Annotated in this window: 39 protein-coding genes (1 of these 39 running past the window's edge); 17 read left to right on the top strand and 22 right to left on the bottom strand. The window is 69.3% G+C overall.

The features are described from left to right. The 5 genes from V6S85_RS07870 to V6S85_RS07850 form a co-directional block, all read left to right on the top strand. Nucleotides 1–802, top strand: the 3' end of a protein-coding gene (locus V6S85_RS07870; protein WP_334348596.1) for a TonB-dependent receptor. 2,546 nt of this gene lie to the left of the window's left edge; only the last 802 of its 3,348 coding nucleotides appear in the window; its start codon lies beyond the left edge, outside the window; its stop codon occupies nt 800–802. A gap of 95 nt (nt 803–897) precedes the next feature. After that, complete coding sequence (locus tag V6S85_RS07865; RefSeq protein ID WP_334348595.1) at nt 898–2,430, top strand: tryptophan halogenase family protein; 1,533 nt, start codon at nt 898–900, stop codon at nt 2,428–2,430. After that, nucleotides 2,427–3,935, top strand: a complete 1,509-nt coding sequence (locus V6S85_RS07860) for a tryptophan 7-halogenase (RefSeq protein ID WP_334348594.1) — start codon at nt 2,427–2,429, stop codon at nt 3,933–3,935. Before V6S85_RS07865 ends, V6S85_RS07860 begins: the two co-directional genes overlap by 4 nt. Further along, the gene (locus tag V6S85_RS07855) at nt 3,932–5,458 is read left to right on the top strand and encodes a tryptophan halogenase family protein (RefSeq protein ID WP_334348593.1); all 1,527 of its coding nucleotides are present in this window, start codon (nt 3,932–3,934) and stop codon (nt 5,456–5,458) included. The genes V6S85_RS07860 and V6S85_RS07855 overlap by 4 nt, the downstream gene beginning before the upstream one ends. Before the next feature lie 112 nt (nt 5,459–5,570). Next, the gene (locus V6S85_RS07850; RefSeq protein ID WP_334348592.1) at nt 5,571–7,220 is read left to right on the top strand and encodes a GH35 family beta-galactosidase; all 1,650 of its coding nucleotides are present in this window, start codon (nt 5,571–5,573) and stop codon (nt 7,218–7,220) included. A gap of 41 nt (nt 7,221–7,261) precedes the next feature. On the opposite strand, the gene V6S85_RS07845 is transcribed toward V6S85_RS07850, so the two are convergent. From V6S85_RS07845 to V6S85_RS07820, 6 genes are all read right to left on the bottom strand, one after another. Next, on the bottom strand, nt 7,262–9,706 hold the full coding sequence (locus tag V6S85_RS07845; RefSeq protein ID WP_334348591.1) for a TonB-dependent receptor plug domain-containing protein: 2,445 nt from the start codon (nt 9,704–9,706) through the stop codon (nt 7,262–7,264). A 137-nt stretch (nt 9,707–9,843) separates the two neighbouring features. Further along, nucleotides 9,844–10,320 (bottom strand): Rid family hydrolase, encoded by a 477-nt coding sequence (locus tag V6S85_RS07840; RefSeq protein WP_334348590.1) that lies wholly within the window; start codon nt 10,318–10,320, stop codon nt 9,844–9,846. Further along, the gene (locus V6S85_RS07835) at nt 10,317–11,903 is read right to left on the bottom strand and encodes a flavin monoamine oxidase family protein (RefSeq protein ID WP_334348589.1); all 1,587 of its coding nucleotides are present in this window, start codon (nt 11,901–11,903) and stop codon (nt 10,317–10,319) included. The genes V6S85_RS07840 and V6S85_RS07835 overlap by 4 nt, the downstream gene beginning before the upstream one ends. A 345-nt stretch (nt 11,904–12,248) precedes the next feature. Further along, the gene (locus V6S85_RS07830; RefSeq protein ID WP_334348587.1) at nt 12,249–15,260 is read right to left on the bottom strand and encodes a TonB-dependent receptor; all 3,012 of its coding nucleotides are present in this window, start codon (nt 15,258–15,260) and stop codon (nt 12,249–12,251) included. Between the two features lie 41 nt (nt 15,261–15,301). After that, nucleotides 15,302–16,267, bottom strand: a complete 966-nt coding sequence (locus V6S85_RS07825) for a FecR family protein (protein WP_334348586.1) — start codon at nt 16,265–16,267, stop codon at nt 15,302–15,304. Further along, complete coding sequence (locus V6S85_RS07820) at nt 16,245–16,835, bottom strand: RNA polymerase sigma factor (protein WP_334348585.1); 591 nt, start codon at nt 16,833–16,835, stop codon at nt 16,245–16,247. Before V6S85_RS07820 ends, V6S85_RS07825 begins: the two co-directional genes overlap by 23 nt. Before the next feature lie 299 nt (nt 16,836–17,134). Between V6S85_RS07820 and V6S85_RS07815 the strand changes: the two genes are divergently transcribed. From V6S85_RS07815 to V6S85_RS07790, 6 genes are all read left to right on the top strand, one after another. Then, complete coding sequence (locus V6S85_RS07815) at nt 17,135–17,479, top strand: HU family DNA-binding protein (RefSeq protein ID WP_334348584.1); 345 nt, start codon at nt 17,135–17,137, stop codon at nt 17,477–17,479. Then, complete coding sequence (locus tag V6S85_RS07810; protein WP_334348583.1) at nt 17,479–20,130, top strand: glycoside hydrolase family 3 C-terminal domain-containing protein; 2,652 nt, start codon at nt 17,479–17,481, stop codon at nt 20,128–20,130. The genes V6S85_RS07815 and V6S85_RS07810 overlap by 1 nt, the downstream gene beginning before the upstream one ends. Continuing rightward, entirely contained in the window at nt 20,127–23,264 is a 3,138-nt protein-coding gene (locus V6S85_RS07805) for a sugar-binding domain-containing protein (RefSeq protein WP_334348582.1), read from the top strand. The genes V6S85_RS07810 and V6S85_RS07805 overlap by 4 nt, the downstream gene beginning before the upstream one ends. 177 nt (nt 23,265–23,441) lie before the next feature. Next, a complete protein-coding gene (locus V6S85_RS07800; protein WP_334348581.1) occupies nt 23,442–26,918 on the top strand; it encodes a TonB-dependent receptor domain-containing protein in 3,477 nt (1,158 codons plus the stop codon). Between the two features lie 141 nt (nt 26,919–27,059). After that, nucleotides 27,060–28,316, top strand: coding sequence for a pectate lyase family protein (locus tag V6S85_RS07795; protein WP_334348580.1), 1,257 nt, complete (start codon nt 27,060–27,062; stop codon nt 28,314–28,316). 477 nt (nt 28,317–28,793) lie between these two features. Then, nucleotides 28,794–32,420 carry a TonB-dependent receptor gene (locus V6S85_RS07790; RefSeq protein ID WP_165828739.1) on the top strand — a complete coding sequence of 1,209 codons (3,627 nt, stop codon included), beginning with the start codon at nt 28,794–28,796 and terminating at the stop codon, nt 32,418–32,420. Between the two features lie 766 nt (nt 32,421–33,186). Here the strand turns inward: V6S85_RS07790 and V6S85_RS07785 are convergent. Further along, complete coding sequence (locus V6S85_RS07785; protein WP_334348579.1) at nt 33,187–34,104, bottom strand: polysaccharide deacetylase family protein; 918 nt, start codon at nt 34,102–34,104, stop codon at nt 33,187–33,189. Then, on the bottom strand, nt 34,101–35,984 hold the full coding sequence (locus V6S85_RS07780) for a glycoside hydrolase family 2 protein (protein ID WP_334348578.1): 1,884 nt from the start codon (nt 35,982–35,984) through the stop codon (nt 34,101–34,103). The genes V6S85_RS07785 and V6S85_RS07780 overlap by 4 nt, the downstream gene beginning before the upstream one ends. 157 nt (nt 35,985–36,141) lie before the next feature. Between V6S85_RS07780 and V6S85_RS07775 the strand changes: the two genes are divergently transcribed. Beyond that, nucleotides 36,142–38,379 carry a TonB-dependent receptor gene (locus tag V6S85_RS07775; RefSeq protein ID WP_334348577.1) on the top strand — a complete coding sequence of 746 codons (2,238 nt, stop codon included), beginning with the start codon at nt 36,142–36,144 and terminating at the stop codon, nt 38,377–38,379. 30 nt (nt 38,380–38,409) lie between these two features. Here V6S85_RS07775 and V6S85_RS07770 read toward each other — a convergent pair whose 3' ends face one another. Both V6S85_RS07770 and V6S85_RS07765 read right to left on the bottom strand, forming a co-directional pair. Further along, on the bottom strand, nt 38,410–40,392 hold the full coding sequence (locus tag V6S85_RS07770) for a TonB-dependent receptor plug domain-containing protein (RefSeq protein ID WP_334348576.1): 1,983 nt from the start codon (nt 40,390–40,392) through the stop codon (nt 38,410–38,412). A gap of 54 nt (nt 40,393–40,446) precedes the next feature. After that, nucleotides 40,447–41,190, bottom strand: coding sequence for a FadR/GntR family transcriptional regulator (locus V6S85_RS07765; RefSeq protein ID WP_116565713.1), 744 nt, complete (start codon nt 41,188–41,190; stop codon nt 40,447–40,449). Between the two features lie 141 nt (nt 41,191–41,331). Between V6S85_RS07765 and manD the strand changes: the two genes are divergently transcribed. Continuing rightward, nucleotides 41,332–42,540: a D-mannonate dehydratase ManD gene (gene manD / locus V6S85_RS07760; protein WP_058346316.1), complete on the top strand. Its 1,209-nt coding sequence runs from the start codon at nt 41,332–41,334 to the stop codon at nt 42,538–42,540. Between the two features lie 126 nt (nt 42,541–42,666). Here manD and V6S85_RS07755 read toward each other — a convergent pair whose 3' ends face one another. Continuing rightward, nucleotides 42,667–42,945 carry an HU family DNA-binding protein gene (locus V6S85_RS07755; protein ID WP_101715906.1) on the bottom strand — a complete coding sequence of 93 codons (279 nt, stop codon included), beginning with the start codon at nt 42,943–42,945 and terminating at the stop codon, nt 42,667–42,669. Nucleotides 42,946–43,299: 354 nt separating this feature from the next. Here V6S85_RS07755 and V6S85_RS07750 point away from each other — a divergent pair, with 354 nt between their 5' ends. Beyond that, nucleotides 43,300–45,303, top strand: coding sequence for a glycoside hydrolase family 43 protein (locus tag V6S85_RS07750; RefSeq protein ID WP_334348575.1), 2,004 nt, complete (start codon nt 43,300–43,302; stop codon nt 45,301–45,303). Nucleotides 45,304–45,435: 132 nt separating this feature from the next. Here V6S85_RS07750 and V6S85_RS07745 read toward each other — a convergent pair whose 3' ends face one another. From V6S85_RS07745 to V6S85_RS07705, 9 genes are all read right to left on the bottom strand, one after another. Then, nucleotides 45,436–45,585, bottom strand: coding sequence for a hypothetical protein (locus V6S85_RS07745; protein ID WP_165828734.1), 150 nt, complete (start codon nt 45,583–45,585; stop codon nt 45,436–45,438). Between the two features lie 2 nt (nt 45,586–45,587). After that, a complete protein-coding gene (locus tag V6S85_RS07740) occupies nt 45,588–46,931 on the bottom strand; it encodes an LLM class flavin-dependent oxidoreductase (protein ID WP_116565711.1) in 1,344 nt (447 codons plus the stop codon). Between the two features lie 152 nt (nt 46,932–47,083). Further along, on the bottom strand, nt 47,084–47,917 hold the full coding sequence (locus V6S85_RS07735; RefSeq protein WP_334348574.1) for an oxidoreductase: 834 nt from the start codon (nt 47,915–47,917) through the stop codon (nt 47,084–47,086). Between the two features lie 23 nt (nt 47,918–47,940). Then, on the bottom strand, nt 47,941–48,726 hold the full coding sequence (locus V6S85_RS07730) for an alpha/beta fold hydrolase (protein WP_334348573.1): 786 nt from the start codon (nt 48,724–48,726) through the stop codon (nt 47,941–47,943). Between the two features lie 78 nt (nt 48,727–48,804). After that, nucleotides 48,805–49,911 (bottom strand): redoxin domain-containing protein, encoded by a 1,107-nt coding sequence (locus V6S85_RS07725; protein ID WP_334348572.1) that lies wholly within the window; start codon nt 49,909–49,911, stop codon nt 48,805–48,807. 26 nt (nt 49,912–49,937) lie between these two features. Continuing rightward, nucleotides 49,938–50,951, bottom strand: coding sequence for an alpha/beta fold hydrolase (locus V6S85_RS07720; RefSeq protein ID WP_334348571.1), 1,014 nt, complete (start codon nt 50,949–50,951; stop codon nt 49,938–49,940). Nucleotides 50,952–50,960: 9 nt separating this feature from the next. After that, nucleotides 50,961–51,425 (bottom strand): DUF6130 family protein, encoded by a 465-nt coding sequence (locus V6S85_RS07715; protein WP_334348570.1) that lies wholly within the window; start codon nt 51,423–51,425, stop codon nt 50,961–50,963. After that, a complete protein-coding gene (locus tag V6S85_RS07710) occupies nt 51,418–51,951 on the bottom strand; it encodes a DUF1097 domain-containing protein (protein ID WP_334348569.1) in 534 nt (177 codons plus the stop codon). The genes V6S85_RS07715 and V6S85_RS07710 overlap by 8 nt, the downstream gene beginning before the upstream one ends. Before the next feature lie 85 nt (nt 51,952–52,036). After that, the gene (locus V6S85_RS07705; RefSeq protein WP_334348568.1) at nt 52,037–52,468 is read right to left on the bottom strand and encodes an organic hydroperoxide resistance protein; all 432 of its coding nucleotides are present in this window, start codon (nt 52,466–52,468) and stop codon (nt 52,037–52,039) included. A gap of 168 nt (nt 52,469–52,636) precedes the next feature. Here V6S85_RS07705 and V6S85_RS07700 point away from each other — a divergent pair, with 168 nt between their 5' ends. Together V6S85_RS07700 and V6S85_RS07695 are read left to right on the top strand one after the other, a co-directional pair. Continuing rightward, entirely contained in the window at nt 52,637–53,095 is a 459-nt protein-coding gene (locus tag V6S85_RS07700; protein ID WP_116565695.1) for a MarR family winged helix-turn-helix transcriptional regulator, read from the top strand. Nucleotides 53,096–53,311: 216 nt separating this feature from the next. Continuing rightward, on the top strand, nt 53,312–54,076 hold the full coding sequence (locus tag V6S85_RS07695; protein ID WP_334348567.1) for an alpha/beta fold hydrolase: 765 nt from the start codon (nt 53,312–53,314) through the stop codon (nt 54,074–54,076). On the opposite strand, the gene V6S85_RS07690 is transcribed toward V6S85_RS07695, so the two are convergent. Both V6S85_RS07690 and V6S85_RS07685 read right to left on the bottom strand, forming a co-directional pair. After that, nucleotides 54,073–55,413, bottom strand: coding sequence for a sigma-54-dependent transcriptional regulator (locus V6S85_RS07690; RefSeq protein WP_334348566.1), 1,341 nt, complete (start codon nt 55,411–55,413; stop codon nt 54,073–54,075). The two genes, V6S85_RS07695 and V6S85_RS07690, sit on opposite strands and share 4 nt — an antisense overlap. Further along, complete coding sequence (locus tag V6S85_RS07685; protein ID WP_334348565.1) at nt 55,410–57,254, bottom strand: ATP-binding protein; 1,845 nt, start codon at nt 57,252–57,254, stop codon at nt 55,410–55,412. Before V6S85_RS07685 ends, V6S85_RS07690 begins: the two co-directional genes overlap by 4 nt. Before the next feature lie 208 nt (nt 57,255–57,462). Here V6S85_RS07685 and V6S85_RS07680 point away from each other — a divergent pair. After that, a partial coding sequence (locus tag V6S85_RS07680) for a cation:dicarboxylate symporter family transporter (RefSeq protein WP_334348564.1) occupies nt 57,463–57,671 on the top strand: 209 nt, incomplete at its 3' end.

The raw sequence follows: 57,671 nt of genomic DNA, 5'->3' as shown, positions 1-57,671 counted from the left end.
GGGCAACATCACCGGGGCCAACCTTCGCTACACGGCGGATTCCTACAACCCGTACCTGAAGCCGATGACGGCCGACCAGATCGACATCAGCCTCGAGCACTACTTCGCCGAGGTGGGGTCGTTCTCGCTGGCGGTCTTCTACAAGAAGTTCAACGACTACATCCAGTACGGCGGCTTCAACCAGGACGTCACGGTCAACGGCGTCACCCGCACGGTGCTGACGCGTGGTCCGGTCAATGGCGACGGGGCCAAGATCCGCGGCGCCGAAGCAGCCTACCAGCGCTACTTCGACTTCCTGCCCGCGCCGTTCGACGGCCTCGGGATCCAGGCCAACTTCACCTATGTCGAGAACAAGGGGATCACCAACAGCAACCTGAGCAACGCCTCGGGCGGCGGCGGCTCCAACACAAGCGGCGGCGGCCTCAGCCAGGCCGACGGGGCGGTACAGGTGGACTCGCTCGAAGGCCTCTCGAAGTACGCCTACAACCTCGTGGGCATGTACGAGAAAGGCCGCTGGGCGGTGCGGGCGGCCTACAACTGGCGCTCGAAGTACCTGCTGACCGCCATGGACTGCTGCCTGGCCTTCCCGATCTGGCAGGACGACGCCGGCTATCTCGACGCCTCGATCCGGTATCGCGCAAGCGACAACCTCGAGATCAGCCTGCAAGGCAGCAACCTGCTGAACACCGAGTCCGTGCTCAAGCAGCAGGTCAACGACGCGTCGGCCGGCGGTCTTCTGAAGGACAACGCCTGGAACCGCACCGACAAGCGTTACCTGTTGACGTTCCGCTTCAAGTACTGATCGATCTGGAGGAGGGGCGGGCCGTCGGTCCGCCCCTTCGTCACAAGAAGACGGGCCCGCTCGACCGGCGCCCGAAAATGGGTGGGAACGGCGGCATGGAAACAAGCGCGCCCCTGGATATCGTCATCGTCGGCGGGGGAACGGCCGGCTGGATGGTGGGCACGGCCTTGGTCAGCGGCCTGCGTCCGCATCAGGCGCGGGTGCGGCTGGTGGAGTCCGACGAGATCGCCACCGTCGGCGTCGGCGAGGCCACGATCCCAGCCATGCGCGACTACAACCGCTTCGTCGGCATCGACGAGGTCGAGATGATGCGCGAGACGAACGGCACGTTCAAACTCGGCATCGAGTTCCTCGACTGGGGCTTCAAGGGCTCGTCCTACCACCATCCGTTCGGGGTGCATGGCGCGGCCATCGGCGGCGCGGGCTTTCACCATCACTGGAACCGGGCGCGCCTGGCGGGCCACGACTTCGACATCGAGCAGTTCTCCTACGCCATCGCCGCGGCGCGGGACGACCGCTTCGAGTTCCCCAATCCGGATCCCGACAAGATCGATTCCACCTACAGCTACGCCTACCACTTCGACGCCAGCCTCTATGCGAAGTACCTGCGCAAGGTGGCCGAGGGACGGGGCCTCAAGCGCACCGAGGGCAAGGTCGTCGACGTCACGCGCGATCCGCTATCGGGCGACGTGGCCTCGATCACCCTGGCCTCCGGCGAGGTGATCAGGGGCGACTTCTTCGTCGACTGCACGGGCTTCCGCGGCCTGCTGATCGGCCAGACCCTGAACAGCCCCTTCGAGGAATGGACCGACTGGCTGCCCTGCGACCGGGCCTGGGCCGTGCCCTGCGCCCGCGCCGACCGTTTCACGCCCTTCACCCGCTCGACCGCCCGCGAGGCCGGCTGGCAGTGGCGCATCCCGCTGCAGCACCGCACCGGCAACGGCTACGTCTATTCCAGCCGCTACATCAGCGACGACGAGGCGGCCGCCACCCTGATGGCCAATCTCGACGGCGAAGCCCTGGCCGAGCCGCGCCAGATCCGCTTCAAGGCCGGTCGGCGAACCGCTTCGTGGACGCGCAACGTCATGGCCGCCGGTCTGGCCAGCGGCTTCCTGGAGCCGCTGGAGTCGACCAGCATCTACCTGGTCCAGATCGCGGTCATGAACCTGCTCAAGCTGTTTCCGGGCAAGCGGGTCGAGCCGGCCCTGGTCGAAGAGTTCAACCGCCGGGTCGACATGGAATACGACCGGGTGCGCGACTTCCTGATCCTGCACTACCACGCCAACACCCGCACCGACGGCGAGCTCTGGAAGCATTGCCGCGAGATGGAAATCCCCGAGAGCCTGAAGCACAAGCTGGAGCTGTTCCAGCATCGCGGCGTGGCGCCGAACTATCATGACGGCCTCTTCGCCCTGCCGAGCTGGATCTCGGTGCTGCTGGGGCAGGGCGTCCTGCCGGGCGGCTATGACCGGATGGTCGACAACGTGCCGCTGCCCCAGGCCCTGGCCGAGATGGAGCGCCAGCGGTCGGCGATCGCGCGGCGGGTTCCGGCCATGCCGACGCACGCCGACTTCGTCGCCAGCCATTGCGCCATCCCCGAGCGTCCGGTCGCGGAGGCCATGGCATGAGCCGGCCCGTGCGAACCGTCGTGGTGGTCGGCGCCGGCGCCCCGCTGTGGCTGACGGCCCTGGCCTTGCGGAAAGCCTTCGGGGCCGGCGGCCTGGTGGTGCGCGCCGTCGAGACCGCGCCGCCAACGCCGGGCCTGTCCCATGCGGGGCTGCCGGCCGTCGGCAACCTGAACCAGCTGCTGGGCCTGTCGGACGTCGAACTGGCTCGCCGTTGCGGCGCCGTTCCATCCCTCGGCCAGCGGTTCGCCGGCTTCGCGGGCGATGGCTCGGCCTTCCTGCACCCCTACGACACCCACGGGCATGCCGTGGATTATGTCGACTTCGTCCACCATTGGGTATTGGCGCGCCGGCGCGGGCTGAAGACCGCGCTGGAGGATTTCTCCCTGGGCGCGGCCGCCGCCAAGCAGGGACGGATCGTCGAAGGCGATGATCCTGGCCGACTGTCCTCGCCGGGCGTCGGCCTGCATGTCGACGCCGTGGCCTATGCCGCGCTGCTTCGCCAGCGGGCGCTGGCCGACGGCGTGAGCGTCGAGCAGGGCGCGGTGACCGATGTCGAGCGCGCCGGCGAACGGATCGAGGCCGTGGTCGTCCAGGGCGGCGCGGTGGTGGCCGGCGACCTGTTCGTCGATGTCGGCGACGGCGCCCTGATCGGCCAGATGCCCGGCGCGGGCTTCGAGTCCTGGAGCGCCTGGCTGCCGTTCGATCGCGTGCTGCCGCTGGCGGGGCAGCGCCTGAACACCTTGCCGGCCTACGCCCACATCGAGGCCGTCGAGGGCGGCTGGGTTGGGCTCTATCCGTTGCAGGACCATACGGCGGGCCTTGCGGTCTACGACTCCAGGGTCGCGGACGCCCAGGCCATGGTTCGTCGGGCGGAGGCTGTTTCTCCCCTGGGCTGGCGGCAGGGCGAGGCGCTGGTCCTGAAGCCGGGCATGCAGACGCGGCCCTGGATCGGCAACTGCGTGGCGCTGGGCGCCGCCGCCATTGCGCTTGACCCCTCAGACGCCGCGCCGATGCACGCCCTGCAGGCCGGGCTGTCCCATCTGGTGACGCTGTTCCCGGCCGACATCGACAGCGGCCCGGAGGCGCGGGCATACGGCGCGGCGATGGCGGCGCATGGCCGGAGCCTGCGGGAGTTCCAGGCCATGCACTATCACCTGAACCGCCGAGGCGGCGCGCCGTGGGAGGCCGCCAGAAGCGTCGAGCCGCCGGCCGACCTGGCCTACAAGCTGCAACTGTTCGGGGCCCGCGGCGTCGTGCCGACCCGCGAGGACGAGGCCTTCCAGCCCGCCAACTGGGCGGCTTGCCTGATCGGTCACGGCGTCATTCCGCAGGCGCATGATCCGTTGGCCGAGGGCGTCAGCGAGGCCGAGCAGATCCAGATCTTCCAGAAGATCCTGGGCCGTATCGCCGCCGATGTCGGCCGGATGCGTCCGCTGGAGTCCAGGCTGGCGGCCATGGCGCAGCGGCCTGCCGCGCCAGGTCCCGCACCCCTGCGGTTCACGTGAGCGAGGCGATCCGCGACATCGTCGTGGTCGGAGGCGGCACGGCCGGCTGGATGACCGCCGCGGCGCTGGCCCAGACCGTCGGGACGCGCCGCTATTCGATCACGCTCGTCGAGTCCGAGCAGATCGGCACGGTCGGGGTAGGCGAGGCCACCATCCCGATGATCCTGCTGTTCAACAAGGTGCTGGGCCTGGATGAGGACGTCTTCATCCGCGAGACCAACGCCACCTTCAAGCTGGGCATCGAGTTCGTCGACTGGCGGCGGCTGGGGCACAGCTACTTCCATCCCTTCGGCCTCTATGGCGCGGACATGGACGGTGTCGGCTTTCAGCACTTCTGGCTGCGCTGGGCTCGCGAGAGCGGGGACTGGAGGCACGACGCCTTCAACGCCGAGACCCTGGCGGCGGCGGACGGGCGGTTCATGCGAACGCCGCCGGCGCCGAACCTGCCCAAGATCAACTACGCCTTCCAGTTCGACGCTGCGCTCTACGCGGCGTTTCTGCGTCGTTACGCCGAGGCCCGGGGCGTGGTCCGGGTCGAGGGCAAGATCGCCGGCGTCGAACGGGACGGCGAAAGCGGCCATGTCTCGCGGCTGGTGCTGGACGACGGCCGGACGATCGGCGGCGATTTCTTCGCCGACTGCTCGGGTTTCCGCGGCCTGCTCATCGAGGAGACGATGGGGGCGGGCTATGACGACTGGAGCCGCTGGCTGCCCTGCAACCGCGCGGCCGCCGTGCCCTGCGCGCGGGCCGGCGAACTGACCCCCTACACGCGGGCCACGGCGCGCGAGGCCGGCTGGCAATGGCGCATCCCGCTGCAGCATCGCACGGGCAACGGCTATGTGTTCTGCGACGCCTTCATCGGCGAGGACGAGGCCGTGCGCCTGCTGGGCCAGCGGCTGGACGGCGCTGCCCTGGCCGATGCGAAGATCCTGAAGTTCACCGCCGGTCGCCGCCGCAAGAGCTGGATCGGCAACGTGCTGGCCATAGGCCTGTCGAGCGGTTTCCTGGAGCCGCTGGAGTCGACCAGCATCCACCTGATCCAGGCCGCCATCGCCAAGCTGCTGACGCTGTTCCCGAAAACCGGCTTCGATCCCTTCGTGGTCGACAAGTTCAATCGCGAGATGGCGCTGGAATACGAGCAGGTCCGCGACTTCATCATCGCCCACTACAAGGTCGGCGAGCGCGACGACACGCCGTTCTGGCGCTGGTGCCGCGACATGGTTCCGCCCGACAGCCTGGCCCAGCGGTTTGAGGTGTTCCGCGCGCGCGGCGAGGTGCTGATCGACCAGAAGGAGCTCTTCAAGGAGACCAACTGGTTCGCCATCCTGGCGGGGCAGGGGCTGCTGCCCGACGACTACCACGCCGTCGCCGACAAGATCTCGTCGGAGGAACTGGGGCTGCGCCTGGGGCGCATCCGGGCGGCGATCAACGAGCGGGTGGCCGGCATGCCGCCGCACGACCTCTATCTCGAGAAGGCGGGCCTTCTGGGCGCCGCCCGTGCGGGAGCAAGCATACCGGCCTGATTGGTCCGACCATTTGTCAAATTGGTATGACTTCCAGTTTGACAAATCGCCCGCGATCCCGCGAATGCTAGCGGTAACAAGCGCGCAGGCGCGGGGCTCGGGAGGTTTTTCGATGAGAGGTTTCGGCGCCTGGCTCGGTGCGAGCGTCGCGATGGCCGCCTTGCTGACGGCCAGCGTGGCGGCGGCGGAGATCCCGCGTCTCGAGAAGCACGGAACCTCGGCCCGGCTGGTCGTCGACGGCAAGCCGATGCTGATCCTGGGGGGAGAGCTGGGCAATTCCAGCGCCTCCAGCCGCGCCTACATGGCCAGGCACTGGCCGCGCCTGAAGGCGATGAACCTCAACACCGTACTGGCGCCTGTCTCGTGGGAGCTGATCGAACCGAAGGAGGGCGTCTACGACTTCTCCAGCGTCGACGACCTGCTGGCCGACGCCCGCGCCCAGGACATGAAGCTCGTCCTGTTGTGGTTTGGGGCCTGGAAGAACAGCATGTCGACCTACGTCCCGGCCTGGGTGAAGCGCGACCAGACGCGGTTTCCGCGCGTGAGGGCGCGGGACGGTTCGACGGTCGAGATCCTGTCGGCCTTCTCTGACAACACCCGCGCCGCCGACGCCAAGGCCTATGCCGCGCTGCTGGCCCATCTGAAGAAGGTCGACGGCGAGCGGAACACCGTCCTGATGGTCCAGGTCGAGAACGAGATCGGCATGCTGCCCTCGGCCCGGGAGCATGGCGCCGCCCCCGATGCGGCCTATGCCGGCCAGGTTCCGCCGGCGCTGATCCAGAAGTTGAAAGCTGGCGGCGAGGCGATCGAGCCGGAGCTGCGCGACCTCTGGAAGCGCAACGGAAGCAAGGACAAGGGAACCTGGGCCGCGGTGTTCGGCGCCGACGAGGCCGGGCAGGAGGTGTTCACCGCTTGGTCCTATGCCCGCTATACCGAAGCCGTGACCGCGGCCGGCAAGGCGGCCTATCCGCTGCCGATGTACGTCAACGCCGCGCTGAACCGCACGGGCAAGAAGCCTGGCGAGTACCCGAGCGGCGGGCCTCTGCCGCACCTGCTCGATGTCTGGAAGGCTGGCGCGCCCAGCCTGGACCTGCTGTCGCCCGACATCTACTTCCCGAACTTCAATGACCTGGCCGCGCGGTTCGTGCGGCCCGACAACGCGCTGTTCGTGCCCGAGGCCAACAACGCCAGCGCCCCGGAAACCCCGGCCAACGCCTTCTACGCCTTCGGCAAGCTCGATGCGCTGGGCTTCTCGCCCTTCGCCATCGAGAGCGTCAACGCCGAGGAGCACAAGGCGATCGCCGACGCCTACGACGTCCTGCGCCAACTGACGCCGGCCCTGCTGAACGCCCAGGGCAAGGGCGCCATGGCCGGCTTCAAGCCCCGCGTGCTGGAGGACGGAACCGTGCAGGACGCGCCGGTCAGCCAGGTGATGGGCGACTATCGCTTCGAGGTCGGCTTCATCGATCCCTGGACGCCCAAGGCCTCGCAGAAGCCGGCGACCCATGGGGGGCTGATCATCCAGACCGGTCCCGAGGAGTATCTGATCGCCGGTCGCGGCATCGTCGTCACCTTCGCCGGGGCTGGCGAGGGGCCATCGCTGGCCGGGATAGACAAGGCCGAGGAGGGCGTGTTTGACGCCCAGGGACGCTGGGTCCCCGGCCGCTTGCTCAACGGCGACCAGACTCACCAGGGTCGGCACATCCGCCTGTCGCCCGACCAGTTCCAGATCCAGCGGGTGAAGTTCTATCGCTATCGCTGACCAGGACGGGACCTCCGGGCGACCCCGGAGGTCCCGCGCCGTCAGAAGCTGTAGGTCACGCGGGCGTAGTAGTAGCCACCGTTGATCCCGAACGGCGAGAAGCTGGGATAGAGCGCCACGCCCGGATTGCCGGCCGCGATCGAGGCGGCCGTGCCCGCCGGGTTCAGGTTCTCCGGATAGATGTCGAACAGGTTGTTGGCGCCGATCGACGCCTTCACCGCATCGGTGACCCCGTAGGTCAGTTCCAGGTCGGTAATCAGGTGCGTCTTGATGCGGTCCTTGAAGTAGGTCCCGTTGACGTTGGTGTAGGCCCAGGCCTGGCCGTACACCGTGTTGGTCAGGCTCACCGTCCAGCGGTCCTTGGCGTAGACAGCCGTCAGATTGGCCTTGTAGCGCGGCGAGGCGTGTTCGAGGAAAGCGATGGCCGCCCGGTCGTAGAGCACGGCGCTGCCCAGGCCCGAGGGCGGGGCGGCGATGCGGGTGACCTTGGTCTGGTTGACGTTGACGCCCAGGGTCCAGTCGATCTTCCCGAAGTCTCCCAGATCGGTCCAGGTGGTAGCCAGGATCTCGACGCCGCGCGTGCGGGTGTCCAGGCCGTTGGAGAACAGGTTGATGCCGGTGGTGCCCACGGTGGGGTCGAGCACGTTGCCGTTGGCGGTGATGGCGTTGGTGATCGCCGCATTGACCACCGTGCCGCCGATCTTGCCGTAGAGCGCGCCGCTGCCGACGATGCGGTCCTCGATCTTGATCTGATAGGCGTCGATGGTCAGCGAGACGCGCGGCAGGGGCGCGGCCACGATGCCGAGGCTGAGATTGGTCGACTTCTCCGGATCCAGCCCGTCCAGGCCCAATAGTTTGGCGCCGGCCGAGCCCGGCGGCAGTTGCACGAAGGCGGTGGTCGGCGAGACGTTGGTGGCCGAATAGTAGAGCTCGGCCAGGGTCGGCGCGCGGAAGCCGCTGCTGACCGTGCCGCGCACCGCGAAGGCCGGCGTGAAGTCGTAGCGGCCGGTCAGCTTGGCGATGTCGGCCGAGCCGAAGTCGCTGAAGTCCTCGTGGCGGACGGCGAAATCGAGCTTCAGGTCCTCGATCGGCGAGGCGGCGAGGTCGGCATAGACCGCCCAGCTGTCGCGCTTGTGCTTGCCGGCGTCGGTGAGCGCGAAGCCCGGATAGGACTGCGAGCCGGACTTGTAGCGCGCGGCCGCGTCGCCGGCCTTGATCTCGTAGCTCTCGTTGCGCTGCTCGGCGCCCAGCGCGAGGGTCAGGGGCGAGGCCCAGCCGACCTCGAACTCGCGGCTGACGTCGAGATTGTTGGTCCACTGGGTGGAGATGAAATCGCCGGCGTGGAACTCGGTCGGGGTGGCGCCGGTGTCGGCATAGAGTTGCAGGTTGGCCGACTTGCGCACCCGCACCTCGTGGTCGTCGCGGCCGTAGGTGCTGGAGAGGTCGTAGCGCCAGCCGCCGAGGGCCTGGCCCTTGATCCCGCCGGTCAGGGCGTAGTCGGTCTCCAGCGTCTCCAGCATCGGGCTGAAGCCCTTGGGGTAGATCGCCGGCAGCCGGTTGGGCAGGCGGTAGTTCTCGTAGGCCGTGGCCTTCTTCACGCCGTAGGTGCCGAAGCTGTAGACCTCGAGCTGGTCGCTGGCTTTCCAGCCGGCCGATAGCGTGCCGGCGGTGATCTGGTAGCGGGCGTCGCCGGCGATGCGGTTCAAGTAGGGATAGCCGGGCAGGGCGGTCGGCCAACTCGGATTGGCCGCGACGGCGGCGGGGGCGATGATCCGCGCGTCCGGCGCGCCGCGGAAGCTGAAGTCGTGGAAGCGGTTCTCCAGCGTGACGTTGACGTAGGCGCCAGGCGCCGGCGCGAAGCCGGCGTTGGCCGACAGGCTGTAGGTCTCGCCGTCGCTTTCGTAGTAGGCGCCGCCGGTGGCCGAGGCGCTGCCGCCGTGGTCGTCGTCTTTCAGGATAATGTTGATGACGCCGGCGATGGCGTCGGTGCCGTACTGGGCGGCCGCGCCGTCGGTCAGCACCTCGATGCGAGCGATCGCGGCGGTGGGAATGAAGTTGAGATCGGCCGCCGCCGAGCCCTGGTAGGCCCCGGCCAGCACGGCGAGGTTGGCCGTGCCGTGGCGGCGTTTGCCGTTGATCAGCACCAGGGTCTGGTTGGCGCTGACCCCGCGCAGGCGTGCCGACAGGGTCAGGTTGGCCGCGTCGCCGCCGAAGGCCTGGGCCGTGAACGACGGCACAAGGTTGCTGATGGCGAGGCGCAGGTCGGACTGGCCTGTGCGCGCCAGGGCCTCGTCGCCGATCACCTGCACGGGCGCGGCGCTGTCGACGGCCCGGACCCCGCTCTGGCGGGTGCCGGTGACGATCACGGCCTCGACCGAGGCGACGTCCGGCGCAGCCGGTTCCGGCGTCGGATCGGCGAGCGCGGCCCCGCCCCACAGGGCCGTCGTCAAGGCGAGCGTCGACGCGCCCAGAATTTGGGTTTTCATCCTATCCCCCGATGAAAGTTCAGATTGTTGGGATGGGCGATCGGCCTGGGAAGCGGCCCCGTCGCGCGGCGGTTCTCGGGCGTGACGGCCGAACTGGGTTGGCCGCCACGCTCAGATTGGGTGTCGCTGGATGCCCGTCAGCGGGTCTTGGCGGCGACGAATTCGATCTCGACCAGGGCGCCGGGCAGGACGAGGCCCGCCACCTTCACCGTGCTGCGGGCGGGCTTGTTGGGCTGGGCGGTCGTGCCGAAGGCTTCGGCCCAGGCCTTGTTCAGGCCCGCGAAGTCGATCTCGCCGCCCTTGGCCGGATCGCCGACCAGGAAGACTGTGGCCTTGACCACGTCGCCATGGCCAAGGCCCTCGGCCTTCAGGGCCGCTTCCAGCTTGGACAGCACCGAGCGGGTCTGTTCCTCGGTCGTGCCGGGTTTGGCCTTGTCGGCGATGGTGGGCAGGGCGCCGCTGAGGAAGACGAGTTCGGTCCCAGCCGGGACGGCCACGGACGGGGTGATGGCGATCGCGCCGGACGATGGCGCGCGGCGGATTTCGGCCGCGCTTGCCGAGCCCGCCGTGAAGGCGGCGGTCAGAACAAGAGCGAAGGCGAGCTTGCGGATCATGGACGGGTCTCCGTTCGGGAAAGGGTGAGGCGGTCGGATCGGACGCGCTGGGCGATCAGGCCGACGGTGCGGCGAGCAGCGGCGACGCCGCCCTCCTGCCAGCTGGGCAGTTGCGAGAGGTGGGCGCCGGACAGGAAGATCCGGCCCTGCGGCTGGTTCAGCAGGCGGTAGGCGGCCGGGTCGTTGCCGTCGCCTTCCCAATGGATCCAGGGGCCGAGGTTGAAGGCCTGGCGGTTCCAGTCGATCACCAGCGGCGCCGAAAGCTCGCGGCCCTTGCCGGGATGCAGCTTGTCGATCGCGGCGCGGGTGAGCGCGACCTGCTCGTCGAAGCTTCGCGCCTGGAAAGTCCGGGCCGCCGCGCCCACGGTGTAGGCGCCGACCAGCAGGCCGCGCGGCTGGTGGAAGCCGCCGCTGGGGTACCAGACCAGCGTCGTCTCGCCGCCCACGAACGACAGGCCGCCATAGATCTGCTCGGCCTCCCAGAAGCGTGGCGCGTCGAAGGCTACCTTGGTGGCGTTGTCGTAGCGCGCGCCGGCGATGGCGGCCTGGACCTCGCCCGGCAGGTCGTTGGCGACCTTGGCCAGGATCGGCAGGGGAACGGTGACGACCAGGTAGTCGGCGGTCAGCTTGCGCGAGGCGCCGCTCCTGCGATCGCGGATGGCGACCTCGGCCACCTGCGGCGACTGGCGGAAGGCCGTAACCTCGGCGCCGAGCAGCAGCGGTCCCTTGAGCGCCTTGGCCAGGGCCTTGGGGATGGCGTCCATGCCGCCGGCGGGCTCCAGCATGGTCGCCTGCATGAGGATGTTCTCCTCGAACAGGGCATAGGGCAGGGTCTCGTCGGACAGCAGTTCGCGCAGGGCCAGCGGCGACCGCGCCACGCCGCGCTGGTCGGCCGCGCCGGGCGCGGTGACATAGCCGGACCGCTCCGACCCCCTGTAGGCGCCGCCGGCGTCGAGGTCGCCGTAGGTCTTCAGGAAGGCCAGCAGCCGCTCCTTGTCGGAGCCGGTGAGCTCCTGGTCCAGACCCCCGCCGCGCGTGGCCTTGGCCAGCAACTCGGAAAGGCCGCCGCGCAGGTCGTTGATCGCCTGGCGCTGCTGGATCGGCCTGCCGCCGAACGCCGCGTCCGACTGCAGGAGGCTGCTGCGGCTGGAATTGACCTCCACCTCCAGCGGCACGTTCAGGGCCTTGGCGTAGGACAGGGCGCCCTGGTGGTGGCTGGGCAGGCGGGCGGGGCCGGCGTTGAAATAGAGGCCGGGCGAGAAGGCGGCGGTCTGGGTGGGACGCTCCAGCGTGTCTACGCGGTCGCCGCCGCGGATGGTCCAGTTGCGGCCGCCGACCCGATCACGGGCCTCGACCACGGTGACGGAAAAGCCGGCGCGTTCGAGTTCGTAGGCGGCGACCAGGCCGGCGATCCCGGCGCCGAGGACGACCACCGAGCGGCCCTTGCCGAAATCCTTCGGCAGGTCAGGCGCGTCCTGGGCGAAGGCCGTCGATGTCAGGCCCAGGCCCTGGAGGGCCGCGTAGCCGGCTGCGAAGCCTCCAAGAGCGAAGGCGCGGGTGATGAACGAGCGACGGCTGACCAAGATTGAGAACGCCCCGAACTAGAACCTCCCCAAGAAGCGGCCGCCGCCGAAGCGGCGGCCCAGGTGAACGCGGGGAAGTCGCCAAAGAAGGAGAGCGGCGCGCTGCGTCGCCTCCGAGTGGTATTCGGCTGCCGTCTCGGTTGTTCTGGTATTCAGAAAAACTACGTTCGCTTGAGGATCGGCTTTCAGCGTTGCGTCTGAAATTGTTTGTGCATTGAATTTGATGACTAATCAGATTGCCTGCGCATGCCGTATCGCACTTGCGCGGCCTTATGAGTAATTCTGCATCTCTTGATGAGGCGTGGGTGGTTGAGCGGCCGTCATCGGCGCCGATGAGCGCGGCGGCTACATCGCCCAGCGCAGGCCCAGCCGGAACTCTCGGCCGGTGTGGTGGCGATAGGTCGGAATGAGCGTCCGGTCGCTGAACTGGCGCTGATAGGCGTCAGTCAGGTTGGCGGCCTCGGCCGTCAGGGTCAGGCGTGGCGACAGCGTGAGCCGGGCGGCGACGTCCAGCGTGGTCAGCGGATCCACCCCGTCGACGTCGCCGCCGTTGGGAGCGGGGATGGTGGCGAGATAGCGGCTGCGATGGCTGAGCGCGGCGCGCGCTTCCAGTCCACGGCGCTGGTAGGCGAGGCCGATATTGGCCGCCACGCGCGGCGCGCCCAGGGCGTCCTGCATGTCAACCCAGGCGCCGCTATGGTCGAGCAACCTCACCACGGTGCGCGTGTAGGCCGCCGCGCCCTGGAAGCTCCAGCTTTCGCCAAGCGGGGCGCGGAACGAGACCTCCGCGCCCGTCAACCGACCTGGACCGGAATTGATCGGACGCGAGAACTGCCAGATCGGCAGGCCGGGCGAGCAGTCCGGCGCTGCCCCGCAGGCCTCGAGCGCGACGCTGTCGGGCAGTCCGAACGGATTGGTCGAGAACGGGGCGGGGCGGGTGCTCGTGCCCTGCACGGTGGTGGCGATGGTCTTGCGATAGACGGCGGCCGAGACCTGCACGCCCTGGCGTGGTCGCCAGTCGATGGAGAGATCAAAGGCGTCGGCGCGCGTGGGGCGCAGGTCCGGATTGCCCGACGAGACCGACTTGGCGCCGGTGGTCGAGACACTGACGCCAGGCCGCAGGCTGATCAGGTCGGGCCGCACCATCACTCTCGCCGCGCCGAGGCGCACGACGATGTCGGGCGACAGGCTCCAGGCCAGGTTCAGCGACGGCAGGGTGGACCAGTAATCGTTGGCGGCGCTGGTCCAGCGCGCAACGGCGTCGGCGCCGACGTCGAGACCGGCCGCGTCGACCTTGGTGCGGATCATCCGCACGCCCGCTTCCCCCCAGAAGCGGCGCGAAAAAGAGCGGGGCAGGGCCAGTTGCAGGAAGGCCGCGTCGGAGCGTTCGGTGACATCGTAGTTCAGGCCCGCGACGGGCCCCGGGCCGAGTTCGAAGCCTGGACATCTACCTGTCGCACAGGCCGCCGCGAGCGCCGCCCGGGTGTCGATCGCCAGCCATTGCGCGGGGGCGCCGACGACGCCGAAGTCGACGCCCTGGCCCACGAGGCGGACATAGTCGACCAGGGACAGCGCGCGCAGGCCGGCCGGAAGCTCGGCGTTGATGTTGCCGATCCCGCCGTCTGACCGCATCCGGGCCGAGCCGACGTTGCGGTAGGTCTTGGCCAGCAGGCCGACGCGCCAATCCACCGGGCCGGAGCGGTTTTCGAGGTCCAGCGCCAGCGACCGATAGCTGTTGTCGACCCAGTTGGGGTCGGATCGGAACTCGCTGATCGTCCAGGCGCCGGGCGTGGCCAGGGCGGCGTTGCCGAAGTCCAGCGCCGGACGCCTCTTGTCCGAGAAGTCGTAGGCGAAGCCGTCGACGTCGAACTGCTCCAGATAGAGCGTCTGCTGCACCGGATTGCTGAAGTCCGATCGGCTGAAGCCGGCCAACAGCCGGCCTTCCAGACCCTCGCGAAACCGGTGCGTCGCCGCCAGGGTGGTCTGGCGGAAGATGGTGTTCAGCTCGTCGCGACGGGCCTCGGAGCGCACGTCGACATTGTCGAAGCGGCCGGCGATCAGCACCGGCTTGCGGCCGCCGAACAGGGCGATATCCGCTGCGGTGACAGCCACGGCGTTGATGCCGCAACGCGGATCGGGCGGCGCGGCGCAGGCGCCGGGCGTGCGGAAGGTGAAGCTCTCCAGCAGATTCTCGCGACGGCTGGAGCGCAGCTCGGCATAGATCGTGTCCAGCGCGATGCGGGTGGCGTCGTCCGGCCGCCACTCCAGGGAGCCGGTCAGGCCCACGCGCTCCTGGTCGATCTCCATCAGTTCGAGCCGGGGAATGCGGGCGTGCAGGGCGGCGTTGACGGCGGCGAGGTCGAGCGGCGCGGCGGCGGACCCGAAACCGGGCGCGACGGCGAAGCCGGTCTCCCACTGGCCGGCGCTGGCGCCGGCCTCGACCACCGAGCGCCCGGAATAGGCGGCCGAGACCAAGACCCCCAATCGGCCCGCGGCGTCGCTCCGCGACAGAACCGCCGAGACCCTGGGTCGGGCTTCGCGCGACAGGGTCTGGTAGCCGGCCTCGACGATGAACACCGCGTGGCGGCGCGGCAGCTCCAGCGGCGAGCGGGTGCGCATGTCGATCGTTGCGCCGAGAGACCCTTCGTCGATGTCGGCCGAGGCGGTCTTCTGCAGCCTCACCTGCTTGAACAGGTCGGCGGCGAAGATGTTGTAGTCGAAGGCCCGGCCGCGATTGGTGCCGCCGACGGCGTTGCTGGCGCCGAAGGTGGCCAGGGTCTCCATGCCGTTGACCCGCACGCGCGTGAAGCGGCCGCCCACGCCCCGGACGGCGATCTGGCGCGCCTCGCCGGCCTCGGGGCCGGCGGCCACCCCCGGCATCTGCCGCAGGGCGTCGCCGAGGCCCAGCGCGCCGGCGCCGCGAAGCTGCTCCTCCAGCAGGACGTCGACCTGGGCCGGGGCGTCTCGCGCCTGTTCGGTGGCGGGCTCGGCCAAGGGGCGGGCCAGCACGCTGATCGGCGTGACCAGGGTCGGTTCTTCGGATTGGAGAGCGCTGGGGCGAACTGGCGAGGACGGTGCGGTCGTGATCGCTTGGGTGCGGCGCTTCAAGGTCACGACGCCGGAGGACGAGATCGAGAAATCCAGGTCCGAACTCGCCAGAAGCGCTCTCAAGGCCTGGTTCAACGACATCGATCCCGACAGGCCCGGCGCGCGGCGGCCGGCGGTCAGGGCCGAGGGGGCGGCGATCACCGCGCCGGTGCGCGCCGACACCGACAGCAGGGCCGTGGCCAGGGGCTGGGCCGGCTGGTCGAAGGCGAAGGATCGTTCGGGCGTCGCCGCCAGGACGGGGGCGGCCATGAACCAACCCGCCGCCATCGCCCCGATCGCGGGAGCAGCCTTCATCTCGGCGGCGAGGAGGTGGTTCCGGGACGGACGTCGATTGTCCGCTGGCCGCCGGAGGAGCGAACGCTGACCGGCAGGATCTCGGGCAGGCTGGCGATGAACCGGTCGGCCTGGTCGAGCTGGAAACTGGCGGTGATCCGGAGGGCGGCGGCGCGGGGCGTGACCTGTAGTCCGGCATGACCCCGCGCGACCAGGTCGGCCACCACGTCGCCCAGGGGCGCGTCGGCATAGGCCAGGCGTCCGGCGCGCCAGGCGGCGGCTTCGGTCGGGGCGGGCAGACGGCCGCCCTGGGCGCGGCCGTTCTCGACCAGCACATAGTCGCCGGCCGCCAGCCTGGCGACTTCCTTGCGCGCCTCGCCCTGATAGACGGCCACCCGGCCTTCCTCGACCGCCACGCGGACCTGGCCGCTGGCGCTGGTGCGCGCGTCGAAGCGCGTGCCCAGCACCTCGATCTCCGTCTCGCCAACCTCGACCTGGAAGCGGCGACCCTCGGCCTTGCGGACGGAGAAGAAGGCCTCGCCCCGTTCCAGGACATAGCGGCGGTCGTTCCAGCGCGAAGCTGGAACCAGGCGGCTGCCCGGCGCAAGGACGGCCGTGCTGCCGTCCCTGAGGTCGACCTGACGCGGTTGCGCGCCGGTCTCAAGCGCGGCGGGAGGTTGGGCGATGAACACGGCGGCGAGCACGCAGGCGGCCAGCGCTGTCACTCCGCCGATCCAGGCGGCCGGACGGGCGAGGGGCTTGCGACGCGGCTGGAGCGCGGGGTGCGCCAGGGATTGCAGTTCGCTCAACGCCAGCAGCACGGCCTCGGCTTCTTCATAGGCGCGCGCATGCGCCGGATCGGCGTCGAGCCAGCGGCGCAGATCGGCCGAGCGCTCCGGCGGGAACGGCTCGCCCGACACCGCCAGGGCCCAGGCCCGGGCTTCCCGCCCGATCGGCGAGTCAGGATCGACGGTTGCGTTCACGCGACAGGCCCCTGTAGTCGATAACGCCGCGCGCCAGGGCGCGCTGGCAGACGGCGGTGGTTTCGTCGATGGTCTTGCGGACCAGGGCTTCCGAGACGCCCTCTCTGCGGCCGATCTCGGCGAAGCTGAGGCCTTCGATGCGGCTGGCCGCCAGATAGCGGCGATGCCGGTCCGGCAGCCCCGCCACCACCTTTTCCAGCAGCTTCAGGTCGTCGCGCGCGATCAAGGCCCTTTCCACATCCGGGGCGTCGTCCGGCTCCAGCGCCGGCGCGGAGGCGTCCAGCAGGCGGGCGGTGCGCTGGCGACGCCGACGACCGTCGAGCGTCAGGTTGATGGCGACGCGGAAGACGAAGGCACGCGGGCTTTCCAGCGAACGGTCCGACGGCCGTTCCCCGAGCTTGAGGAAAGCCTGTTGGGCGACGTCCTCGGGATCGGGCGGGCCCGCCCCGAACCGCGCGCGCAGGAAGGCGCACAGGTCGCCCCAGTCCTGGGCATAGGCGCGCCGATAAGCCGATCGGTCTTTCCACAGCTCGTCATTGCGAGCTTCTGGCCGCTCCGCCGTCGACACGAGGTCTCCCCAAACATCCGGTCTCGCCGGTTGGCGCGACGATGCTGGTGAAAGTCCGCCCGATCAATGGACGGCGAAAAATTATGGATCAGCGGTCGTTTTCTTGTGCGGATCGCAGCTCGCTGGACGTCGTTCAGTGTCGGAAAGAAAAGCGGAGAAAATCTCCGCATTTATTTAAGTTACCGGTACCTTTTTCTCTTTTCGCGCCGATTGCGACATGCTTATTTCAATTATGACACCGGTGGCTATCCGGGTGAGACGGTCGACAAGGCCGCAGCATGGGAAGGGGAGGCGGTTCAATGAACAGTTCCGCGCGCGACTCGGGCGCTGCATCGCATGGCCGGTCCTCAGGCGACGAACGGCCCGCCGAAGAGCCCGTCTTCGATATCGCCCGCGCCTTCCAGGCGGATGTCGGCGACATGCTGACCCGCTCTCTCTGCCGCCAGATCCGTGAAGCCCTGCTTGAAGGAAAGGTCGTCGACCTGCCGGGCGTCGGGCGTTTCGAAATCCGTGACAAGCGCCGCTACGGCCTCGTCAATCCGATGAACGGCGTCCGCGCCGACCTCGGCGGCGAACGCGCCGTCGTCTACCGGCCTGACCGCAAGCTGCTGCGCGACCTGAATTCTTCCCAAGGCGATGTCTGATGAGCGTATCCGTCCGCAGCCGTCGCTTCGGCGTGGTTTCCCTCCTGGCGCTGTCGATGGCGACCGCCCCCGCCGTCGCGATGGCGCGTGCCGACGCCTTTCATGACGTCGGCCTTTCGCCCGAGGCGCGCGCCGCCGATCTGGTCTCGCGCATGACGCTGGAGGAGAAGGCCGGCCAGTTGAAGCACGCCGCGCCAGGTGTTCCGCGTCTTGGCGTGCCCGCCTTCAACTGGTGGAGCGAGGGCTTGCACGGCGTGGCCCGGGCCGGCGAGGCCACGGTCTTTCCGCAGGCCATCGGCATGGCGGCGACCTGGGATGTCCCGCTGATCCAGGACGTCGCCGACACCATCGCCACCGAGTTCCGCGCCAAGTACGTCGAGAAGCGCGGGGCCGACGGAAGTTCCGGCCAGTATCGCGGCCTGACCGTGTGGTCGCCCAACATCAACATCTTCCGTGATCCGCGCTGGGGCCGGGGGCAGGAGACCTGGGGCGAGGACCCGCACCTGACCGCCGAGTTCGGCGTAGCCTTCGTCCATGGCCTGCAAGGCGACGATCCCAAGCACTACAAGACCGCCGCCACCGCCAAGCACTTCGCGGTGCACAGCGGTCCGGAGGCCGATCGCCACCACGACGACATCCATCCGTCGAAGCACGATCTGACCGACACCTACTTGCCGGCCTTCGAGGCGCTGGTGAAGCGCGGCAAGGTCGAGGCCGTGATGTGCGCCTACAACGCCGTCGACGGCGTGCCGGCCTGCGCCAGCGACTTCCTGCTGAAGGAGACCCTGCGCGGCAAGTGGGGCTTCAAGGGCCACGTGGTCTCGGACTGCGCGGCGATCGCCGACGTCTTCCTGCCGACCTCGCACAACTACGCCAAGACTCCGGCCGAGGGCGTGGCCGTCAGCCTGAAGGCCGGCACCGACCTGATCTGCGCCGAGTTCGGCGCCAACAAGAGCTCGGAGATCGGTCCGATCGTCGACGCGGTGAAGAGCGGCCTGATGACCGAGGTCGAGCTCGACCAGGCCGTCCGTCGCCTTTTCGTGGCGCGCATCAAGCTGGGCCTCTTCGACCCGCCGGCCAATGTCGCCTATTCGAAGATCACGCCAGCCGACAACGATACGCCCGCTAACCGCGCCCTGTCGCTGAAGACGGCGCAGGCCTCGATGGTGCTGCTGAAGAACGACGGCCTGCTGCCGCTGAAGGCCGCGCCCAAGCGTATCGCGGTGATCGGCCCGAACGCCGACAGCCTCGACGCCCTGGTCGGCAACTACAACGGCACGCCGTCCAGGCCGGTGACGGTGCTGGCCGGGGTCCGCGCGCGCTACCCGGACGCCCAGGTGAGCTATGTCGAGGGTACGGGCCTGGTCGGCGCGCCGATGAACACCCTGCCGGGTGACGTCCTCTGCGCCGACGCGGTCTGCGCCGCGAAGGGTGTGAAGTTCGAGACCTTCCAGGGCCTGGAGTTGGCCGGCGAGGCCAAGGCCGAGACCGCCGCCAATGTCCAGGTCAGCTGGGGGCGACCCAATCGCGAGAAGCGCCAAGCCTCGACGCGCTGGACGGGCTTCCTGAAGCCGACCGAGACCGGCGTCCACCGCTTCTCGCTGCGTGGCGAGGGCGGCTATCGGGTGATCGTTGACGGCAAGGTCGTGGTCGACGCCTGGAATCGCCCGGCCGACGCGACGCCGGAGGGCGCTGTGGCCCTCACTGCCGGCCAGGCGCACGCCATCACGGTCGAGGCCTGGCAGGACGGCGACCGGGGCGATCAGCGCCTGACCTGGAGCAAGCCCAGCCAGGGCGCCGAGGCCGCGGTCGCCGCCGCCAAGGATGCCGACCTCGTGCTGTTCGTCGGCGGCCTGACCGCCAAGCTGGAGGGCGAGGAGATGTCGGTCCGCGCCCCGGGCTTCGCCGGCGGCGACCGCACCCGCATCGATCTGCCCGCGCCGCAGCAGACCCTGCTGGAAGGCCTGCACGCCACCGGCAAGCCCGTGGTGTTGGTGCTGATGAACGGCTCGGCCATGGCGGTGAACTGGGCGGACGAGAAGCTGCCGGCCATCGTCGAGGCCTGGTATCCGGGCGGCGAGGGCGGCCATGCCGTGGCCGGCCTGATCGCCGGCGACTACAGCCCCTCGGGCCGCCTGCCGCTGACCTTCTACCGCTCGGCCGACCAACTGCCGCCGTTCAAGGACTACGGCATGGCGGGGCGCACCTACCGCTACTTCGGCGGCGAGGCGCTTTATCCGTTCGGCCATGGCTTGAGCTTCACCACCTTCAAGTACGGCCAACTGAAGGTCGCCCGTTCGGTAAAGGCCGGCGAGGCGCTGAAGGTCAGCGTCGATATCGCCAACACCGGCGCCCGCGACGGCGACGAGGTCGTCCAGCTCTACGTCTCGCGTGGCGCGGCTGGTGCGCCGATCCGTTCGCTGAAGGGCTTTCAGCGCGTGGCCTTGAAAGCGGGCGAGACCAAGACCCTGACCTTCGAGCTTGATCCGGCGGCGCTCAGCGTCGTCGACGCCGCCGGCGTGCGCGCGGTCGAGGCAGGGCCGGTCGATCTCTGGATCGGCGGCGGCCAGCCAGTGTCGCGTCCAGGCCTGGCCAAGCCCGCCGGGGTTTCCGTCCGCTTCGCCGTCTTGGGCCGGAAGGTGCTGCCGTGAAGCTGGACCGCCGTTCCTTCCTGGCCGCCGGCGGCGCCGGGCTCGCCGCGACCGGCATGAGCGCGCCTGCGTCGGCCGCCGACCTGATGGCCGTGCCCGACGAGGGCTGGAGCCTCTGGATCGACCAGGCCGCGCCCTGGAAGGACGATACGCTGCACCTGCCCAGCGCCGTCGACCTGAAGGCGCTGCCCATCAATCCGCCGACCGGCGGCTGGAGTGCGCTAGGGTCTCCCGAGGCCATCGCCGTCAGCCTGCCGACCACGGTCGAGGAGCACTTCTGGGGCAAGTTCGCTTCGCGACCCTATGGCCCTGACGAGTATCGCTACGCCGAGGATGACGACGTGCCACGCTACGGCGCCTACAAGGGCGTCTCCTGGTGGTCGCGGACGATTGACATTCCGGCCAGCGCCAAGGGCAAGCGCGTCCTGCTGAACCTGCGCGGCGCGCGGCTGCGGGCCGAGGTGTTCCTGAACGAGCACCTGGTCGGCTACTCGATCATGTCGGAGCTGCCGTTCGCCTGCGACCTCACGGCGGCGATGAAGCCGGGGCAGGCCAACCGCCTTTCCATCCGCATCACCAACCCCGGGGGCCGCTTCGACTGGCGCGACAGCACCACCATGGTCTGGGGCAAGGTGAAGCTGTTCGCCTCGCACGGCTTCGGGGGCCTGGATCGTGGCCTGACGCTGAGCGTCCACCCGCTGGCCGCCCGCATCGACGACGCCTGGGTGCTGAACACGCCGCAGCCACGCACCGTCACGGCCTTCATGGACGTGGTGCTGGAAAAGCCGGTCGCCGATCCGCGGAGCCTGCGCGCCAAGGCGTCCGCCACGTTGGTCGACGACCAGGGCGCGCCAGTCGCCGCCGACATCAAGCTTGAAGGCTTTGAAGCGTTGGAAGGCGGCCGTCGTCTGCGGGCGCGATTCTCGGTGAGTGCGCCCAAGGCCGACCTCTGGGACCTCGATGCGCCGCGTCTGCATCGCCTGCGCCTGTCGTGGGCGGAGGCCAGGCGCGAGATCGATACGCGCGAGGTGCGCTTCGGCTTCCGCTGGTTCGGCGTAGAGGGTGTCGGGACCAACGCCCTGCTGAGGCTGAACGGCCGTCGCATCCGGCTCTATTCGGCGATCTCCTGGGGCTATTGGGGCTTCAACGGCCTGTGGCCGACCAAGGAGCTGGCCCGTCGCGAGGTCAGCGCAGCCCATGCGCTGGGCCTCAACGCGCTGCATTTCCACCGCAACGTCGGCAAGCCCGAGGTCTTCCAGGCCATGGACGAGATGGGCCTGCTGCGGGTGATGGAGCCCGGCGGCGGGCGCCATGCCATCGGCCGCGATCTCAAGCCCGGCGAGAGCCTCAATCCCGCTGACGCCTTCAGCCGCCGGTTCATGGTCGAGAAGTGCCAGGCCATGGTGCGGGCCTTCCGTTCGCACCCGTCGCTGGCCCACTACACGTTGCAGAACGAGATCGGCGCGAACTTGGCCAATCCCGACGTGCAGGTCGTGCTGAAGGCCATGCACGACCTGGATCCCAGCCGGGCGGTCATCCTCAACGACGGCTTCGTCAAGCGCGGCGCGGCCCAGGCGATGTACCTGCCGTACAACGACCACTACTTCCGTTCGGACGTCGAGGAATGGGGCGGCTGGTGGGTCGAGCACCAGGGCGCCGGCGACCAGTGGTACGACAGGTTCTACGCGTCCAAGGACGACTACATCCACATGCAGAAGGGCAAGCCCTTCATCGTCGAGTTCGGCGAGATGCAGGGCTGCGCCGTGGCCGACAACCACGTGGCCATGGTCGCCGAAATCCTGGCCAAGGGCGGCAAGAGCTACGACCTGGAAGACCACAAGGTCATCGTCGAGGCCACCAACGCCTATCTGGATCGCTGGGGCTTCCGCAAAGCGTTCCCGACCACCGAGGCGCTGTTCCTGTCGGTGGGGCGCAAGGCCTACGAGGCCTGGCGCAACTACCTGGAGAACATCCGCCTGGGCGAGACGGTCGACGTCGCCGCCATCTCCGGCTGGGAGAGCACGGCGATCGAGAACCATTCCGGGATCGTCGACGCGCTGCGCGGCTTCAAGGCCGATCCGACCCTGATGAGCCAGAGCCTGCGGCCCGCTCTGGCCGTGGCCAAGCCCCGCAGGCTGGCCTACGCGCCGGGCGAGGCGGCTGAGTTGGATCTCTGGCTGTTCAACGACACCGGCAAGCCGATCGCCGGCGAACTGGCGCTCAGCATCGTCGGGCCGGACGGCGTGGCGCGGGCGGCGGGCCGCTGGCCGGCGCCGCCGCACGAGGCCGACCGCATGTCCTGGCTGGTCGCCGAGAGCGTCCGTGCGCCGGTCTTCGAGCGGGAAGGGCGGCATGTCATCCGTGTCGCCTTGTCGGGCTCCAGCCAGGTCATCTCCGACCGCGAGGTCTGGGTCGCCGCGCCGCAGGGCAATGCGCGCCGTAAGCTGAAGCTGGCTGTCTCGGGCGTTGCGAAAAGCCTGCGCACCCGGCTTGAGAAGCAGCCGGGGATCACGGTCGAGGACTTCAAACCGGGCGTCCGTTACGACGGCATTGTCGCCTCGGGCCTCAAGGCCGACGAGATCGTCCGCCGCGAGGTTGGCGAGCAGACGGGTCTCGAGGCCCAGCCCAAGAAGGGCGAGAAGGTCGAGCTGGTGCTCGGCGAACTATCGCCCGACGTGCTTGCGGCTGTCGTCGCTGGCGCGCCGCTGCTGGCCATGGTGCAGGAAGACGGCCTGGCCGAAGGCGTGGCCAAGCAGCTCGCGGGTCTTGGTCTCTTCTCCTATGCCGGCCAGGTCGGCGGCCTGCGGGCGCCTTGGATGGGCAACTGGAACTATGTCCGGTCCCACCCGACCTTCGCCGGTATCCCGTCCGACATGGCCATGAGCGTGCTGCACCAGGTCGAGGGGCAACCGTCGAACGGCCTGCTGGTGGACGGGCAGGGCGTCGAGGTGATCGCCGCCTACAGCCGCGACCACGACCGCCACAACGGCGCGGCCAGCTTCATCGCGCGCAAGGGCGCGGCGCGGGTGCTGGTCCATCGCCTTCCCGACATGGTCGCCCCGCTCCAGGCGCGCTGGCTGAGCAACGCGCTGGACTGGCTGGCGGCCGATCCGATCACGAGCCCAGGAGGGTGAGCGACGATGTCTAGCGCCTAGAGCCGAGACCTGATGGCGGCCTGCCGCCGTCCGTGAAGACCAAGAGATCAGTGCGGGCTTTCTCGCCGCCGCGTCCCTGGCGCGGCGAACGGGAACGCTTGCGCCAAAGCCGACGCGTCCGAAGCGACGCGATCAACAATTGGGAGGGAAATAGGGATGACCAATCACAAGACGGGCAAGGCGCCGCCGCGCACGCGGCTGATGGCCGGGATTTCGAGCCTGACGGCGGCCGCGCTGCTGACGCCGGCCGTGGCCCTGGCCCAGGCCACCGCGCCGCCGCCGGCGGACAAGCCGATCACCGACAATGCGGTCAGCGAGGTGGTCGTCACCGGCTATCGCGCCGCCCTGCGCAGCGCCATCGACACCAAGAAGAACTCGGACGTGATGCTCGACGCGATCAACGCCGAGGACATCGCCGACTTCCCGGACTCCAACCTGGCGGAATCGCTGCAACGCCTGCCCGGCATCTCGATCGACCGCGACAACGGCGAGGGCCGAACGATCAGCGTGCGCGGCCTGTCGGGCGACTTCAGCCGGGTGCGGATCAACAACATGGAGGCCCTGTCGACCGGCGCCTCCAACGACTCCGGCTCCAGCCCCAACCGCTCGCGCGCCTTCGACTTCAACGCCTTCGCCTCGGAGCTGTTCAGCTCGGTGCGGGTGCGCAAGTCCTCGTCGGCCGAGGCCGACGAAGGTTCGCTGGGCGCCACCGTCGACCTGATCACCGGTCGCCCCTTCGACTACAAGAAGAGCGCCTTCGCCCTGTCGGCCGAGGACAGCTATTACCAGAACGGCAAGAAGCACAGTCCCCGCATCACCGGCCTGGTCTCCAACCGCTGGTTCGACGGCCGGCTGGGTCTTCTGATGTCGGCCGCCTACGCCAAGCGCACCTCCGAGGACGACACCTACGCCCGCGGCGGCGGCTCGTCCGACTACGTCTATCGCGGTTCGACCTGGACCGGCGACGAACTGCCCGGCCGCGCCGGCTTCGCGGCTCCGACGGGTACGGTGTTCACCGCCCTGATCCCCACCACCCTGACGGGCGCGGCCCTGGACGCCTACAAGGCCAATCCGGCCAACTACTACAATCCGATCGCCAATCCGCTGGCCTATGCCGAGATGACGGGTTCGGATCCGGCCGCCTACGCCAAGCTCTATCCGAACTGCGCGGCGACCAGCGGCCAGCCGGTGGCGGGCCTGACCCCGACCTCGCCGGGCTGCAACGACAGCCAGATCCGCTTTCCGGCCCTGCCGTCGATCGCCCAGCGCGACGTCGAGACTGAGCGCCTGGGCCTGACCGGCGCGGTCCAGTTCGAGATCACCCCGCGCACCAAGCTGACGGTCGATGGCCTCTATTCGCGCTTCGAGAGCGTCAGCACCAACTATCAGCTCTCGCCCGTCGGCCTGAACCGCAACAACACCAACGCCAGCTATCAGTACGGCGCCAACGTGCCCACCGCCACGGCCCGCAACGGCAGCGCCATGACCGACGCCCAGCGTCGCGCGCTCTATCCGGGCGGCTGCACCTTCACCGCCGAGACCGACCTGAACCCGGGCCAGGACTGCGGCCAGCAGCTGTACGGACAGACCCCGGTCAGCGGCTACACCTACAGCTTCAACCCCTACAACCTGGATCCGTACGAGTACTACACCAACCCGTCCTCGCCCGGTTACGCGGGGCCGGCTTCCAGCCTGCCGTTCCGTGGCGACCTGATCGGGCGTCCGTCGGTCAAGCTGCTCGACGCCGAGGTGGTGGGCCAGAACGCCGAATATCTGAAGCTGGGCAATGTGGACTGGCGCTCGGGCGCCGACCGCGGCGCCTACACCACCGACTTCCGCCAGGTGTCGGCCGAGTTGACCCACGAGTTCAGCGATCGGCTGAAGGCCACCGCCGCCTACGGCGCGTCGCGGTCGGAGAACAAGAACACCGGCACCCTGGTCGAGTTCAACTACATGGACGCCCAGGAGCCCTTCATCTTCGACGAGCGGGGCGCTTCGGGCATGCCGCGCTTCGACGCCGGGTTCGATGCGGCCGACGCGACCAAGTGGGGCATCGTCAAGGGCTTCTCGGGCATGCGCCACTACAAGCGCAACACCCTGAACACCTACAACGGCGCCAAGATCGACGTCGCCTACGAGCTGGACGACAACTGGACGATCAAGTTCGGGATCACCGGCCGCAAGTACGAGTTCTCGACCGACCAGTACGAGCGCAACAACGACCTCCTGAACCCGACCGAGAAGGAAGCCGGCGTGACCAGCGCCTCGCTCGGCCAGATCATCGAGTTCGGCCAGGGGCTGGACGTGCCGCAGGGCTCGACGACGCGCTTCTACGCGCCGAACCTCGAGGCGTTCAGCAGCGTCTTCGGCTTCGACTGCGACTGCATCAACAAGTACGGCGACTTCCGGATCACCCGGAAGCGCAACCGATCGGCCTCGTTCGAGGTGGCCGAGAAGAACCTCGCCTACTACGCCCAGTTCGGCTTCAACTACGAGGTCTGGGGCGGTCGTCGCCTGTTCGGCAACATCGGCGTCCGCCAGGCCGAGACGGAGGTGGAATCCCTCGGCGAGACCACGGCTGGCCGTCCGATCCGCGGCGAGAACAAGTACAGCGACACTCTGCCGTCCGGTAACCTGACCTGGGAGGCGATGGACAACCTCTACATCCGCTTCGCCGCGGCCAAGGTCATGGCCCGTCCGCTGCTGGGCAACCTTTCGCCGGCGGTCACCGGCGTGAGCATCCCCGGCGATGGCTCGACCACCGGCGGCACGCTGACGGTGGGCAATCCGAAGCTCTCGCCGTTCCGCGGCAAAGCCTTCGACGTGGCCGCCGAGTGGTACTTCGCCAAGGGCGGCCTGATCAGCCTGGGCTACTTCCGCAAGGACATCGATTCCTATCCGCAGACGGTGTTCTACGAGGCCCCGCTGTCGGAGTTTCTCGACGCCGACGCCATCGCCCAGCTGCGCCTGCAGTTCCCCGGCGAGACGGGCGGCGACATCTTCCGTCGCGCCTATATCGACGCCGACAACGTCATGCTGGCCCGCCAGGTCCGCGACGCGCCCGGCGGCGTGCTGCAGGGCTGGGAGTTCAGCTACCAGCAGGACTTCACCTTCCTGCCCTGGTACTTCAAGAACCTCGGCGTCCAGTTCAACATGACCAAGCTGGACACCGAGCTGAAGTACATCCTCGATCCCGGCGCGGTGAACGCCACCACGGGCGCGGTGACCAAGGCGCCGGTCTACGGCACGGGACCCTGGCTGGGCGCTTCGCCCAAGGGGATCAACTTCACGGTCTATTACGAGACCAAGAAGTTCAACGCCCGCGTCTCGATGGCCCAGCGCGACGAGTACTACACCAAGTACCCGATCGCCTCGGGCAACTGCGACCCGGGCCTTCAGGCCAACGGTTCGGCCTGCGACGGTCCGCTGATCAACGAGTTCGAAGGCGCCAAGTCGACGATGAACGTCGACTTCTCGATGCGCTACCAGCCGATGAAGCAGGTCAGCATCACCTTCGAGGCCCTGAACATCACCGACGAGAAGTCCGAACGGTTCGTCTACAACGACCCGGTCATTCTCTCGTACGGCGGCAGCGGCCCCAACTACCGGATCGGCGTGCGCTACAAGTACTAGAGCGCGCCGCGAAACTGGTCGCCGCGCCCCTCCGCGCGGCGGCCAACCCCTTCGGCTTTCCCCAGGGCTCGAAGGCGGCCTCGGCGGAGGATCGTCGCGGTCCTCCGCCGCTTCTTTTTTCAGTTTGGCCAGGAGCTGGCGATGAAGACGGGTGACTTCCTGCTGGAGCGTCGGGCGGTGCTCGCCGGCGCCGGGGCGGCCTTGCTGGCGCCGGCGGCTGCGTGGGCCAAGGCGCCCGACTTCGCCGCGCTGGGCTGGGCCGGCGCCAGGGGCGGGGAGGGCGGCCGGACCCTGCGGGTCACCACCCTGGCCGCCGATGGGCCAGGATCGTTTCGCGCCGCCGTCGAGGCCTCTGGACCACGCAAGGTGGTGTTCGACGTCGCAGGCGTCATCGACCTTGGCCGCAAGAGCATCCGGATCCGTGAGCCGTTCCTGACCGTGGCCGGCGAGACCGCGCCATCGCCGGGGATCACCTTCATTCGCGGCGGCATCCAGATCGAGAGCCACGACGTCGTGCTGCGTCACCTGCGGGTGCGGGCCGGTCGCGACGGCGCCCCCGATCGCAGCGGCTGGGAGGTGGACGGGATCACCTGCTGGAAGGCCCGTGACGTCATCGTCGACCACTGCTCGATCGCCTGGGCCACCGACGAGAACCTGTCGGCCTCGGGGCCGCGCTTCGACGGCGGCGACACGGTCGAGGCCTGGCGCAAGGGGACCTCGCACCGGATCACCTTCAGCAACAACATCGTCTCTGAAGGCCTGTCGCACGCCAGCCACGTGAAGGGCGAGCACTCCAAGGGCACGCTGATTCACGACAACGCGACGGAGGTGCTGATCGCCGGCAACCTCTATGCCCACAACCTGGAGCGCAACCAGCTGTTCAAGGGCGCGGTCCATGCGGTTTCCGTCAACAACCTGGTCTACGACCCCGGTACGCGGGCCATGCACTACGCGCTGAACGCCCCCGAATGGGAGGGGCGGGCCTGGCAGGTCGGCCGACTGGCCCTGGTCGGCAATGTCGTGCGCGGCGGGGCTTCGACCCGACCCGACCTGCCTTTCCTGATCGTGGAGGGGCAGGGGGACCTCGACCTCTACGTCCATGACAATCGCGCGACCTATGCCGGGGGCGCGGCGATGCCCGAGCTGCGGGTGCTGCCCACCACGCCCTTGCCGCAGGTTCGGCGCCTGGCGGACGCGCCGCTTTGGCCCAAGGCGCTGAAGGCCCTGCCGGCCTCGGCCGTCGAGGCCAGCGTCCTGGTCGGGGCCGGCGCCCGCCCCTGGGATCGTGACGCCGTCGACGTCCGAATCCTTCGCCAGGTGAAGGACGGGACCGGCCGGGTGATCGACGACGAAGCCGAGGTCGGCGGCTATGCGGCGGCCGGGTGGAACAAGGCCTGACGTCTCGAATCGACGTTTTTCGGCCACGTTTAGAAAAACATTGGCCACTTGTAGGAGTTTTTAGGGTCGCCGCAGGTGGCCATACCGCTCGCCCCGGCCGACGCGCCTGGGCGAGCGTTGTTCGTTGTTTCGTCGAAGGTTTTGAGCTTTCAGGCCTAATCCGCTCGCCAATATGTCAACGTTGTCATCGGCTGATACGTCGCGGCAGGCTTATCGCATTGATCATAACAATAACTTGTCTGAGTATCTCGGTTATGCAACAGAGTGGTCAGGCCAAATATGGCGAGGCCTGACGGCGAAGACCGTCAGCGAGGGCGGGAGAAAACAATGATCAAGACAGCACCGGCCGGCGCATAGCGACGGCCCGGCCAGATCCCGAGGGGATGGCCGGGCGACGTCTCCAATTGCAGCCATGAGCCTGGCGGGCGGCCAAAGATGCTCCCCGCGAGAAATAAGAAGACTTTGGGAGAGGAAGTAATGAAGCGCTTCAGCGCGCGCGGCCGCACGGCCGCGGCTGTGTCGATCATCGCCTTGAGCGCGGCCGTCTGGCCGGTCCAGCAAGCCGCCGCACAATCCGAAACCGTCAAGACCTCCGGATCGGTCGAGTCCCCGACCGAGGTCGAGGCCATCATCGTCGGGGCCCGCGCCTCGCAGCAGTCGTCGATCGCGCGCAAAAAGCGCAGCGCGACGGCCCAGGACTCCATTGTCGCCGACGACGTCGGCTCGTTCCCCGACAGCAACGTCAATGAAGCCATGTCGCGCATCGCCGGCGTCGCCATCGAGCGCAACGGCTTCGGCGAAGGCGACGGCGTGTCGATCCGCGGCAACGGCGCCGACCTGACCCGCGTCGAGCTGGACGGCATGGGCGTCGCGGCCTCGGGCTTCAGCCTGGCCGTGGGCGACGGCGGCGGTCGCGCGGCCGACCTTCGCGAATTCCCGGCCGAGATGATCAAGAGCCTGGACGTCATCAAGGGCCAGACGGCCGACATGACGCCGGGCGGCCTGGGCGCCACCGTGCAGATCCAGACCCGCACGGGCCTGGACTTCAAGAAGCCCTACCTGTCGATCCGCGGCGCGGCGGCCGGCAACTCGCTGTCGCGCAAGGCTTCGCCGGAACTGGGCGTGGTGGCCTCGCGCAAGTTCCTCGACGATCGCCTCGGGGTGATCGGCAACATCAGCTACAGCAAGCGCCTGAACGACAGCCACGCGCTGAACAACGGCGGCTCGAACAACGCTCAGGGCTACACCCGCTTCGCCGACTTCGACAATTCGCCGGACAAGACCTTCACCTACAATCCGGCGACGGCCAACGGCGTCGGCGCCACCGACCCGATCGCTTCCTGGGCCCTGGTCGGCGGGGGGCTGTTCAATGCGCCCACGCCGCTGGACGTCTACACCAAGTCGGCGGCGGCCAAGACCAAGGCCGAGTGTCTGACCGCGTTCCCGACGCTGACCGACGCGCAGCTGGGCACGATCGTGGCCGGCAGCAACGGCGCCAACCGCCAGGCCGCCCAGGCCGCGCAGATCAACGCCCAGATCAGCTGTCTCAACCAGTGGAACGACTACGCGCCCAACCTGGTGCGCGACCAGAACCTGACCCAGTACGAAGACCGCCTGTCCTGGGACCTGCGCTTCGACTATCGCGTCACCGACGACCTGACGATCTTCGCCAAGTACCAGGTCGCCAACCGCGAGCAGAACGAGAACAACCGCCAGCGCACCCGCGGCGGCATCACCTCGCTGTACGGCATCTCGCAGAACCAGACCGCGGTCTCGATGCTGACCAACACCTTCTATCCGGCCGGCACGCCCAACGTGCTGTCCGCGATCCCCGGCGGCGGCTTCTACATCTACAACCCCGGCATGCCGACGGCGCCCTACACGATCGACACGACGCCGGGCTCGAGCGTGACCAACAACTCGTTCCCCCTGATGGGCGTGGCGGCCAACATCGTGCCGGGCTCCATCCAGATGGACGGCAACCACCACCTGACCCAGTTCGACATCACCAACGCCGCGCTGGGCATCGACCAGATCCAGAACGACCAGATCTGGAAGACGAACTACATCTCCGGCGGCGCCAACTACAATCGCGGTCCGCTGACCATGGACCTGATCTTCGGCCGCAACGAGAGCGAATATTCGCGCACCGACCTGCGCTTCTCGCGCAGCTACACCTACGGCAACGCCACCATGCGCGCGCTGGAGAACGGCATCTGGACGATCGACATGCCGTCGAACTTCGATGACACCGACATGCGCAACTACGCCCAGCTGAACGCGCCGACCGCGGTGGGCCAGCCGGCCTATTCGAACGCCTACCGCCTGGTCTTCAACCCGCGGAAGGTGGAGAGCGGCGAAGACCAGCTGAAGTTCGACGTCACCTACCTGCCCGACATGCCGCTGTTCACGCGCTTCAAGGCGGGCATCCTCTATCGCAAGGCCTCGGCCAACTCGTGGGGCGGTGGCGGCTACTCGCCCGACCCGAACGTGTTCGTTCCGACCCTGACCCTGCGCGGCGACGTGCGGGCCTGCGCGAACGTGGCCTCGACGCTGCCGGCCAACGCCTGCGCCTACGGCTACGCCCCCAACCCGACCACCGGCGTAAACTTCCTGTACGGCCTGGAGACCCTCACCCAGGCCCAGCTGATCGATATCTTCCAGAACTCGATCGAGCATAACTCGGGCAAGTTCATGCCGGGCTACAAGGGCGTCTCGGGCCTGGAGCTTTGGGACAGCATCGACGTCAAGAAGGCCTTCTCGCAGCTGGCCGGCGCGGTGAACTACAACTTCGACTGCCTCAAGGAGTGCACGGCCAGCGACGGCAAGGTCTACAAGCAGCCGTTCAACGAGACCGAGGAGAAGATGGCCTCCTGGTACTGGATGGCCGACCTGGCTCACGACCTGCCTTTCGGCATGGAGTTCCGCGGCAACCTGGGCTCGCGGATGTTCAAGACCGAGGTCGAGGGCTCGGGCTACGTGACCCTGGCCACCACCTTCAAGACCCCGGCCTTCGACCCCAACAATCCCAACCTCGCCGCGGGCATCGTCACCACCAACCGCGTCCGCCCGGTGTCGATCAACAAGAGCTACACCGGCTGGCTGCCGTCCTATAACGCCGCCGTCTGGGCGATCCCCGACAAGGTGGTGCTGCGCTATTCGTGGGCCAAGACCATCGCCCCGCCGGCGATGAAGTTCCTGTGGCCGGGCGGCACCTGCACCTATGACGAGCGTCGCGACGGCGTGACCGACGTCGACGGTTCGGAGCAGGACATGACCTGCGGCACCTTCGGCAACGCCGAGCTGAAGCCGTACCAGGCGACCAAGAACAACACGAGCCTGGAGTGGTATCCCAACAAGGACACCTCGTTCAGCCTGGCCTACTATCGTCAGAAGGTGCGGGTCGGCGGGCCGCTGGCCGTGCCGGTCAAGAACGTCAACGTCTTCGAAGGCACCGACATCGAGATCCCGGGCACCGGCGGCAAGAAGTTCTCGGACTACGAGTTCGGCATGACCACCTACGAGAACGGTCCCGGCTACGTGCAGTCGGGCTGGGAGTTCGTGGCGCGCACCGCCTTCACCTACCTGCCGTGGAAGCTCAGCAAGACCGGCATGGACTTCAACATCTCGACCACCAAGTCGGGCACGGCGGTCACCTACATGGACCCGCTGACCGCCGAGGCGCTCGACCCGCAAGGGCAGTCGAAGTACTTCGCCAACCTGGTGTTCTGGTATGATGACGGCGTCACCAAGGCCCGCATCGCCTACCAGACCCGCGACCGGGTGCTGACCTGCATCTCGCCGTGCGGCAACACCAGCGCCTCGCCGGTGGCCAACGCGCCCAACACCAACATCGGCAACTACGTGCGCTTCCCGTACAATCCGAGCGAGCCCTACTACTCGGAGCAGTACGAGTACCTCGACGCCAAGATCTCGCGGCGGATCAACAAGAACCTCGAGGTCTACCTGGAAGGCCGCAACCTGCTGCAGGCCGCCCGCCTGTCGGTGGGCTCGGACGACCGCGGCTTCGAAGGCCGCGCCAATCCCTGGTCGGTCCAGTACGGCGGCTCGCGCTTCGCCCTCGGCTTTACCTACCGGAACTAGACTCTCCTTTCCGGTTGGCGACTGGCCCTTCCCTGGAAACAGGGGAGGGCCTTTTGCCGTGGAGGGCTGGATCCGCGAACCTCCCCGCACCGATCGCGTCAGCGATCGGTGCGGGGGAGTTGGCGATGAGTTTCCGACGTCTCGAAAGCTGAAAACGTCCCCCCTCCGGCCCTCCGGGCCACCTCCCCCAGAGGGGGGGGCTCATGGGCGCCTTCCTGGGCCTTGTGCCCAGGATCCAGAGGGCAGCCTGCTCAGACATTTCGCGCACGGTCGAGGTTTGAGCGGCGGCCGGCGCCACGAGGGCGAGGGAGGCGGATGTGTGGTGGGCGGGGAGAAGCGTAAGCCACCTGGGTCCCGCTTTCGAGGGGGTTTTACGGGAGAGAGCCGGCCGGCGGCGTAGGCCTTGCCATCCCACGCTTCGCGCGGCCCCCTATCCCTTTGGAAGAGGGGCGATATCTTTCAGGGGGACGGTGGCTTATTGGTCTGACCAGGTTGCGAAAAGTGTCCCCGCTGCGGTGCGGCGGGAAGGCGAGGGCGATCCGTGCCGTAAACGGAAGTCGTTACACTTCATGGATTTTTCGTTTCGGCAATGACAGCGCTATTAGCGTGAAAGTTGCGAAAATTGGTCAGGCCGATGTTGCGTGGGCAGGCGTCTTCCAGTAGAAGCAAAGGGTGTTCGGCGTCTGCGAGCCGACCACAACCTTCATAGTTCCCCTCCGGCCGACCACGACGATGGGTCGGCCTTTTTTTGTGCGGTTGGGACCCGTCAGCGGCACAGCGTCTTTGGGTCGACGCGATCGGCGGGCGAGCTGGTCGTCGGCGCGATCCCTCGGGCCTTGGCCGTGCGCTCCATGATCCCGCCGCCGCCGGGAATGGTTTCGGCCTGTGCGTAGGCCGGGTCCTTCTGGGCGGCTTCCAGCGTGACGTAGTGAGCGCCGGCGGTGTCGAGGCGGTCGAGCACCTGGGGCAGCATGTGCGCCGACCAGCCGCCGATATGGGTCAGCAGCACCTGCGGGATCATCCGGCCGTAGACCGCCTGGGAAACAGCCCGCATGTTCGCGAGCTCTTCGTCGACGCCGCGCAGGTACTGGTCTTCCATCGTCCTGATCGCCGCCTGATCGTTCTTCGCCATGCAGCGGGCGTAGGCGTCGCTGTAGCTCCAGTCGCTGAACGAGATGGTGACGTGGGCGACCTTGTAGCCGTGGGCGGCCAGGTAAGCCGCCGCGCCCTGGTGGCGCTCCGGGCGAGAGCCGGCCGTCAGGTTGGGAAACCTCAGATACCGCCAGTTCTGGCCCTTCATGCGCTGGCCCACCGCCGGCTCGCCGGCCTCGAGGTCGGCGATCCAGGCCTCCAGGGTGTCGGCCCTCTCGAGGTTGAGGTGGCTGGCGGTGTGGTTGCCCAGCGGATGGCCCGCCGCGCGCCAGGCGTCGAGCACGGCGTTGGTCTCGGCGTCGGTCGCCTTGGCCGAATTGACGAAGCCGAAGGCTTCGTTCACGCCGTGGGCCTTGAAGGTCTCGATGTGCGAGCGGGCGATCGACAGGCGGGTCATGCCCGGCGGCAGGTCGCCGTGCACGGGCAGGTCGCCGTGCACGGGCAGGTCGTCGACCGTCACGGCGACGTCGAAGCCCTGGGCCAGGGTCGCGCCGGGCGCCAGCAGCGCCAGGACGAGGAAGGCGGCCCTCACGAAGCCTTGCCGGCGTAGTAGCGGCGCAGGGTCTCGAAGGCTAGCTTGCGGTGGCCCTCGTTGCTGACCAGGCCCTTGCGGTTCCAATAGTCCTGGTAGCGGGCGTGCCAGCGGCGGGGGGAGCGGAAGTCCTTGAGCACCCACGGGCTGACGCCGACGAAGCCGTCGCGGTCGAGCAGGGCCAGCGTCTCCTCGAACACCCAGGCCTGGTATTCCTCGGTCCAGCGGTTCTGCTTGGGGCCGCGCTCGCCATAGAGGGCGTCGGCGCCGAACTCGCTCATCATCATCGGCTTGTCGTGCGGGTTGGAGAACCGCACGGTCTTGGCCTGGTCGGGCGTGCGCGGGCCGTACCAGCCCTCGTACTGGTTGATGGCCACGACATCGAGGTCGGGCGCCAGCGGGTCGTCGACCACGAACTGGTTCTGGCCGGCCTTGGCGCCGCCGACGTCGATGTTCTTGTTCAGGGCGGCCGTCAGCAGGCGGGTGGGATCGAGGCGACGGATGTCGGCGACCACGTGGCGAAGGAAGGTGGTGCGGGCCTGGTGGGTGGGCGTCTCGTTGGCCACCGACCAGAAGGCGACGCTGGCGCGGTTGCGGTCGCGCACCACCATTTCGGCGGCCATGGCGCGGGCCAGGGCCAGGGTCCTGGGGCTCTCGTAGGCGACGTCGTCCCAGTAGACGGGGATTTCCGACCAGACCAGCAGGCCCAGTTCGTCGCACAGGCGCACGGTGCTTTCCGTATGCGGATAATGCGCCAGGCGGACCATGTCGCAGCCCAGGGCCTTGGCCTCTTCCAGCAGGGCGCGGGCCTCGGGCGGGGTCATGACCCGGCCGCCCTGGGCGCCCAGGGGCTCTTCGTGCAGCGCGATGCCGCGGATGAAGCGCGGCTTGCCGTTGACCAGGATCTGCCGGCCGCGCGTCTCCAACGTGCGGAAGCCGACGCGGTCGCGGCGGACGTCCTCGCCGGCCTTGAAGGTCACGTCGTAGAGCGTCGGCGTTTCCGGCGACCACAGCTTCAGCCCGCGCGGCGGCTTGGCGGAAAGGCGGGCGCGGCCGTCGGGGCCGGTCTTGCCGCTCAGGGTAAGGTTCAGGCCGGCGATGGCGACCGACACCTCCAGGCCGGCGGCGGCCGGGCCGTCGGCGCGCAGGTCGGCGACGAGCTGGCCGCCCTCCAGGCGCAGGAAGGCGTCGCGCAGGAAGGTCGCCGGCGTCTCGACCAGCCAGACCGAGCGGGTGATGCCGCCGTAGTTCTTCCAGTCGAAGTCGAGCGAGGGCAGGGTCTCGGGGCCGACCCGGTCGTCGACCCGCAGCACCACGACGTTCTGCCCGGGCTTCAGCTTGCCGGTGACCTCGAAAACGAAGGGCGTGAACCCGCCTTCGTGGCGGCCGATCTCCTGGCCGTTCAGCCAGACGACGGCGTGGTAGTTCACGGCCTCGAAGCTGAGGAAGCGGCGGCCGCCGGTCTCGGCCGGCGCCTGGAAGCGGCGGTGGAAGTAGATCGGACCGTCGTACCACTCCAGCGACGGATCGCGGGTGTTCCAGTCGCCGGGGATCTCCATGCGCGGCGAGATGCTCCAGTCGTACTCGACGACCGGGCCGCCGACCTTCTGCGGCTCGTCCAGCCAGAAGGCGCGGCGGGCGTTGGGCTTGCGGAAGGCGGAGTCGTTCTGGTCGAGGATATAGGCCCACAGGCCGTCCAGCGTGGTGCGCGGTCGGTCGTGCTGGGCGAACAGCAGCAGCGGCTCTTCGTCGCCGGCGGCGGGCGGGCCGGCGACCGGGGGCGGGGAGGCGGCCTTTTCTTGCGCCTGAGCCTGCATCGCGAGGGCGGCGCTGGCGGTCAGGGCGGCTCCGGCCAGGAGCTGGCGACGGCTGGGCGTCATGGGCGGCTTTCTCCCTAAATCGTACTTGCAACCTTCCTAGAGGGTTTGGCCAAGTTTGGCCAGGGCGCATGGTCAGGCCGCTATTGCAATCGGCCTGACCAATCTCTATTTGCACTCCCATCGGGTCGAAGAACCCTTCAAAATGTGGGAGTCAGGTATGCGGCGGTTTTTCAGTTCGACGGCGCTCGGCGGGATCTCGGCGGGGGTCGCCCTGGCCGCCTTCGGCGGCTTCGCCCACGCCCAGGAAACGGTCGATGACGCCGTGGTGGGCGAGATCGTCGTCACCGCCCAGAAGCGCTCGCAGAACGTCCAGGACGTGCCGATGGCCGTGCAGGTGATCGGCGGCGACCAGCTGGAAGCCGCCGCCGTGCGCGAGTTCACCGACCTGACCAAGGTAGCCCCGTCGCTGATCGTGCGCCCGGCCGACAACCCGGTGAACGCCTCGGTGTCGATCCGCGGCGTGGGCACCTTCGCTTTTGGGGTGGGCGTCGAGCCCAGCGTCGCCGTGGTGGTCGACGACGTGCCGATCGCCTTCCAGGCCCGGGCCTTCGCCGACCTGGCCGACGTCGAGCGGATCGAGGTGCTGCGCGGCCCGCAGAGCACGCTGTACGGCAAGTCGGCCTCGGCCGGCCTGATCAACATCGTCACCCCGGGCCCGACCCGCGAGCTGACCGGCAAGGTCAGCGCCCTGGCCACCACCGACGACGAGGTCGGCCTGGGCGCCATGATCTCGGGCCCGATCACCGACACCCTGCGGTTCCGCTCGTCGAACAGCTACACCAGCTTCGAGGGCAATATCGACAACCTCTACAACGGCGAGAAGGTCAACGGTCGCGAGACCTTCGCCACCCGCAACAAGCTGGTCTGGGACCCGACCGACAAGTTCAGCGCCACCCTGGCGGTCGACTACCTGAAGGGCGACACCACGGCGGGCCGGCCGTTCATCGCCCTGTCGCCCGACGCCCGCCTGCGCGGCAACGCCGCCTGGACGCCGGCCGTGTTCGCGCCGGGCGTGACCGTGGGGCCCAACAACGCCTCGGTGGTCAACAACGTCACCACCGGCTCGGACTACGAGGACTTCGCCCAGTCGCTGAAGCTGACCTACGACCTGGGTTTCGCGACCCTGATCTCGGTCACCGCCAACGACCGCTACAAGATGCTGGACGCCTTCGACCAGGACGAGACGGCGCTGAGCGTCAACAACTACGCCAAGGGCCTGTTCTCGGCCGACCAGTTCAGCCAGGAGATCCGCCTGGTCTCGGATGGCTCCAGCCGCCTGCGCTACACCCTGGGCGCCTTCCACGCCGACGTGAACTATCGCCGCTACTTCTTCCGCGGTCCGGCCTTCTCGCAGGCCAACTGGGACGCGACCTCCGGCTCGAACGAGAACTCGGTGTTCGGCCAGCTGGAATATGACGTGGTCGAGGGCACGACCCTGATCGGCGGCCTGCGCCTGGGCCGCGAGAAGATCGGCTACACCTTCCGCGACCTGCGCGGCGGGCCGGCCGCGGCCTGGGCCGATGGCTCCAGCGACGACTACGCCACCTATCGGGTGGGCGTGCAGCACAAGCTGGCCGACGACGTGATGGTGTTCGCCACCTTCGCCACCGGCCACAAGGGCCAGAGCTACGACCTGACCACCGGCTTCAACCAGGCCCGCGCCGACCTTGGTCCCGTGCGTCCGGAAAGCTCGGAGGACATCCAGGTGGGCGTGCGCTCGCGGTTCCTGGATCGCCGCGTGACCCTGAACGCCACGCTGTTCAACACCGAGTACGAGGACTTCCAGGCCCAGGGCGCCGAACTGCTGCCCGATGGCACCCAGAACTTCCGCCTGACCAATGTGGGCGCGATCCGCACGCGCGGGATCGAACTGGAAAGCACGGCCCGCCTGGTCGACGGCCTGACCCTGTCGGGCTCGGTCGCCTATCTGGACGCCGAGATCACCCAGTTTGCCGGCGCCCAGTGCTGGCCCGGCCAGACGGCCGCCCAGGGCTGCACCGGCTCGCCCGCCCGCCAGAACCTGGCCGGCGAGCGTCCGCCGCAGGCCCCGAAGTGGAAGCTGAGCGCCGGCGCCGAGTATGTGCGTCCGCTGGCCGGCGACCTGGAGGGCGTGGCCAACGTGGCCGCCAACTACCAGAGCAGCGTCAACTACTCGCTGAGCCAGGATCCGCTGACCGTCCAGAAGGGCTATGCGGTGGTCAACCTGTCGGTGGGCGTGCGCGACAAGGCGCGCGGCTACCAGGTGACGGCCTTCGTCAACAACCTGTTCGACGAGGGCTACTACACCAACCTGGTCAACAACTACGGCGCCTACGGCAACCAGCTGGCGGTGCAGGCCTTCCTGCCGCGCGACTTCAAGCGCTACGGCGGGGTGCGGGCGTCGATGACGTTCTGATGGGGCGGGGCGGGTCAGGCGGCGAGCGCCTCACCCGCCTCCCAGCCGGATCCTGACGCCGCCGTTGGCCACGAAGCCGTCGGTCGGCGCCCAGGCGTCGACCGTCCATTCGCCGGCCGAACCACGCCGTGGCAGAACCAGGGGGTCATACTTGGTCTGGCGCACGTTCAGCAGGTTTTCCAGATTGAGGAACAGGCGGACCTTCTCGTTCAAGACCACCTCGCCCAGAACGCCCACCTCCAGATAGGCCTTGCCCCTGGCGCGATAGGGGTTTTCCTCCAGATCCTGGCGACCGGTGTAGTAGGCCTCGATCCCGAGCCGGCCCTTGTCTTCCTTTTCCCACATGCCCACGACGCCGGCGGTGTGGCGCGGCGTGTTCGGCACGGTGCGGCGTCCTGAGGTGGGTGCGGGCTCGCTGGCGTCGACGTAGACATAGCTGCCGGTGACCGTGAAGTCGCCGACACGATAGCGCAGCAGGGCTTCCAGGCCGGCCGTCCGGGTCGCGCCGGACGCATTGACCAGCTCGACCCGCCGCGCGCCGCCGATCGTGGCCGGATCCAGGTCGCGCAGTTGCACGGCGTTCTCTATCCGCGATCCGAACAGGGTGAGGTTGGCCTCCAGCGGCCCGGCGGCGTAGCCCGCTTCAAGCGATGCGGTGTCGGCGGTTTCGGCCCTGAGGCCCTTGAGCGGTTGCAGGCGTGAAAGGCCGGCCGCCTCGATCTCCTCCACGAACGGCGTCGGGGCGTAGAAGCCGCGACCGACAGACCCCCGCACCGTCCACCGGCCTGGACGATAGAGCAGCGAGACCCGGGGGCTGAGGTGCGAGCCGTATTCGCTGTGATGGTCCCAACGGGCGCTGCCCGCGAGCGTCAGGTCGTCCGCAAGCTTGTGCTCGACCTGTGCGAAGACGGCTGGCGTCGTGAAGGTGTAGTCGAAGGCGGAAAAGGCCTTGCTGCGATAGTCGTCGCTCTGCACCGCGGCGCCGATCAGCCAGGCGATTGCGCCGTCCGAACCGGCGGCCAGCGAGGCCTCGGCGAACAGGGTGCGGTGGCGATCGTTCTCGATGCTGTCGCCGAAGCGATGCCCGTGCTTCTGGTTCACGGCCGAAGCGCGCAGGTGCACGACGCCCACGCCGTCGATCGGCGTCTGGGAGGTGAAGCCGGCGTCCAGGCGGCGACTGTTCTGGTTCTGGGCGAACGGGCGGCCGTCGGGCGTGGTCCGGCCGGCGGCCGTACCGCCCTGGCGATCCTCGCCCATCGCACCCAGGGTGAAGTAGGCGCTGCCGCCGTTCTGGCCCTGCCAGAACAGCCTGGGCCGAAGGGTCCAGCGCTCGTAGCCGGGGGTGTCGATCCAGCCATCGCCGTCCAGATCCTTCCAGGATTGGCGGTGCAGGCCGCCCATGACGGACGCGCTCCAGGCCTCCGAAACGGGTGTGGCGGCGTAGGTCGTGACGTCCTGACCGTCGCGGCTGGTGGCGTTCAGCAGGATTTCGGCCAGCGGGTCGGCTTCGGGCCGGCGCGAGATCAGGTTGATCACCCCGCCCAGGGCCGAGGGGCCATAGAGCGCCGAGGCCGCGCCTTTGATGACCTCGACCTGCCCCAGGTCCGACGGCGGGATCTGCAGGACGCCCAGGGCCTGTCCGCCGTAGAGCGGCAGGCCGTCGGCGAGAAGCTGGGTGTAGCGGCCGCGCATGCCCTGCATGCGGATGCTGGCGGCGCCGAGGGCAGGGGACGTGACCTGAACCCGCACCCCGCCGGTTTCGGCGACCATCATGGCGATGTTGCCGGGGGTCATCAGGACCTTTTCCTCGACCTCCTCCTGGTTGATCACCTCGACCCGGATGGCCTCGTCCTGCACGCGGCGGCCCGAGCGCGTGGACTGGACGATCACCTCCTCGACCTCGGTGTCGTCGGGAGCGGTCTCCTGCGCCTGGACGCTCGAGGCGAAGGCGGCGCAGGCGAGGGCGCCGCCAATGGCGGCGAGCGGGCGGCGAGGGAACTGGCGAGTCGTCATGGCCGCAGGCTGCACCCTGTAGTCGCTACAGGGTCAAGAGCCGGACAGGCCGTCTCAGGTGTAGCGGTCGCGGGTGGCGGCGATGCGGGCGCGGGCCTCTTCCATCTCCTGCACCTCGGTGGCCGCCAGCAGCGAGTTGAGCACGCGGGTGAGGTGGCGGCGCATGGCGTCGCGGGCGTCCTCGGGCGAGCGGGCGCGCAGGGCCGAGACGATGGCGGCGTGCTCGTCGATGCGCGGGATGACGCCGGCGGCGTGGGCCTTTTCGCCCATCAGCTTGGTCTGGGGCGAGCGCTCGCGGGCCTCCCACAGAAGCTCGACGGCGGCGATCATGGCGCTGTTCTGGGTGGAGGCGGCGATCAGCATGTGGAAGCGCTTGTCGGCGTCTTCCGAACGATCGACGTCGCGGGCGTTCTCGGCCTGCATCTCGGCCACCAGGGCGTCGAGCTGGTCGAGTTCCTCGTTGGTGATGCGCTTGGCGGCCATGGCGCAGGCCTCGGCCTCGATGGCGCGGCGGGCTTCCAGGAGTTCGAACGGGCCGATGTCGGTGGCGCCGGCCTGGCCCTCGTTGGGGGTCTGGGCCTTCACATAGACGCCCGAGCCTAGGCGCACCTCGACCATCCCGTCCAGTTCCAGGGCGATGATCGCCTCGCGGATGGTCGGGCGCGAGACCGAATAGGTCTGGGCGAGGTCGCGTTCGGACGGCAGGCGCTGGCCGACGGCGTAGCGGGCCTCGGCGATCTGGCCGGCCAGATCCTTGGCGACGCGTTCGTACAGACGGTTCTCGCCCTTGGCGGACATGCGGGGACTTCCTAAAATTGGTCTGACCAATATGGACAAGCCAGTTGTCGATAGTTATGGGTCTTCCAACTGGAAGACCACGGGAATCTCGACGTGCATACTAGCCAAACCGAGGCGTTCAAGGCAGCCGGCCTGCCGCCGATGCGAATTACCGGCGCCCGCGTGATCGTCACCTCGCCCGGGCGCAACTTCGTCACCCTGAAGATCGAGACCGACCAGGGCGTCTACGGCATCGGCGACGCCACCCTGAACGGCCGCGAAAAGTCGGTCGTCGCCTATCTGGAAGACCACGTCATTCCGGTGCTGATCGGCCGCGACGCGCGCCGCATCGAGGACATCTGGCAGTTCCTCTATCGCGGGGCCTACTGGCGTCGCGGCCCGGTGACGATGCGCGCCATCGCCGCCGTCGACGTGGCGCTGTGGGACATCAAGGCCAAGGCGCTGGGCGCGCCGCTGTACGACCTGCTGGGCGGGCGTTCGCGCGACGGCGTGCTGGTCTACGGCCACGCCAACGGCAGCGACCTGGAAGACACCGTCGAGGCCGTCGGGCGCTATATCGACGCCGGCTACAAGGCCGTGCGCGCCCAGTCGGGCGTGCCGGGCCTGGACCTGGCCTACGGCGTGGGCCGCGGCGACATGTACTACGAGCCGGCCGACGCCACCCTGCCGACCGAGACCACCTGGGACACCCGCAAGTACCTGCGCTACCTGCCCACCCTGTTCGAGGCGCTGCGCAAGGAGCACGGCTTCGACGTCGCCCTGCTGCACGACGGCCACCACCGGATGACCCCGCGCGAGGCGGCCCAGCTGGGCAAGAGCCTGGAGCCCTACGACCTCTTCTGGCTGGAGGATTCCACGCCGGCCGAGAACCAGGAAGCCTTCCGCCTGATCCGCCAGCACACCACCACGCCGCTGGCCGTGGGCGAGGTGTTCAACACGATCTGGGACGCCAAGGACCTGATCCAGGAACAGCTGATCGACTACATCCGCACGACCATCGTCGGGGCCGGCGGCCTGACCCACCTGCGCCGCATCGCCGACTTCGCCTCGCTGTGGTCGGTGCGCACGGGCTGCCATGGGGCCACCGACCTGTCGCCGGTCACCATGGGGGCGGCGCTACACTTCGACACCTGGGTGCCCAACTTCGGCATCCAGGAATACATGCGCCATTCCGAAGAGACCGACGCGGTGTTCCCGCACGACTACCGGTTCGACAAGGGCATGCTGTACGTGGGCGACACGCCGGGCCACGGCGTCGACATCGACGAGGCCCTGGCGGCCAAGTACCCCTACGAGCCGCGCCAGCTGCCCGTCGCCCGCCTGGAAGACGGGACGATGTGGAACTGGTAGGCGGGCTTACATGACGAGGCCGCCCTCGCATCGGCGATGGGCGGCCCCAAAACAGCAGAGGCGGAACGTCTGAAACGTTCCGCCTCTTTTTTCTTCGAGCTTGCCCGAAGGCCGTTCCTGTCAGGATCAGCCGTTGACGGCGTCCTTCAGTTGCTTGGCCGGCGTGAAGCCGACCTTCTTGCTGGCGGCGATCTCGATCGTGGCGCCGGTGGCCGGGTTGCGGCCGGTGCGGGCCGGCTTGTCCTGGACCTTGAACTTGCCGAAGCCCGGGATCGAGACTTCTTCGCCCTTCACGGCGGCGTCAGCGATGGCCTTGAAGACGCCGTCGACGATGGCCTTGGCCTGGGTCTTGGTCAGCTTGTCGTCGCTGGCGACCAGAGCTTCGGCGATATCGGCGGTGTTCATGGAGTAACTCCTTATAGAATCGGGAGAACCAGACTGACTGGTGAGATCGGCCTTGTCACGCGCCGCCATGTGACGTCAAGCGTCCGCCGCAACCGGTGGAAGGCCGAAAAAGTGCTGATCCGCCTGGTTGCACCGGCCTTGTGGCGCGGATGTGGCCTGGATCCGGTACGGGCGCGAGTGGTTGAGGGCAGTTTACTCAGACAATAATGCGGTTTTTGGATATTGCATGTGCACGCATATCCAGACCGTCCCGTGATTGACGATGATGGCCTTCAAATATACTCAGACAAAAGGTCGGCAGCTCGCGAGGCTGCTCCAGACGCCGCTCGAGACGGCGACGAGGGAAGAAGCAGCATGACGTCGAGCAAGCCTCACCGCGTGTTCCTGGCCGGCCTGGCGGCGTTCATGCTGATGGGAAGCGGCGCGCCGGGGCTGGCCGCCGAGCCCTCGCCCCATACCTGGACCGCCGACAACGGCGACGGGACGTTCACCAATCCGCTATTCTACGACGAGTTCTCCGACCCCGACATGATCCGGGTGGGCGAGGACTACTACCTGACCGGCACCACCATGCACGCGATGCCGGGCCTGCCGATCCTGCGCTCGCGAGACCTGGTGAACTGGCGGTTCGTCGGCTACGCGGCCGACAGGCTGGACCTTGGCCCGAACTTCCGGCTGGAGGGCGGCGACGTCTACGGCCAGGGCTTCTGGGCGCCGAGCTTCCGCCATCACGACAGCGTCTTCCACATCTTCAGCAACGTCAATCGCGAGGCCACCTTCCACTTCACGGCCAAGGACCCGGCCGGCCCGTGGACGCGCACGCGGATGAAGCGCGGTTTCCATGACCTGTCGGTGCTGTTCGACGACGATGGCAAGGTCTACGTGGTCTGGGGCTATCGCGGCATCCGCATGGCGCAGCTGAACGCCGACCTGACCGACATCGTGCCGGGCACCGAGCGCGAAATCATCGCGCCCGGGCAGGGCATGGGCGAGGGGCTGCACTTCACCAAGGTCGGCGGCAAGTACTGGATCACCAGCGCCTGGTTCGACGGCATGATGCGCCTGCCGGTGGCGCGCGCCGACCGGCCGGAGGGGCCGTACGAGGTCAATCGCGAGATCAGCGTCGGCGAGGACTTCGGCCTGGCCGAGGGCAACCGGCTGGAGGCGCCCAAGCCGCCGTTCACGATCATCCCGCCCGATCCCCGGCCGCGCGGCCGCACCGCCCTGCACCAGGGCGGCTACGTCCAGACGCCTGGCGGCGCGTGGTGGGGCTATTCGATGATGGACTACAATTCGGTGGGGCGGCTGACGGCCCTGTCGCCGGTGACCTGGAAGGACGGCTGGCCCTATTTCGGCCTGCCGGGGAACCTGGGCCGCAACCCGCGCACCTGGGTCAAGCCGGAGACGGGCGTGAAGGACGCGCCGCAAGCGCCGTACGAGCGCGGCGACGACTTTTCGGGGGCCAAGCTCAAGCCGATCTGGCAGTGGAACCACGCGCCCGTCGACGCCCGCTGGTCGCTGTCCGAGCGGCCGGGCTTCCTGCGGCTGAAGACCCTGCCGGCCGCCGATTTCTGGACGGCGCGCAACACCCTGACCCAGCGCTCGATCGGCCCCGTGTCGCGGCCGCGAACGCTGCTGGACGCGTCGGGACTGGCCGAGGGCGACGTGGCGGGCCTGGCCCTCTTGAACCTGCCCCATGCCTGGATCGGCGTGCGCAAGGTCGCCGGCGGGCTGGAGATCGAGCAGCGCGACCAGCGCACGGGGCAAAGCGCCAAGGCCAAGGTCGCCGGCGCGCGGATCTGGTTGCAGGCCGACGCCGACTTCATGGCCGAGACGGCGCGGTTCTCCTATTCGACCGACGGCAAGGCGTTCACGTCGCTGGGCGAGCCGATGACGATGGTGTTCCAGCTGCGCACCTTCCAGGGCGTGCGCTACGGCCTGTTCGCCTACAACGAGGCCGGCCGCGAGGGCGGGGTCGCCGACTTTGACGCCTTCGAGGTGTTCGAGCCGCATCCGCGTGGCCTGCGCCGGCCGATCCCCGACGGCCGCAAGGTGACGCTGTCGGCGCTGGGCCAGGAGAAGGCGGTGACCGTCGAGAAGCGGCCGCTGGGGCGGGCCTTGCTGCGCGGGCCGGAAGGCTACCTGACCGTCGCCGCCGACGGGGCCGTCAGCCTGGTCAAGGCTCGCGACGACAAGGCCCAGGCCTTCCAGTGGATCGAGACCCCGACGGGGGAGCTGGCCCTGATGTCGCTGGTCACCAACCGCTTCCTGCGGGTGTCGCCGGCCGGCGTCTGGACGGCCGACAGCCCGGGGCCGCAATCCGACGGCAAGGACGGGGCGCGGTTCGTGTGGCGGTAGGGGGGCCAGCATCGGTGGCGAAAACCTCGTCCTTCGATAAGCTCAGGATGAGGTTTTCCGGCGAACGGGCTTGCCAATGGTCCTCATCCTGAGCCTGTCGAAGGACGAGGACCACGCTGGGCGATTGACGACCTAAGCCGCGTCCAGCGCCGCCCGCTCCAGCACGTCGATGCGATCGGCCAGCCCCGGCGCAGGCCAGTCCAGCGCCGCCAGGGCAAGGTCGATGACGGGCGGACGAGGCGGCGGGGCCGCCTCGATCACGGCTTCCAGAAGTTCCGCCATCGCTATTCCGCCGCCAGCTGGCCGGGCGCGCGGGTCCAGCGGTTTTCGGGAATGGGCAGGCCCAGGTGCCCGCGCAGGGTGTCGTGCTCGTACTCGGTGCGGAACAGGCCGCGGGCCTGCAGGATAGGCACGACCTCCTCGCGGAACAGGGCGAAGTCGCGCGGGCGCGTCACCCGCAGGATGAAGCCGTCGGCGGCGCGGCCTTCGAACCAGCGCTGGATCTCGTTGGCGATGGTCTGGGGCGAGCCGACGAAGTCGCTGCGCCAGGTTCCGAACCGCTCGGCCGCCTGGCGCAGGGTGAGGTTCTGTTCCCGCGAAATCCGCACGATGCGCTCGGCGTGGCCCTTGTAGCTGTTGAGGCTGAGGCCCGAGACGTCGGGGAACGGCCCGTCCAGCGGGTACTGCTTGAAGTCGTGATAGCCGAAGGCGCGGCCAAGCTGGGTCAGCAGCTTGTCGATGCCGACGGCGCCGCGCTGGGCTTCGGCCAGGGCGCGGGCCTCCTCGTCGGTGTCGGCGATGACGGGCGACAGGCCCGGCAGCACGCTGATGTGGTCGGGATCGCGGCCTTGCGCGACCGCCCGGGCCTTGAGGTCGGCATAGTATTCCTGGGCGTCCTCGAAGCCGTCGACGCCGGCGAACACGCCCTCGGCGATGCGGGCGCCCAGATCGCGGCCCGCGCCGCTGACCCCGGCCTGGAAGATCACCGGCTGGCCCTGGCTGGAGCGGCTCAGCGCCAGCGGCCCGGCCACCTGGAAGTGCGCGCCCTTGTGGTTCAGGGCGTGCTGCTTGTCCTTGTCGAGGAAGACGCCGGCGGCCTTGTCGCGCGGGAAGGCGTCGTCCTCGTAGCTGTCCCACAGGCCCTGGACGACGTCGACGAACTCGCCGGCCCGGTCGTAGCGCACGGCGTGGTCGAAGTGGGCGTCGCGGCCGTAGTTGCGGGCGGCGCCTTCGAGGCCCGTGGTGACCACGTTCCAGCCCGCGCGGCCCTTGCTGATGTGGTCCAGCGAGCCGAACTGGCGGGCCACGTTGTAGGGCTCCCAGTACGAGGTGGTCAGGGTGCCGACGAGGCCGATCTTCGAGGTCGAGACCGCCAGGGCCGAGAGCAGGGTCAGCGGTTCCAGCCGGTTGAGGAAGTGCGGCGCGGTGTCGGGCGTGATGAACGGGCTGTCGACGATGAAGACGAGGTCGAACTTGGCCGCCTCGGCCAGGCGGGCGTTGTCGATGTACCAGCCGATGTCGATGCTGGCGTCGCCGGCGAGGTCTGGGTCGCGCCAGCTGGTGTGATCGGCGCCGACGCCTTCGAGGATGGCGCCAAGTTTCAGTTGGCGTTTCGCGGCCGTGGTCATGTTCGCCTCCGTGTCTTGGCCGCAGGCTTGCGACCGGGGAGGGCGGGCGACAAATCAGGTGTTCTCAAGAGGCCTATTGGCGGCGTTCAACACCCTGCTTTCGCTGGAGTTTTCGAACGCCGCCGTCTGCTCGGCTGCAAGGCCGATCAGAATTACTGGGCCGGAAAGTCGGTCGAGACGCTCAAGTCCCGCCAGCGTTCCAGCTGCGCCAGCCGCCGCTGGTCGGTGTCACGGATGATGGCGACGGCGTCGCTGCCCAGCGCGAGGCGCAGCGGCGGCTCGTCCATGGCGGCGACGGCGAGGAGCGCCTGGGCGGCGCGGGCCGGGTCGCCCGGCTGGGTTCCGTCATAGGCCGCCTGGCGCCGGGCCGTGGCCCCGACCACGGCGTCGTACGCGCTCTGGCCGGCGCTGAGCGTCGTCGAGGCGCCGGCGAAGTCGGTGCGGAAGCCGCCGGGCTCGACGATGGTCACCTTGACGCCGACCAGGGCCATCTCGAGCGCCAGGGACTCCGAAAAGCCCTCCACGCCCCATTTGGCGGCCGAGTAGGGCGCGCGGCCCGGCGCGCCGATCCGTCCGCCGACTGACGACAGCTGGATCACGTGGCCGGATCCCTGTTCCCGCAGCAGCGGGATCGCCGCCTTGGTGACGATGATCGTGCCGAAGAGGATGGTCTCGATCTGCCGGCGGAAGTCGTCGAGCGAGGTGTCCTCCACCGAGCCGACATCGCCGTAGCCGGCGTTGTTGACCACCACGTCGAGCCGGCCGAAGGCGGAGACCGCCAGGGCCACGGCGCGCTCGGCCGCGACCGGATCGGAGACGTCGAGGGCCGCCAGCCGCACGGCGTCGCCGTGGCGTGCTGCGAGGTCTTCGAGGGCGCGGGGATCGCGGGCCGTGGCCACCAGGCGGCCGCCAGCGGCCAGCACGGCTTGCGCCAGCGCCCGTCCGAGGCCGCGGGAGGCCCCGGTGATCAGCCATGTCTTGCGCATGGGTGTTTTCCTTTCCGCCGGGGTCACTGAGCCTTGGCCGCGGTCTCGATCAGCGCCGAGACCGCGTGCGGGTGCGAGATCATCACCACGTGCGAGGCTCCGGGCACGGTCACCACCTGCTTGGCATGCGCGCGGTCGGCCATGAACGCCATGGCGGCCGGCGGGATGTTGCGGTCGCCGCCGCCCCAGACCCACCATGACGGGATGGTCTTCCAGGCGGCCGAGACGGCCTTCTCGCCGCCGGCGGCGTCGGTCAGCGGGCGCTGGGCGATCGCCATCAGCCGGGCCTTGGCCAGCGGCACGTCGGCGGCGAACTGGGCGGGGAACTTGTCCTGCTGGATATAGAGGTCGTGGCCGCCGCCGGGCAGGTCGACCGGCTTGTCGAGGGCGGCGGGCAGGGTGGAGCCGGGGAACTTGCCGGCCAGCTCGAAGGTGCTCTCGCCGACCTCCGGGGCGAAGGCGGCGACATAGACGAGCGCCTTGACGTTGGCCGCGCCGTCGGCGGCGGCCGAGATCACCGTGCCGCCGTAGGAGTGGCCGACCAGTACGACCGGGCCGGGGATCGAGTTGATCACCGTGCGCACGGCGGCGGCGTCATTGGCCGCGCCGCGCAGCGGGTTGGCGGCCGAGACCACGGGATAGCCGTCGCGGCGGAGGTCGGCGACCACGCCGTCCCAGCTGCTGGAGTCGGCGAAGGCGCCGTGCACCAGGACGACCGTCGGCTTGGCGGCGGGCGGCGCGGCGGCCTGGGCGGCGGCCAGGCCGGTCAGGGCGAAGGCGAACGAAAGGACGAGGGCTTTCTTGGACATGGAGGCTTTCCTTTAAGGCGTGCGGAAGGGTTCGGCCGTGGGCCGTTCGGGGTTTCAGGTCTGGGGACGATGTGCGGGCTAGCCGAAGGTGAAGGCGTAGGCGCGGACGCCGGGATCCAGGAACGTGATCTCGAAGCCGCGGTCGGCCACGGGGCGAGACTGGCGGACGAGCTGATACATGCGGGGGCGGTCGATCACGCCGGTTCCGTCGGCCGCCACGTCCCAGCCGTGGTCGGGACCCGGCGGTTGTCCGTCGAGGCGCACGCGGTAGCGCAACGGCCGGCCGGGCTGGTCGGGCGCGAGCACCATGTGCAGGTCGCGGGCGTGGAAGCGGCTGGCGATCGCGGCGCCGGGCGCGAGGCTGGTGGTGAATTCCTCGCCGGCCCGCCACTCGCCGGCCAGGCCCCAGCGGTTGAGGTCGAGGGCGCCGGGCAGGCGATAGGCCTTGGCGACGTCCTGGCGCAGGCCGCCGGGCGAGGCGAAGGCGTCGGCCTTTCCCCAGCCGATATAGCTTTCGGGCGAGCCCAGTTCGGCGAAGTCGGGCGCGGCTTCGGGCCCCATGGCCTTGATCGGCGACAGGCCTTCGGCGATCGCCGGACCCGGGACCTGCGCCAGCAGGGCCTGGATGCGCCGTTCGTGGCGGTCGTAGTCGCCTTCGCCCGCCGCATGGCCGCGCACCTTGCCGTCGGCGCCGACGAAGTAGAAGGCCGGCCAGGCGTTGTTGCCGTAGGCCCGCCAGATCCGCCAGTCGCTGTCGAGCACCACCGGGAACGGGACGTCCAGGTCGGAAAGGGCCTGGCGCACGTTGGCGACGTCCTTCTCGAAGGCGAATTCGGGCGTGTGGACGCCGATCACGACGAGCCCGCGATCACGATATCGGGCGTGCCAGGCGCGCAGATAGGGCAGAACCCGCAGGCTGTTGATGCAGGAATAGGTCCAGAAGGCGACCAGCACGACCTTGCCGGCCAGCGCCTTGGGCGTCGGCGCTGGGCCGTTCAGCCACTGCGGCGACAGGGAAAGGGCGTCCAGCGCCGACGAGGACCCGGAGGCCCAGGCCAGAGCCTTGCGGGCCGGCGGCAGGCCGATGGCGGCGGCGACCGACAGTGGCGCGAGGCCGAGGGGCGCGAGGCCGACGGCCGCGCCCTTCAGCCAGTCGCGGCGGGAGAGATGTTCGGATCGGGTCACGGCGACCGCTCCTTTGGATCGAGGCTTCAGGCCGCCCAGCGGGCGACGTCCAGGATGGCGCGGGCGAAGTCGCGCGGCGCTTCCTGGGGCAGGTTGTGGCCGACGCCGCCGCCCACATCGCGGTGCTCGTAGCGGCCCTTGAACTTGCCGGCGTAGGCGGCCGGCGGCGGGTGCGGGGCGGCGTTGCCGTCGCCTTCCATGGTGATGGTCGGCACGGTGATGGCGGGGCCTTGGGCGAGCTTGGCCTCCAGCGCGTCGAAGCGGGCCTCGCCCTGCGCCAGGCCCAGCCGCCAGCGGTAGTTGTGGATGGTGATGGCCACGTGGTCGGGATTGGCCAGCGAGGCAGCCGAGCGGGCGAAGGTCGCGTCGTCGAACGCCCACTTGGGCGAGGCGGTCTTCCAGATCAGCCGGGCGAAGGCGTCGCGGTTCTGGGCGTAGCCCTTCGCGCCGCGCTCGGTGGCGAAGTAGAACTGGTACCACCAGGAGAGCTCGGCCTCGGGCGGCAGGGGGGCGGCGTTGGCCGCCTGGCTGCCGATCAGGTAGCCGCTGACGCTGACCAGGGCCGAGCAGCGCTGCGGCCACAGGGCCGCGACGATGCAGGCCGTGCGCGCGCCCCAGTCGAAGCCGCCGATCACGGCCTTGTCGATGTTCAGCGCGTCCATCAGGGCGATGACGTCGACGGCGAGGGCGGCCTGCTGGCCGTTGCGCGGGGCGTCGTCGGAGGTGAAGCGCGTGGTTCCGTAGCCGCGCAGGTGCGGGACGATCACCCGCTTGCCGGCGGCGGCCAGGATCGGGGCGACCTCGGCGAAGGCGTGGATGTCGTAGGGCCAGCCGTGCAGCAGGATCACCGGGGGGCCGTCGGCCGGACCGGCCTCGGCGTAGCCGATTACCAGGTCGGGGGTCGTGACCTGGCGCAGGGTCCAGGCGGGCGCGGGGGCGGCGGCCGTGGCGGCGACGGCGCGGGAGGCCAGGCCCGCGGCGCCGGCGATGGCGACGGCTTGCAGCAGGCGGCGGCGGGGAAGGTCGAACTTCGAGGTCATGGGGCGTGCCTAGTGCTGGTGGCCGGCGGGGGCGGCCGGAACGACGAAGCGGATCGTGGCGCTGTCGAGCGGGCGATGATTGGCGTCGGCGAGCGTGATTTGAACGCTGTGCGACCCGGGCGTCAGGCCGACCAGGATGATCGGCTCGCCGCTGGCGTCGGCCCAGTGCCAGGGGGCGTCGTCGACGGTGACGTGGACGTGGCCGATGCGGGGCGTGACGGCCAGGGCGGCGGGGCCGAACACCGGCTCGATGCGCAGGTTCTCGGCCCGGTACTGGATGAACACCCGGCCTTGGGCCAGCGGGCCGGGCAGGGGCGGGTCGACGACCAGGCGCGCGGGCGGCTGGGGCGTGGTCAGCGGGACGACGCCGGCCGGGCCGAGCACCTCGCCGGCGGTGAGGTTCGGCAGGCTCTGGGCGAGGGCGGGGCCGGCCAGCAGGGCGGCGGCCAGGGCGAGGAGGAAGGGCTTACGCATGGCGAACCTCGCCGGCGCGGGCCACGGCGTCCTGGGCGAAGGCGGCGATCGCGCAGGCCGCGCCGCCGATGACGGCGGCCGAGCCCAGCACCGCCAGGGTCGAGGCCGAGGGGGCCAGGCCCGAATAGAAGAAGCTGGTCAGGCCCAGGAAGTAGGCCAGCGGATTGTTGATCGGCGCGACCTCGCGCAGCGACAGCACGACGATGACGACGCCGATCACGGCGAGCGGCGTGGCCAGCAGGCCGAGGGCGGGCGTCATGGCCCCGATCAACAGGGCGGTTCCTGCGCCCAGCGCCAGGCCCAGCAGGTGCGAGACGGTGTTGGCCAGGCCGCCGCGCAGGTCGTCGCCCGCCAGGTTGAAGGCGGCCCAGCCCAGGAACATGGCCGGCGGCGGGAGCATGACCGAGGTCACGCCCAGGGTGGCGATCCCCGCGACGGCGGCGACGCTGAGCGAGACGGCGTGGAACTGCGCGGACTTCGGCGTGGCGAAGGCGGAGAGGGCGGGCAAGGCGGGCAAGGCGGGCATGGGGACGTTTCCTTGGGTTCGGGGAGGGCGGATGGAGGCGCCGCATCCCGCAGCGCCTCGGGTCTTCCGGCTCAGATCAGGCGGGTCAGATCAGGTTCAGGGTCACGCCGATGTTGCCGCGCGTGGCCTTGGAGTAGGGGCAGGTCTGGTGGGCGGCCTCGACCAGGGCGCGGGCGACGTCGGCGGGCAGGCCCGGCAGGCTGACGTTCAGGCGGGCCTGCAGCTGGTAGCCTTCGCCCGACTTGCCCAGGTCGACCTCGGCGTCGACGGCGACGTCGGCCGGCAGGGCCAGCCCTTGCGCGCGGGCGGCCAGGCCCATGGCGCCGATGAAGCAGGCCGACCAGCCGGCGGCGAACAACTGCTCGGGGTTCGTGCCCGGGCCGGCGGCGCCGGGGGGCGACAGGCGGACGTCCAGTTTGCCGTCGTCGCTGCGGGCCGCGCCGTCGCGGCCGCCGGTGACGTGGGTGCGACCGGTGTAGAGGACGGTGTCGATGGTGGTTTCGGAGGCGGTGGTCATGTCGATCTCTTTTTCAATCGGATCCGATGTAATCGGTACCGATTTCATAGATCGAAGTTTCGCATATCGTCAACCTTCCGATTTGATCGGATCCGATTTATATTTGTCCCGAACCGCCGCGAACCACCCGCGGCCCCGTAAAACGCAAGGCTACGACGCAAGGCTCCTATGACGACCTCCGCCCCGCCCGCCAAAGCTCCCAGGCTCGCCGATTTCCTGTGCTTCGCCGTCTATTCGGCCAATCTCGCCTATGGCCGCGCCTACAAGCCGATCCTCGACGAACTGGGCGTGACCTACACCCAGTGGATCATCATCGTGGCGCTGTGGGAGGAGGACGGCCAGAGCGTGAAGAGCCTGGGCGACAAGCTCTTCCTGGAGAGCAACACCCTGACCCCTATCCTCAAGAAGCTGGAGAGCCTGGGCTTCCTGCAGCGCCGTCGCGACCCGTCCGACGAGCGCCAGGTGATCATCAGCCTGACGCAGGCCGGTCGCGACCTGCGCGAGAAGGGCGGCCAGAAGACCCTGGTCAAGGCCACGGGCCTGGAGCCCGACGAGTTCCGCCAGGTGCAGAAGACCATCACCCGCGTGCGCGACAACCTGATCGCCCACGTCGCCAACGACGCTTGAGTGGAGACGCTCCCCCTGAAGGGGGAGCTGTCGCGGAGCGACTGAGGGGAAGCGGACTGTGAGGCAGCGGCAGCTTTGAAGTCCGAAGCTAATTCCCCCTCCGGCCCTTCGGGCCACCTCCCCCTTCAGGGGGGATCTTGGCGCTTGCCCCCACGTTGCGGGCGTCGGTGAAGCTTGGTATCGGTTGAAACGTTCGTTTGAAATCGTGAGCCGCGCATGTTCCGCTTCACCACCGCCGACGGCCTGTCGATCGCCTGCCATGAGTGGGGCGAGGACGCCGCGCGGCCGCCGGTGGTGCTGCATCACGGCTTTTCGGCCAGCGGTCCGATAAACTGGAAGGCGCCGGGCATCGTCGACGCGCTGCTCGCGGCCGGTCGCCGGGTGATCGCCGTCGACGCCCGTGGCCATGGCGCCTCGGACAAGCCGCATGATCCGTCCTTCTACGGCGAGGCGCGGATGGCGGGCGACCTCTCCGAACTGATCGACCATCTGGAGGTCCCGGCCATCGACCTGGCCGGCTATTCCATGGGCGCGATCGTCAGCCTGATCTGCGCCAGCCAGGAGCCGCGCGTGCGCCGCCTCGTGACCGGCGGAGTGGGCGAGGGCGTGGTGGCGACCGGCGGCGTCGACACCCGCCACGTGCCCAGCGACGCCATCGTCCAGGCGCTGCTGGTCGAGGACGTCTCGATGATCGAGCACCCGGCCGCCGCGCCGTTCCGACTTTTCGCCGACGCCATCGGCGCCGACCGCAAGGCCCTGGCCGCCCAGGCCAGCGTCGTCCACGCCAAGCCGATCCCGCTGGATCGCATCACGGCCCCGACCCTGGTCATCGCTGGCGACGACGATCCGCTGGCCGTGCATCCCGAGCGGCTGGCCGCGGCGATCCCGGGGGCGCGGTCGCTGCTGGTCAGCGGCGACCATCGCTCGGCGGTGGCCGCGCCGGCCTTCGCGCAGGCGATCGTCGAGTTCCTGGCCGGCTAAGCCTTGCCCGGCCGATAGCGGTCGATCTCGATGCCGTGGCGGCGCAGCTTGTCGTAGAAGGTCTTGCGGGGCGTCTGCAGCAACGCCATCGCCGTGCGGGCGTCGCCGCCGCAGGCCGCCAGGGTCTCGCGGATGACCATCGCCTCGTAGCGGCCGGTGCGGTCGGCCAGGCTTTCGGTGGCGGCTGGCGTCGCGCCGTCCTCGCCGACCAGCGCCGAGGGCAGGCCCAGGGCCACGCGCTCGGCGTAGTGCGCCAGCTCCCGCACGTTGCCCGGCCAGTCGTGGCCCAGCAGATGGTCGCGGATCGTCGCTGTCAGGCGCGGGGCGGGACGTCGCAGCCGCGCGGCGGCCTCGGCCAGGAAGTGGCCGAACAGCGCCGGCACGTCCTCGCGGCGCTCGCGCAGGGGCGGCACCACCAGGGTGACCACGTTGAGACGGTAGTAGAGGTCGGCGCGGAAGGCGCCGTCGCGCACGGCCTCGGCCAGGTCGACCTTGCTGGCGGCGATGATCCGCAGGTCAAGGTGGCGGGGCTCGGCCGCGCCGACCGGCCAGATCTCGCGCTCTTCGACCACCCGCAGGAGCTTGGCCTGCATCGACGGCGACAGGCCCTCGATCTCGTCGAGGAACAGCACGCCGCGATCGGCGCGTTCGATGCGGCCGGTGCTGGGCCGGGCTGAACCACCGGCCGCGCCGAACAGTTCGGTCTCGAACACCGCCTCGGGCAGGGCGGCGCAGTTGACGGTGACCATCGGCCGGCTCCGCCGCACCCCGCCGCGATGCAGGGCGTGGGCTACCAGGCCCTTGCCGGCCCCGGTCTCGCCCTGGATCAGCACGTCGACCTCGGCCTCGGCCAGCTGGGCGATGGTGGCGCGCAGCCTTTGCATCACCGGAGTGTCGCCCAGCAGCGGCGAGCCGCCGCCGGCCTGGGCGGCGGCCTCGAGGCGGCGGTTGTCGAGCACCAGGCTCCGCTTCTCCAAGGCCCGCGCCAGGGCGGCGGTCAGGCGCTCCATCGGGAAGGGCTTGGAGACGAAGTCGTAGGCGCCGTCCTGCAGCGCCGCCACGGCCATGGCCACGTCGCCGTGGCCGGTGATCAGCAGCACGGGGATGTCGGGATCGATCGCCCGCACGCGCTCGAACAGCGCCAGGCCGTCCATGCCCGGCATGCGCACGTCGGTGACCACGGCGCCGTCGAAGTCGCGGGTCAGGGTCTTCAGCGCCGCCGGCGCGTTGTCGAAGGCCGCCACCTCGAAGCCGCGCAGCTCCAGCCCCTGGGTCACCGCGCCGCGCAGGGCGTCGTCGTCGTCGACGAGCAGGATCTTGCCGGCGGGGGAACTCATGGAACGGCCTTGCGCAGGGTCAGGGTGAAGGTCGCGCCGGCGCCGGGCGCCGAGGCGGCCGTCAGTTCGCCGCCGAAGCCGGCAGCGATGTCGTGGGCGATCACCAGGCCAAGGCCCAGGCCCCGGGGCTTGGTGGTCAGGAACGGCGTGAACAGGGCGCGCTCGACCTCGGGCGCGAGGCCTGGCCCATTGTCGGCGACGGCGATCCGCACGGCGTCGTCGGTCTCGCTGACGGTCAGGGTCACGGCGCCGTCGGGCCGCTCCTCCACCGCCTCGAAGGCGTTCTGCAGCAAGTTGACCAGCACCTGCTCCAGCCGGACCCGTTCGCCCAGCACGGCCAGGCCGGGAGCCTCGCCCTTGCGCACCAGCCGGGCCTGCTGCCGGCGCGAGCGGCTGGCGGTCAGCAGCACCGAGCCGTCGATGACCTCGCTGACCAGGGTCGGCTCGACCCGGCCGTCGGCCTTGCGCGAGAAGGCGCGAAGCTCGTCGGTGATGCGGCCGATGCGCTCGGTCATCGACGCGATGGCGGTGAGGTTCTCGCCGGCCGCCTCGGCGCGGCCGCGGGCGATCAGCAGCAGGCCGTTGTCGGCGTTGGCGCGGATGGCGGCGACCGGCTGGTTGATCTCGTGGGCCACGCCGGCGGCGATCTGGCCCAGCGACGCCAGCTTGTTGGCCTGCACCAGGTCGGCCTGCAGCGAGCGCAGCCGGGTCTCGGCGTGCTGGCGTTCGTCGACCTCGTGCGAGAGGGCGCGGTTGGCCTGGGTCAGCTCATGGGTGCGCGCCTCGACGCGGCGCTCCAGCTCCAGCCGGGTCTCGCGGTCGCGCAGGGCGGCCAGGTGGACGCGTCGGCGGCGCACCCACAGCCACAGCAGGGCCGCGCTCAGCAGGGTCCAGACCAGGGCCGTGATCCAGCGCGCGGCGTCGGCGGTCTGGTCGGCGGGGGCGGCGGGGCTGAGCAGATGCAGGGTCCAGCCGGGGGCGACGTCGGGCAGGCGGGTCTCGATCTGGCGGTCGGCCGGGACGATGTCGGTGCGGGCGACGCCGTCGCCGCGCCGGGCGCGCAGGGGCAGGGGATCGAAGGTCGCCTCGCCGAACTGGCCCTGGGTCCGCAGCGCCTGGCGGGCGGCCGGCGACAGCGGCGCGCGGGTGTGGAAGCGCCATTGCGGCTCGCTGGTGATCAGCGCCAGGCCCTGGCCGTCGACGACGAAGGCAGGCTCGCCGATCGCGCGCCAGGCGGCCTCGACGGCGTCGAACTCCAGCTTGACCACCACGACGCCCAGCGGCCCGGCGGGTCCGTCGACGCGGCGGGCCAGGTAGAGGCCGGGCTTGCGGCTGACCGTGCCCAGGGCGAACTGCTCGGCGTAGCCGCTGCGCAGGGCCTGCGCGAAATAGGGCCGGAAGCCGTAGTTCGAGCCGAGGAAGCTGGTCGGCTGGCGCCAGTTGCTGGCCGCGGCGGTGTAGCCGTTGGCGGCCACGACATAGATCACCGCCGCGCGGGTCTGGGCGCCCAGCTGTTCCAGCTTGCGCGACAGGGCCTGCAGCCGGCGGGGGTCGCGGGTGGCCAGGGCCGTCTCCAGGTCGGCGTCGTCGGCCAGCACCAGGGGCAGGGCGCGCTGCTTGTCGAGTTCGCTGCGCAGCACCGCCGCGTGCAGGGCCGCCGAGGCGCTGGCGCGGCCGCGCAGGGCGGTCATGGCGCGGTCGTGCGCCAGGCTTCCCACGGCCATGACGAGGACGGCGCCGATCAGCACGGCGATCGCCGCGAACAGGGCCAGGCCCTGGCGCGAGATGCTGCGTTCGGGCGCGGGTCGCGTATCGACGGCGCTTGGATCTGGTTGTGTCATATTCCACACGAGTGCGGTTCTGCGTGGGTGAAATATGGCACGAAGAGCATGGTCATGACGAGGCGAAATCTTGAATTTCTCTCGAACATTCATGGGCTTGGTTCAGAAGTTCGAAAACGGCTCACGGCGGCGGTGAAATCCCGCACTCTTGAACCAAGCGCCCGACCTTCAAAGGACGCGCGAGGAAACGAGAGCCAGGAGCCGCCCGATGATCCCGCAGACGAACCCCGCCGGAGGCGCGCCGCCTCGCCAGGGGCCTTGGTACACGCACCTCTACGTCCAGGTGCTGGTCGCCATCGTGGCCGGGGCCCTGATCGGCCACTTCTGGCCCAAGTTCGGGGCCGACCTGAAGCCGCTGGGCGACGCCTTCATCAAGCTGGTGAAGATGGTCATCGCCCCGGTGATCTTCCTGACCGT

It is taken from the genome of Caulobacter sp. CCNWLW153, assembly GCF_036889365.1.
In the GTDB taxonomy this organism is placed as follows: domain Bacteria; phylum Pseudomonadota; class Alphaproteobacteria; order Caulobacterales; family Caulobacteraceae; genus Caulobacter; species Caulobacter radicis.
This window is presented reverse-complemented; position numbering and strand designations above follow the sequence as displayed.

Excerpts from the sequence above, each read along its gene's own strand:
- V6S85_RS07690 (WP_334348566.1), bottom strand. The coding sequence starts at position 55,413 with ATGAGTTCCCCCGCCGGCAAGATCCTGCTCGTCGACGACGACGACGCC.
- V6S85_RS07685 (WP_334348565.1), bottom strand. The coding sequence starts at position 57,254 with ATGACACAACCAGATCCAAGCGCCGTCGATACGCGACCCGCGCCCGAA.
- V6S85_RS07795 (WP_334348580.1), top strand. The coding sequence starts at position 27,060 with ATGAAGACGGGTGACTTCCTGCTGGAGCGTCGGGCGGTGCTCGCCGGC.
- V6S85_RS07730 (WP_334348573.1), bottom strand. The coding sequence starts at position 48,726 with ATGTCCAAGAAAGCCCTCGTCCTTTCGTTCGCCTTCGCCCTGACCGGC.
- V6S85_RS07715 (WP_334348570.1), bottom strand. The coding sequence starts at position 51,425 with ATGCGTAAGCCCTTCCTCCTCGCCCTGGCCGCCGCCCTGCTGGCCGGC.
- V6S85_RS07745 (WP_165828734.1), bottom strand. The coding sequence starts at position 45,585 with ATGGCGGAACTTCTGGAAGCCGTGATCGAGGCGGCCCCGCCGCCTCGT.
- V6S85_RS07845 (WP_334348591.1), bottom strand. The coding sequence starts at position 9,706 with ATGAAAACCCAAATTCTGGGCGCGTCGACGCTCGCCTTGACGACGGCC.
- V6S85_RS07830 (WP_334348587.1), bottom strand. The coding sequence starts at position 15,260 with ATGGCCGCCCCCGTCCTGGCGGCGACGCCCGAACGATCCTTCGCCTTC.
- V6S85_RS07860 (WP_334348594.1), top strand. The coding sequence starts at position 2,427 with ATGAGCCGGCCCGTGCGAACCGTCGTGGTGGTCGGCGCCGGCGCCCCG.
- V6S85_RS07755 (WP_101715906.1), bottom strand. The coding sequence starts at position 42,945 with ATGAACACCGCCGATATCGCCGAAGCTCTGGTCGCCAGCGACGACAAG.
- V6S85_RS07865 (WP_334348595.1), top strand. The coding sequence starts at position 898 with ATGGAAACAAGCGCGCCCCTGGATATCGTCATCGTCGGCGGGGGAACG.
- V6S85_RS07740 (WP_116565711.1), bottom strand. The coding sequence starts at position 46,931 with ATGACCACGGCCGCGAAACGCCAACTGAAACTTGGCGCCATCCTCGAA.
- V6S85_RS07850 (WP_334348592.1), top strand. The coding sequence starts at position 5,571 with ATGAGAGGTTTCGGCGCCTGGCTCGGTGCGAGCGTCGCGATGGCCGCC.
- manD (WP_058346316.1), top strand. The coding sequence starts at position 41,332 with ATGCGAATTACCGGCGCCCGCGTGATCGTCACCTCGCCCGGGCGCAAC.
- V6S85_RS07770 (WP_334348576.1), bottom strand. The coding sequence starts at position 40,392 with ATGACGACTCGCCAGTTCCCTCGCCGCCCGCTCGCCGCCATTGGCGGC.
- V6S85_RS07780 (WP_334348578.1), bottom strand. The coding sequence starts at position 35,984 with ATGACGCCCAGCCGTCGCCAGCTCCTGGCCGGAGCCGCCCTGACCGCC.
- V6S85_RS07710 (WP_334348569.1), bottom strand. The coding sequence starts at position 51,951 with ATGCCCGCCTTGCCCGCCTTGCCCGCCCTCTCCGCCTTCGCCACGCCG.
- V6S85_RS07800 (WP_334348581.1), top strand. The coding sequence starts at position 23,442 with ATGACCAATCACAAGACGGGCAAGGCGCCGCCGCGCACGCGGCTGATG.
- V6S85_RS07810 (WP_334348583.1), top strand. The coding sequence starts at position 17,479 with ATGAGCGTATCCGTCCGCAGCCGTCGCTTCGGCGTGGTTTCCCTCCTG.
- V6S85_RS07720 (WP_334348571.1), bottom strand. The coding sequence starts at position 50,951 with ATGACCTCGAAGTTCGACCTTCCCCGCCGCCGCCTGCTGCAAGCCGTC.
- V6S85_RS07765 (WP_116565713.1), bottom strand. The coding sequence starts at position 41,190 with ATGTCCGCCAAGGGCGAGAACCGTCTGTACGAACGCGTCGCCAAGGAT.
- V6S85_RS07705 (WP_334348568.1), bottom strand. The coding sequence starts at position 52,468 with ATGACCACCGCCTCCGAAACCACCATCGACACCGTCCTCTACACCGGT.
- V6S85_RS07775 (WP_334348577.1), top strand. The coding sequence starts at position 36,142 with ATGCGGCGGTTTTTCAGTTCGACGGCGCTCGGCGGGATCTCGGCGGGG.
- V6S85_RS07735 (WP_334348574.1), bottom strand. The coding sequence starts at position 47,917 with ATGCGCAAGACATGGCTGATCACCGGGGCCTCCCGCGGCCTCGGACGG.
- V6S85_RS07700 (WP_116565695.1), top strand. The coding sequence starts at position 52,637 with ATGACGACCTCCGCCCCGCCCGCCAAAGCTCCCAGGCTCGCCGATTTC.
- V6S85_RS07695 (WP_334348567.1), top strand. The coding sequence starts at position 53,312 with ATGTTCCGCTTCACCACCGCCGACGGCCTGTCGATCGCCTGCCATGAG.
- V6S85_RS07840 (WP_334348590.1), bottom strand. The coding sequence starts at position 10,320 with ATGATCCGCAAGCTCGCCTTCGCTCTTGTTCTGACCGCCGCCTTCACG.
- V6S85_RS07815 (WP_334348584.1), top strand. The coding sequence starts at position 17,135 with ATGAACAGTTCCGCGCGCGACTCGGGCGCTGCATCGCATGGCCGGTCC.
- V6S85_RS07750 (WP_334348575.1), top strand. The coding sequence starts at position 43,300 with ATGACGTCGAGCAAGCCTCACCGCGTGTTCCTGGCCGGCCTGGCGGCG.
- V6S85_RS07790 (WP_165828739.1), top strand. The coding sequence starts at position 28,794 with ATGAAGCGCTTCAGCGCGCGCGGCCGCACGGCCGCGGCTGTGTCGATC.